The sequence below is a fragment of the Campylobacter concisus genome (assembly GCF_002913945.1).
In the GTDB taxonomy this organism is placed as follows: domain Bacteria; phylum Campylobacterota; class Campylobacteria; order Campylobacterales; family Campylobacteraceae; genus Campylobacter_A; species Campylobacter_A concisus_P.
In genome coordinates this window covers 57,672-115,342 of sequence record NZ_POZK01000019.1, presented here as the reverse complement: position 1 = coordinate 115,342, position 57,671 = coordinate 57,672, and the positions used below count along the sequence as shown (strand labels likewise).

Genomic DNA, 57,671 nt, shown 5'->3' with positions numbered 1-57,671 from the left:
CCCATGTAAAATTTAATGAAATCAAAGAAGCGTGAGTCAAATTTGACACAGCCAAACCGCGTCAAATTTGATGAGATTACTCGCCCTCGCAATCTCGGCGAGAGCGAGCTAAATTTTAAGATTTTATTTTAAGCCTATCGCCAGCATAGTAGGCGAGCTTCCAGGTCAGAGTTTGTTTTAGGTCTTTAAAGCCGTAGCCGCGAGCCTTGACTCTATCGCCGTAGATTTTTTCTATCATTGCAGATTCGCCTACTAGCAGCGCCTTTGTCGAGCACATCGCCGCACAAACCGGCACTTTGCCTTCGGAAATTCTATCCTGGCCGTACTCTTCGCGCTCGGCTTCGCTATTCGTCGGTAGCGGACCGCCTGCGCACATCGTGCACTTATCCATCGAACCTTTGGCGCCAAAAACTCCCTCGCGCGGGAACTGAGGCGCACCGAACGGACACGCGTATAGACAGTATCCGCAGCCGATGCAGATATCTTTGTCGTGTAGTACGATACCATCGCTCCTGATATAAAAGCAATCAACCGGGCAAACCAGCGAGCACGGCGCGTCCTCGCAGTGCATGCAGGCTATCGAGGTTGAAATTTCCTTACCTGGTACGCCTTCGTTTAGCGTGATGACGCGGCGGCGGCGGATGCCAAGAGGCAGCTCGTGAGCCTCGTCGCAAGCTACCGCACAGCCGTTACAGTCGATACATCTATCGTCGTCGCAGTAAAATTTAAGTCTATTGTTATCGTTAAATTCGCTCATTTTACGCCTTTTCTATGCGGCATAGACCGCTTTTGGTTTCGGGGATTTGAGTGACTATATCGTAGCCGTAGTTAGCGACGGTATTTGCGCTCTCGCCTACCGCATAAGGCTTGGTGCCTTCTGGGAAATTACCCGTCATATCGACGCCTTGCATGTATCCAGCCCAGTGAAACGGCAAGAATATAGTATCTGGTTTAACCGACGGTACGACTCTAGCTCGTACCTTGATTTTCGTGCCTTCAGGCGAATGAATCCATACGAAATCCCAGTTTTTAATGCCGTGTTTAGCCGCAAGCTCAGGGTGGATATCCGCAAACATCTCAGGCGTTATACGCGATAGATACATACTAGCGCGCGTTTCCATGCCAGCACCGCTAAAGTTTACAAGGCGTCCCGTAGTCAAATTTATCGGGAACTCTTTCGAGAAGTCCTTACTTAGCTGCAAGCTCTTGTATTTCGTAAATACGCGGTAGTGATTCGGCTTATCCTCAAAGCTCGGATACTTCTGCGCAAGGTCTTGGCGAGGAGTATGTAGCGGCTCTCTGTGCTGCGGTATCTGATCGACGAAGGTCCAAACTACCGCTCTAGCTCTTGCGTTGCCGTACGGTGCAATACCCTTTTCCATACATTTTTCTGCGATTATACCGCTACCGTCCGTGGCCCAAGTAGCGCCCATTTTTTCGCGCTCTTCATCCGTTAGCTTGATGCCTAGTATCTTTTCTATGTTATCTTTTTTGATCTCCGGATATCCGCCGCTTTGCGCTCCGCCTACAGGCGCGCTACCGTCGCCAGCTAGCTGATTTACGCCGTTATGCTCTAGGCCGAAGCGGTTTCTAAAGCCCATACCGCCTTGCATTACCGGTCTACTTATATCGTATAAATTTGGACTGCCAGGGTGTTTTTCCGTCCAGCAAGGCCACGGCAAGCCGTAGTATTCGCCCGCTACCTCGGTGCCCTCTTTGCCCATTAGCGTTTTTTCGTCAAATTTATCCCAGTTAGCCTGATGGCGTTTTAGACGCTCCGGAGTCCAGCCGGTTAGACCGATGCTTTTTACGATACTAGCGATCTCGCGAGTGGCTGCTTCAGGCCACTCGATCTTGCCCTCGGAGTCTCTGATCGTGCGAGTTAGCTCGTCATAGTAGCCTAGCCTTTTGGCAAGCTCAAATAAAATTTCGTGATCTGGCATACTCTCAAACAGAGGCTCTACGACCTGGCTTCTCCACTGACCGCTACGGTTTGTCGCTACGACCGTGCCGCTGGTTTCAAACTGCGTCGCTGCAGGCAGTAGATAGACGCCGTCTTTTTTGTCTGTTATAACGCCGGCGTCGTTTACAAAAGGATCAAGCAACACCAAAAGCTCAAGGCCGTCAAGGCCCTCTTGTACTTTTGCTTGTTGTGCGGTAGAGGTGATGCCGTTGCCTATGACGATTAGGGCTTTTAGGCTATCGCCTGCGTTTTCAACCGGGTCATTGCCGTTTTTGCCGTCAAGTACGCCTGCCCACCAGCGAGCTAGGGTAAATCCCGGCTTAAACATCCATTCAGGTTTTATAAAGTTACCTTGCAACCACTCGTAGTCTACTTTCCACATTTTAGCGAAGTATTTCCACGTGGCTTCGTTTTTAGCGTAGTATCCAGGCAGGCTATCTGGCGCGTTTGCCATATCGCTGGCGCCTTGGACGTTGTCGTGACCGCGCAGGATGTTGCAGCCGCCGCCTGATACGCCCATATTTCCCAGTACTAGTTGCAGGATCGGAGCGATACGAGTGTTTGAGCTGCCTATGGTATGCTGAGTTAGACCCATCGCCCAAACGACCGATCCAGGGCGGTTTTTAGCGTAAACTTCCGTTATCTCTTTTAGCGTCGCAGCCGGTACTCCGGTTACGTCTTCGACCACTTCTGGCGTCCACTTTGCAGCCTCTTTGCGGATCTCGTCGATGCCGTACGTGCGGTCATCTATAAATTTCTTATCTTCCCAACCGTTTTCAAAGATGAGATTCATCATGCCATACATGAAAGGTATGTCCGTACCCGGGCGAATTTGAGCAAAATAATCAGCCTTTGCAGCAGTTCTCGTGTATCTTGGATCGACAACGATCAGCTTTGCGCCGTTATTTTCCTTCGCTTTTAGAAAATGCCTAAATCCCACCGGGTGGTTTACAGCCGGATTTGCGCCGATTATAAAGATAGACTTCGCGTTTTGGATATCTCCAAGGTGATTAGTCATAGCTCCATAACCCCACGTATTCGCCACACCGGCGACTGTTGCGCTATGTCAAATTCTAGCTTGGTGATCTAGGTTGTTCGTCCCAAACATCGCGGAAAATTTGCTGATGTAGTAGCTTTGTTCGTTGCAATCTTTTGCAGAGCCTAGAAACATCACTTGTTCAGGGTTTTTCTCGCGATACGCTTTTAATTTGGCGCCGATCTCGTCAAGCGCGTCTTTGTAGCTGATGCGTTTCCATTTGCCGCCTACTTTTTTCATCGGGTATTTCACGCGGCAGTGAGAGCGCACCATATCGATGACGTCGCTGCCCTTACAGCAGTGGCCGCCCGCGCTTACCGGGTGATCTTGGGCTACTTCTTGGCGTACCCAAACGCCGTTTTCTACCTCGGCGCGCACTCCGCATCCAACGGAGCAAACCGTACAAACGGTTTTTACGATTTTAGAGTTTGGAAACGGATTTGCCATTTCTTCTTTTGTGGCGCTTCTAGTTACGCCGCTAGCAGCCAGCCCGCTCATGCCGCCCGCTACGCCTGCTAGCGCGGCCATTTTTAAAAACGATCTTCGCCCGACTGCGTTTGAGTGGGGCATAAGACGTAAATTTGCCTCAGACATATTTATCCTTTCTTAAATTTTATTTATTTCGCTTGTTCGTAGTATAGATCCCAGTTTTTGCTTCTTTTATAAAGCACTTCGGTCTTTTTGCTTTTACCGTATTTTAGGTTTGACGCCGCTGCCGTCGCTACTCCGGCCGTAGCCGCTGCCGCGCCGACTAGCCCCGCCTTTTTTAAAAATTCTCGCCTATTTTTTTGCATTTTCTTCCTCCATAGCTTTTATCTTTCTCACTCGGTTTTTTTGTCTTCTTATGGCCTCAGATCTTGAAACTCCGTCCAAAGTTTTTTTGTTTTCGCCTTGATTTATAGGACGCGGCGCGCTTAAAACTACGCGCTCAAACTCTATAAATCCTTGCAAAAGCACTGCGACGTCTTTGTAAATTTTGCTGCTTTCGTGGTTAAAAAGATCATTTATAAACTCGTCGATGTTTGGGTTTATGATCTCTTTAAAAAGCTGCTCCTCAAGCTCGCCGTATAGCTCCAGCTCGCTCTCTCGCGCGATAAATTCGCTCATTAGCGCAAACACGAAACCCACGTTGTCTTCGTTTTCTTTAAATTTAGCCTCGTCGCGCCTAATGTCTGTGCGGGCTAAAATTTTACGCACTTTTGCGCAGGCGTGTCCGACCTCGTAGCCCTCGTCGTAGTAGGACAGCGAGTTTCTAAGCGGACTTGGCAGAGCGTGGAAAATTTCATCGAATTCATCCGCTAAATTTTGCGAATTTTTCTCGTCGAATTTTGCCTGTATGCGCATTATCGCGGCGGCCGATTCTTCGTTTAGAGCGTGCGCCGAGGCAAGGCCTAGCATCGCATTTACGCCGCTAAATCTATCAGCGCCTTGGCTAAAAACGAAAAAACGCGAAAATAGCGAGTAGTAAAGCCCACGTCCCGCCGCAAATTCGCCCTTGCTAGTCATCGCCTTCCTTTATCATTTTTGTCTATTTTTTGAGATTTTTCTCGATTGTGAAACTATACTACTTTTTGGCTTATTTCTTATACTTAAAAAAAAATAAATCAAAAAAATTAATATATGCTTAAATATGCCTTAGTTGCATATTGCTTACGGCGAATTTTAGGAGATAAAATAAATATGAAATTTCAGCATATATATTGCATTTACGCTTCATTTTGATATTTACTTTTAACTAGGCTCTTTTAACGGGCGTTAAACGAGTCTAAATTTAAAATTTGAAGCGAAATTTGCAAAATTTCAGGGCTCACTCAAGCCCCAAAAACGCTTCATCGTCAAATTTAAAATAAATCCTCTCGCCGACGTTAAAATTTTGCGAATTCGCCGCCAGCGTTTTAATCAAAAAGTCGCCGACTTTGATTTTCACCAAAAGCTCTTTGCCAAGATAGAGCGAAACCGAGTGCAAGATGCCGCCCAAATACCCATCTATCGGCGTTTTGCTTAGCGTTATTTTGCTTGGATTTACGGCGATCTTTACGGCGTTACGTAAATTTTGCGGCAAATTTACGCTCGCGTTTTCGTCAAATTTTAAAACTCCGCCATGCGCGTCGAAAATATTTTTGTATTCAAATTCGCACACGCGACCCTTGTGCAAAAAGACGTTTTCTTCGGCGACCGCGCTTAGCCATTTATCATCGTGGCTAGCGATCACAAAGCCGCAGCCGTATCTTTGCCGCATATAAAGCACCGCCTTGCCAAACAGCTTTGAGGTGCCCGCGTCCACGCTATTTGTCGGCTCGTCGAGTAGATAAAGCCGCGATCTAAGCGCCAAATTTAACGCAAAACTAACGCGCTGCGTCTGCCCCGAGCTTAGCTCAAAGTGGCGCTTGCTTAAAAAGCTCTCGTCAAGCCCGACCAAATTTAACGCCTCGCTCGCTCGCTCGTCAAATTCCCCCAACACTCCGCGGCTTTTTAAAACGGCTCTAAAATTTTCCCTCACGGAGCGTTTTAAAAGCGCGGGCTCTGGCAACAAAACGCTAACGTCGCGCAGTAAATTTAGACTCGGCGCGCTACTTCCCCACAGCCGCACCTCGCCGCTAGTGGGCTTTTGTAAAAACGACATTACTCGCATTAGTGTGCTTTTGCCGCTACCGTTGCTGCCAGTTAGCGCGGTGATTTTGGTGACGTCGATATCAAGGCGCGGGATGTTTAAAATCTCGCTCGCGCCGTAGTTTAGGCGTAAATTTCTAACGTTTATCACTTTGCGCCTTTCTCGTTAAATTTACGAAAAGACTCAAGTTTGACGCGCCTAGCGCGCTTTTTGCGAGCGTAAATTTTTCAAATTTGTCAAATTTCATCGGTCAAGCCTTTTTAGCGCGTGTATCGCCAAATTTACGGCAAACGCGATAAAGATGAGCACCAAAGCCAGCGCGATACCCATGGCAAACTCGCCCTTGTTCGTCTCCAGCGACACCGCAGTCGTGATCGTGCGGGTAAAATACTTGATGTTGCCACCTATCATCATCGCAATGCCCACTTCAGCCACGATTCTGCCGTAGGCTGTGGCGATAACTACCATGAGAGCGTAGCGCAACTCATAAAGCACGCAAAAAACTAGCTTTGCTGGCGCAAGGCGTAAATTTAGGATAGTTAGATAGTGCTTTGTCTCCATATTTTCAACCACGCTTGCAGTAAGCGAGATGATGATAGGAAGGGCTAGCACAAACTGGCCTAGCATGACCGCTTTTAGTGTAAAGAGTAAATTTAAGCTGCCAAGCGGGCCATTTCTCGTGATAAACGCATATAAAATAAGGCCGATCGCAACCGTTGGCATGGCAAGAGCTGTGTCACTTAGAAGGCGTAAAATTTTGCGGCCCTTAAAGTCATAAAATCCAAGCGAAAAACCAAGTGGAAAGCCTATAAGAACGGCAAAAAGTATCGACACGCTTGATGTGTAAAGGGTAGCCTTGATGGCTGAATATGTTTCAAGATTGCCGTTTAAAAGTAGATTAAAGGCTTCTGCAAAGCCGTGAAGTAAAAAATCCAATTATTCTTTCCTAGCATATTTCTTAAGATTATTTTAAATGTGCTATAATATCACAATTTTTTTTAAAGGAGAAAAATGAAAAAGATTATTTTAGGCTCACTAGCAGCCGCAGTTTTGGCGTTTGGCGCTGATAATGAACTAATCATGGCGACTACAACAAGTACAGATAACACTGGCTTGCTTGACGCGATCTATCCGGTTTATAAGGCAAAAACAGGCGTTGATATAAAATGGACAGCTGTTGGCACAGGCGCTGCACTAAAGCTTGGCGAAGACTGCAACGCTGACATACTTTTCGTTCACTCACCAAAAGTTGAGAAAGAATTTGTAGAAAAAGGTTTTGGCTTAAAAAGAAATGCCGTAATGTATAATGACTTTGTCGTTATCGCTGACAAGTCTATCGCTGATAAATTTAAAGGTAAAGATATAAAAGAGAGCTTTGAACTTATCAAAAAAGATGGTATCAAATTCTTCTCACGTGGCGATAAATCAGGCACAGACAATAAAGAAAAAGGCATCTGGAAAAAGATCGCTGGTGAAGTCCCTGAAAAAGATAGCTGGTATATGCAAACAGGTCAAGGCATGCTAGCTACGATAAATGCTGCTGCTGAGCAAAAAGGCGTTACATTTACTGACCGCGGTACTTACATTAAATATGAAGCAAACCAAAAAGGTCATCCTGAGATGGTCATCATCAACGAGGGCGACAACGATCTTAAAAACTTCTACTCTCTAATCGCAGTAAATCCAAAACACTGCCCTAAAACTGACATCGAAAATGCAGAGAAATTTATAAAATGGGCTACAAGCGAAGAGGGTCAGAAATTTATCGGCGACTTTAAGCTGCTAGATAAGCCGCTTTTCACGCCTGACGCGAATACTCGCAAGAACTAATTTTATTTACGCACGCTTGGGGTAAATTTGACTCTACTCGCGCAAACTCGGGCGCGCTTTGCGCCCTTTTTATAAATCAAAATTTATTTTGCCTCTTCTTCAAATTTAAACTCTCCGACGTTATTTTTAAACGTCTCAAAACATTTATTACTAACAACTTCGTCTTTAGTGTATGCTTGATATAATTTTAGTAATTCTAAAGTCGTTATTATTAATATACCTTCACTTTTTGCATAGCTTATTTGATTGGCATGTATCGGCTCCCTTTTGCCAGGCTCTATGTCACGTTGAGGGTTAACTATTAGCAAGCCTTTTACATTGCCAGGAGACTTGGTATCGTCTTCGGCTATTAAATCAGTTACATGTTTCTTGCACTGTGCTATATTGCTATTTTTGACGTTTGTTTTTATTCCCTTTATCTCTACCATAAAGTTAACATCTTCAAATTCGAATCTAAAATCTTCTTTTTTCACATCTGTAAAATGACTGTCTGTTAGTTTGAAAATATCTACTAAAATTTCCTTCACTACACCAACTAGCTCATCTCCTGTTGAATATAGGATTGATTTGAATTTATTATTTTCATCAATTTGCCTATCTATATCTTCAATTTGCCGATATATATCCAATAATTTGTTGCGTTTGTTTTTCAGCATTACATCATCGAAATACTCAAAACCATTAAACCAATCAGGAACATCGGATTTTTGGAATCTAGAAACAATAAATGATATTAAAATTTCTAAATCATTAGTTGCGTTTTTGATAAGAAGAGTAGTCGAATATAGCCTCTCATTATGTTTGACTATTGTGCTCTTACCTCCATTTGACCATTTGATAGTTTTGCCATCCACATTGTCAAATATAAAATCGGAATAAAAATTTTGCTCGTCTATGGTTGTTGTGCTTATTTCATATCTTAACTTTATATTAGACAAAACCAGTGTAGATAATTCCTGGTTAACTTGCTTGAGAATATCTTTAATTGCAACGGTTTGATTTGTATAACATTCAGAATAATGCACTGATACCTTTATATTTGCAGGCATTATTATGATAAATATACCTCTTTTTGAGTTTCTCATAATTTCTTTTAATGTTTTAAGGTGATATACGGCCTCAGTGCACTTTTGGTGTTCTGAGTTAAAACTCCATAAGTTAGGACTATTTAAATCTATAACATTTATATCAAATTCATCAAAACTCTTAGGACGTTCAAAAGTGCTAATAGTACAAGATATGTGCGGATCATTTATTTTAAATATTGTGGAGTAAGATATTATTTGAATTTTCATTTATTATATTTCCTTAAACTTATTTACTTCCGTTTAACCACTATTGTAAAGCTAAATTTTCCCGCCGAACATCTCATACATCGCCTTTTCCTCGCCCCAAAGGTCACGGTGCTTTTTGATGCAGGATTTTATCGCGCCCGTGAGATATAGCACGTCCTGCTCGGTGTGCGTGTAGTGCAGGCTCACGCGCACGAAGCCAGGCTTGCTCTCTGGCATACGCCCCTCCTTGATACCCAGCAGATCGTGAGCGTACGGCCCCGCGCACATCACGCCCGCGCGCGTCTGGATACCGAAGTCATTGCTAAGGCTCGCGGCGAAATCATACGCCGAGACGCCGCGCACGTTAAACGAAATTATCGGCAGTCGCGGCGCGCCCTTCGGAGAGTAGTTTATAACCTCGTCAATGCCTGCTAGCTCGCGCTCAAAAAGCCGTGCGAGCTCGTCCTCGGCGTTTTTTATTTGCTCGAAGCCCACCTCGTTTCGCAGCGCGTAAGCCAAATTTGCCCGCATAAGCCCGATAATAGGCGGCGTACCGCCTTCTTCTAGCTGCTCGGGATTTTTCAAAAACACGTGCCCTTCGCGGCTAGCGTAGGCGACCGTCCCGCCCGCGGCAAACGTCGGTACATCGCTGTTAAGCAGATCCTTTTTGATCGCCAAAAGCCCACAGCTTGCAGGCCCTCCCAGTAACTTATGCGGTGAGAGGAAAATCGCGTCGAAATGGTCGCAATCTAAATTTGCGTGCGAGCTTAGCGCCGCGCAGTCAAAGGCCACGATACCGCCCGCGGCCCTGATTAGCTCGCTGATCTTTTTGTAATCGCTGATGACACCCGTGACGTTTGAGGCGGCGTTAAACGAGCCGATGATGCGGCGTCCCGCGTTAATCTTCAAGATACGCTCAAGTGCTAGCAGATCGATCTCGCCGGACTCGCTAAGCGGCACGCGCATGTAGTCGCAAAGCCCCTCGCGGAAGCTAAGCTCGTTTGAGTGGTGTTCATACGGCGAAACGAGCACGAGCGGAAGCCGCGCGGCGCGTAAATTTGCCTCGCCGATCGCGCCTCTGGTCGCAGGCGGCAGGTAGATGCCGAGTATCTCTTGAAATTTCTTGATCGCAGCCGTCGCGCCCTGTCCGCAAGCGATGAGACAAAACCGCTCGTCAAGCCCCAGTAGCTTTTTTAGACTCTCTCTCGCGCCCTCGTAGCGCCGCTGCGTGATGATCGCGCTTGAGCTACTGTCGGAGTGGGTGTTGGCGTAGGTTTTTAAAATTTCGCCTATCTCGCGCTCAACGGGTCCATAAGCAAGCCCCGAAGCGGTGTAGTCAAAATAGCGCACGCCCGGTTTTAGTATGATTTTTTTTCGTATTTCGTCTAAATTTGCCATTTTTACTCTTTAAATTTGATGCGGTAATTATATTAAATTTTCGCAAATTTAGGGCTTTTGCGGTGGAAACGATTTAGTAAATTTGGAGATTAAATTTGAGCAAGCTAAATTTAACCGCAAAGCGGCAAATTTAACTTGATAAAGCACAGAAGCGCGAGCCGCAGAAGCTCACGACCATTTTATTATTTATTTATAAAATTTTTCTCTAGCCACTCGATGGCTTTTGCCTCGGTTTCGAAGCGTCCGCTTTTAGCGACCTGATTTTGCCCCTCATAGAAGCGAATCCTGATACCGTCTTGGACGCTATCTACCTTTATTCTAGTTATCTTGTCTTTGTTTAGATAGACCCTATCGTTTAGTTTTACGTACATTTTTTCTCCCTTAAATTTGATGTGGTTTTATTTCTTTTTATCGTTTGCGTCGTCTTTGGCCGAGTCCTTTTTCTCGCCGTCTTTTTTCAAAAACAGCTCCTTAAAGCGCTTATCCGCAAAGTCCTCGATGTCGTTTTGTAGCTGCCTATAGGCGTTTATGAGCTCATGCGCGCGCTCGTTTAGCGTCGTACCGGCATTTTCGCCGCCGCCTTGCCTAGTCGTAAAAAGCTCCTCTTTTAGATTTTTTTGCAAAATTTGCAGATGAGTCCAGCATTTTTTATAGTTCATTCCTAGGATTTCGGCGGCCTTTGAGATCGAGCCGACCTCGGCGATGACGTCTAGGACTTCGGTTTTGCCCTTACCGAATATCAGCTCGCCCTCGTCGTTTTCTATCCAAGTTTTGGTTTTTACTCTCATCTTTTTTCCTTTCTTCTCCTTAAAACACCTCAGCTGGCAGTATTTTACGTCGATTTTATAGTCTTTTAGCGTAGAGCGGATCGTCTTTAGCCCCACGCCCGCAGCTGCGTCTCTAGCGTCTTTGCACAGTATTCTGCCCTTTTCGTCGGTCATTTGTTTTAGCTGCGTCATCACGGTGTATTTGCCGCGTCCGTTTTCTAGCCCGCCAAACTGTCCCAGCTCGCAGTTGTCGATCTTTACGCCCATTTTTTCAGCCTCGTCGCTAACCTCGCCGATCTCTACGCCTAGCTTTGCGGCGATCTTAAACGCCGCGCCGCAGTCTAACCTGCCCTTTGGATTTAACAGTTTTGTTATCAGTTCGCGGATTTGCTCACTCATAGATTCTCTCTGCGCCGCTATACACGTTTATGTTTTCGCCGCGAGCAAAGCCGCACAGCGTTAGGTTAAATTTACGCGCTATCACGACGCCAAGACTAGTCGGAGCCGTACGCGAGACGAGCACTGGGATGCCGTGCATGACGGCTTTTGCGACCATTTCGGAGCTGAGCCTGCCGCTCACCATCAAAAACGAATTTTGCAGCTGCGCGCCGGCTAGTATAGCTTTGCCGACGGCTTTGTCTATGGTGTTATGCTGAGCGATATCCTCGCCGATGTAAAACTGCTCTCCGTTCACGAAAAGCTTAGCCGTATGCACGCAGCCCGTCATCTCATAAAGCTCGCACTGCGTGTAAAACTGCCCCATCTGGTGCAAAATTTCGTCTTTGTTAAATTTGACGTCGGCCTTTATGGAGCGCGCCGCCATAGCCCCCGGGTCGATATTTGCCGTCGAGCTGCGTCCGCAGCCGCTGATTATCACCTTTTCCTCGTCAAACTGCTCGAGGCGCTTTTCGTTGATTTTAGCCTTTACCCGCACGTTTAAAGCGTCGCTTGAAAGCTCTATGCTCTCGATATCCTCAGGGCTTGCGATCAAATTTTCGCTGATTAGGTAGCCAGCAGCTAGAGCCTCCTGATCGGTCGGAGTCGCCATGAGCGCGCCGAAACGCTTGCCGTTTATGTAGATCTCAAGCTTGATCTCGCGCACCAAAATATCATCAACGACGCTTTTTTGCGCGCCTTTAAATTTGGTGATTTGGGTCGTAAAAATAGGTTGCATGATTTTCCTTAATTTTTGCGAAATGATAGCTTGAAAATCTAAATTTATGATTTGATTGTAGTGAAATCTTGCTTAAATCAAGCAAAAACTTAAACGTATTTTAGCGCGTTTTTATCGGTATCTGATGATGATTTGTATATGCGAATTTAGCATATATCTTAAGATATTTTTGACCACGATTTTATCATTATCTATTATTTGCATAAGAAATGAAGGAATAATAAAAAATAGCATAAGGCTAGAACGAGATCGCACATAACTTGCCGCATATGTAGGTTAAATCTTGAAAAATCATAAATATAATTTGCGGCCTGACGTAAGACCGAGAAGGAAATTTATATTATAGAGTCGAGTCAAAAAACTAATTTTGTCAAGCCGTATTTTACTGTTATATAGCCCGTGCATGACTCAAACACGCCGACCGTATATAAAAAGCCCTTAATTATATTCATTAAGGGCTTTTTATATGAAAACCTAGACATTTTGCCGATGAAAAATCATTTTCGAGCGATAAAGTTTCGTCTAAGTTTTTATATTTTTCTTTTGCTCTGCCAAAGAAAAATATTGGCCGTCTGCTAAGACCTTACAGCAAACTCAATTTGAGTTTGCTAAGTAAGTATATTAACATATTGTCTTATGTGGGGGTTGTTTATTCTTGATGTTTTGATAAATGATATCAAGTTCTAAGACTGCATTATGGAATTTGAAGCGATTGTCTTTTATTAAGTTAAAGTAAATTTTGGTTTATACGGAAATTTATTTTTGTTTTTTATTTGGTATTTTAGTACAAATTTTAAAAAATGAGATTTTGTTGGTTTTTATATAGCATAAATAAAGATTAAAGTAGATATTGTTTTTTGAGTAAGAAATAAAAATCAAAAAGAAGAGTATTTTTGTGCGGGATTAAGATTGTTTAATAAAACAAGCATCGCTATAATATAGTCGTATTTATTTTTGTAGTCGTATTAAAAATCTCGATTTTATCGTGTTAAAAATATATTTATACCCTAACGATCTTATTTCTTTCCAAATTACTAACAGTCGTATTTGCAAAAAGCCCCGATTTGATAATCAACAAAGCTTAATATTTTCTTCTGTATTGACTTGAGTATTTGCTAGATAATTAATCTCACTCAAACTATCGCCACTCTTTTGTCGCAAGCTTTTATGTAGTTAAAGAATGTTTTGTATTTGATATTATACGCTCCGCTTTCTATTATGGCTACAGCTGATTGGGTTATGCCCATCCTTTTAGCTACTTCGCTTTGAGTTAGTCCGGCTTCATTTCTAGCGTCTATTAAAGCTTCTATGGCTTTATATTCGTCCTCTAACGCATCGTATTGCGCTTTAAATTCCGGATTTTTTAGCTATTCTTTTAAAACTTCTCTAAAATTAAGGGTTCCCATCTTTAAACTCCTTTAATCTTTGTTCTGCCAAATTTAGTATGCTTTTTGGCGTCTTTTGCGTTTTTTAACAAAATTTAGCAGGATTATTATTCTTTTGCCGATTTCATAACAATATATGCTTCTAGCTATACCTTCATCAGGCTTTATGCGTATCTCAAACAATCTGCCTTTTAGGCTTTTGGTATACGGTGCTCCTAAAGTATTGTCATGGTTTCTAAGAGCTCGAACATTTTATGGCTTCGTTGTCTAAGTTCTACGGGTAATCCTAGGAACTCGTCTTTTATGGCTTCGTTTGCAAATTTTACGCTCCGTATTGCAATCCTTCTCTATAACTAAGCCGTATACCATATATGATATAAATTGCGGTTTGTTTTATATACTTATTGCTGAATAAACAACTTGATATAAAATTATTCATACAACCTCTCCACCATCTCTCGCCCACTGTCCGGCATTAGTTTAGCGTATCTTAGGGTATGATTGATGTCCGAGTGGTTCATTAGCTTTTTTATCGTTAGTATCGGAGTGCCCTTTATGGCAAGATGCGAAGCGAACGTATGCCTAAGGGTGTGAATGACTACTCTATTGGTTGCGTCGCTTATATCTAAATTCTGATTAAAAAGCTTATTTAGTAACGGCTGTAAGACGTTTTGGATAGTGGCTTTTGGCTTATTTACTAAAAAATCGTTCGGGGATAGGGCGGTATAAATTTGATTTATCATTTCTAACGCCCTTTTGCTTAAAAACCCTGTATACGTGCTCTTTGTCTTAAAGTCGCTTATAGCGACCGACTTGGTCGATAGCGCTAAATCCTTTTTATTGATATTTAAAATTCCTTCTAACCTAGATCCCGTACATAAAGCAAGCTCAACAAACAGCCCTAGGGCGAAGTCTTTCTTGCCCGCTACTTCTTTGCGTAAAAGTTCTATCTCGATAAGCTCCAAAAACCTTTCTCGCTTGTTATTTGGTTTTTTTAGCTCTATTTTGTACGGGCTAATATGATCGATAAGGTCATTTTTTATAGCGTGATTAAAAATCGTCCTAACTATACCCATTATGGCATTTATGCGAGATTGCGATAATTTACGTTTGGTTTTAGGAGAGATGATTTGAGAGATATCCTTATGGTGCTCGCTTATCGTCTCTGGCGTTATCTGTGTCGTGACTAGACCGCCTAACTTATCCTTATGGTAAATTTCATAATCTCGCCTTTGCTCTTTTATATTGATGGCGTTATCAGGTTCTTTTTCTAGTTTAAAATTAAAAAAGGCGTCTGCGATCTCATCAAATTTAAGCGAGTTTTTGTTATTCTTGGCAGCTATTTTCTTGGATATGCTATCGGGAAGCTCTCCGTTTCTTTGTTTGGCGTCGAATTCTTTCTTTTTGTTATACGCGTAGGTTATATTTACGCCTTCGGATTTTGATCCAATTTTAATGTTGGCCTTTTTACCCTCAAGCGTAACTCTCATATAAAAAACCACGTCGCCGCTAGCTAGATTATTAAAGAAAATTCCCGGATATTTATTGACTCCGAATGATGAGTTGTAATTTTTAAGTTTTCCTGCCATAATACCCCCTAAATTTGTTCCCTATTTGTTCCCAAAATTTGTAAAAATGCATGATATTTTAGGGATTTATAGAGTATTTTGGAGTGTTTAAGAATTATATATTTTTGAACCCAGCATCCGGAGCCATTTATATTTAAAGATCCTTTTAAACTCCCGATTTTTACGATATTTCAAGAACTTTAAGTTTTCTTATTTTTTGTAATTTTTCTCTTTATTTCAACTCAGGTTTATTTGCTGTTTCAAAGTATATCGTTCTGATTTGCGGTCAAAATACTATTAGATATTAATCTTTGGCGAAGTTAAAATAAATTTTCCTCCATTCATTCTAGCTTCATTTAAGACTTTTATAATGCGCTCATCCAAACAAAGAGTTGGAAATAAAAAATAAAAAGGACAAACAATGAACAAAGTATTAAGCGCAGCTGTTTTAGCAGCGATTTTAGGTGCCACAGGCTTACAAGCGGCTATCACATATAATGATGCCTTAAACATAGCGGAGAAAAACTTCCCAGGCTCAAGCGTCAAGGATATCTCAGTAGATGTTAAAAAAGGAACAACCTTTTATGAGATAGAGTCTTTCAAAGATAATGTAAAAAAAGAGATCAAAATCGACGCAAATAGCGGTCAGATCGTAAAACAAAAGGATAAAAATAAAAAATTGATCCTACCAAATGAGGCGATAGACTTTTCAAAGCTCACCCTCAATATCGACGAGGCCGTAAATAAAGCGCTCGCCATTGAGGCTGGCTGGAGTCTTGATGAGGCGGACCTTGATAATAAAAACGGCACTTGGATCTACAAGGTCGAGCTTAAAAAAGGCATGAGCGAGAAAAAAGTGATAATAAACGCTCAAACAGGTGAGATCATCGGCAACTATACGAAGTGATCTTGTGCGCCCAGAGAAATTTGGGCGCTAAATTTAACTAAGGAAAAAAGATGAGCAAAAATACGGATCAAAATTTATACGAGAAAACTAGCGGGCGAAATTCGGAGGAAAATTTGAGCGCGAATTTTAACGAAAACGCGGATGAAAATTTAAACGCAAATTTAGACGGCGGCGCGAGTGCGGCGAGCGAAAGCGCTCTAAATTTAGATGAAAACGGCGAGGAAAGCACGGCCGAAAATCCAAACCGAATTTTAGATGAAAGCGTCGAGCAAAATTCCGTCGAAAGCGGGGCGGAGCAGGGCTGCGAAAATTTAGATCATAACGCGAGCAAGGCAAGCGAAAGCGCGGAAAAATATGCGGGGGCGCCCCGAAATGCAAAGCGCAAAATTTATTTAAAAAAGCGCTCGAAATTTCGCTGCAAAGCGCAGCCGGCGTGCTAGCTTGTGCCGGTAAGGCTGGAGAGTGGCTGGGAAATTTGGCGAACGAGCTAAAAGATGAGGCCAAAAAGGCAGAGCTTTCAAAGGTAAATGAAGAGCAGGCTAAATTTGACGGCGCGCAGATCATCTCAAGTGATCTAGTCAAAGATATCGTCGCTAAACACCTAAAAACAGAGGCTGGCAATGTTGAATTTGGTCAAATTTATCTAGGCAAGATGGAGGCGTTTAACAAAGCTAGCAGGGAGTATTTTTACGAGGCGAAGGCTAAATTTAACGACTTTTTATATTGTTTTAAAATAGCAGCCGGCAACGGAGAGATACTTAGCCTAAAAATAAAGAGTTAAATTTGATAAAATAGCGAGCAAAACCAAAAAGAGGCAGGGATGAAAATTTTAGTCGTCGAGGACGAAATGGACCTAAATAGCGTCATTACAAGGCACCTAAAGAAAAACGGATATAGCGTTGATAGCGCGTTTAACGGCGAGGAGGCGATGGACTTTACCGCCGTGGCGCACTACGATCTCATCGTGCTTGATCTTATGATGCCAGTGATGGACGGACTTACATTTTTGCAAAGATCGCGCGCCGCAAAGCTAGCGACCCCTGTGCTGATACTAACGGCAAAAGACGATGTGGACGACGTTGTAAAGGGGCTTGACGCGGGCGCGGATGACTACTTGGTCAAGCCATTTGACTTTAAGGAGCTGCTAGCTAGAGTGCGCACGCTCATTCGCCGAAACAGCGGCAATGTGGCTAGTGAAATTTGCGCAGGTGAGCTAAAGATCGACCTTTCTAAAAAGTCAGTCGAATTTAGCGGCGAGCAGATCGAGCTAACTGGCAAAGAGTATGAAATTTTAGAGCTTTTGATGCTAAACAAAGGCAGAATTTTAACCCGCGACCAGATCAAAGAGCACGTCTGGGACTTTGACTACACGGGCGGCTCAAACATCATCGATGTGCTTATAAAAAACATAAGAAAAAAGCTTGGCGAGTGCGAGGCGATCCAGACTAAAAGAGGGCTTGGCTATGTTGTTAAGGATTAAGCAAGCGCTTGCAAATATCCCAATAACCGCGCGCGTAACGCTTTGGTACTCGTTTTTTATCATCGTTATCGTGGCGGCTCTAGTTGCTATCTCGGCGGTCGTGGCGGATGAGGTTTTTGAGGACGTGAGCCAAAAAAAGCTAGCCAAATCAGTTACCAAAATAGCCAACGATATGGATGAATTTGAGCCATACGATGATGGGATATTTTTTATAAAATATAACGCAAAAGGCGATGTGATCGGTGGTTTAGCGCCAAAGCGCTTTCAAATTTCACTTAAAATGAACAGCGGTGCGGTGCAGCTTTATGAAGAAGGCGAAAACCGCTTTTACTACTACGATATCGCAGCTAAAGGCAAAGATGTCTGGGTCAGAGGAGTGATAAATGCAGAGAAATTTTTCAAAAAAGAGGGGCTATTCTTGCTGACCCTTGGCGTCTTTGTGCCGGTTTTATTTGCCTTTGTACTTTATGGTGGCTACAAAACGATAAAAAATGCCCTAAAACCAGTCGCCACGATGTCTAAAACCGCCCTTGAGATAGGCAGCAGCCGGGACTTTTCAAAGCGTATTGACCTACCTGCTGGCAAAGACGAACTGCACGCGCTTGCGAGCGTTTTTAATTCAATGCTTGACTCGCTAGAAAAGGTCTATCAAAGCGAAAAACAGCTCACCTCAGACATCTCGCACGAGCTGCGAACACCACTATCTGTCATCATGGCTGAGAGCGACTATGCAACTAGTTACGCGCAAAATTTAGACGAAGCAAAAGAGTCGCTAGAGATAATCGCAAGACAGTCAAGAAAGATTAGCTCGCTGATAGATCAAATTTTAGAGCTTTCAAGACTGGAAGCTGGCAGAAATTTGGAGCTAAAACGCATAAATTTAAGCTCTATCTTGCAAAATTTAGCCACAGACTATGAGAAGCTAGCAGGCGCAAAGGGGCTAAAATTTAGCTGCGTGGTAGCGCCAGATGCTCAAATCCTTGGCAATGAGCTGATGATATCAAGGCTCGTGGATAACTTTTTAAACAACGCACTAAAATTTGCCACAAGTAAAATCTCGCTAAATTTAAGCGTCTCAAAAATGCACGCACTTTTATCTATAAAAGACGATGGTATGGGTATCTCGCAAAAAGATAGCGAGCTAATCTGGAATAAATTTTATCAAGCTGATAGCTCAAGAAACAAAAGCCTAAACACAGGTAGTGGTCTTGGTCTTGCTATTGCTGTAAACATCGCTAAAATTCACGGCGCAAAGCTTGGCGTAAAAAGTGAAGCTGGAGCTGGAAGCGAATTTTGGGCAGAATTTGAGCTTGTAAATTTAAAGCAAGTGAAAATTTAGGCAGTTTGCTAAGACAAAATTTATGAAATAGCAAATAAATACGAGTATAAATTTAAACGCCGCATAAAACGGCGTCTATATTTTTAAAACAAAGTTAAAATCATAAACTTTTATAGAAATTTCATGATTAGGTTGCTTCAAAAAGAGCTCTTAGGGCATGCTCATATCATAAGCTTCAATTCAACAAAGACTATCAAAACTACGAGATAGATGAAGATAGCAACGCTTATTCTATAAGTTGGTAAAGTATTAAGATGTGTGATTTAAAGCTCACTTAAAAAGCTTTTAAAAGAGTTTGTAAAAAGATGTTTTGCAAAGCAATGTAAAGAAATTTTCGCCATTTTGATTTTGAACAAAGCTTGCTCTAACTACGAGTTAATCACTCTTTCCTATGCTTTTTATAACTTTGATATCTAACAAAATTTACAAAATTTAGCCCAGAGCCACAAACCAAAAACCAAAAATGCAAAAGGCACTAAATTTAGTGCCTTTTATCTCTATCTTTCGCCAAGTTTGCCGCATGCATCAGCGCGACACCTACTGCAATGTGACATTTGATTTATGTCACTACCTATTGATCTACGGATGCGGTGGATCTCATCAGTTGAAGGGGATTTTAAATTTTCAAAAGGCGTATCATGCACCGGTATCATCGCCATGCAGTTCATTATGTCAGCTCCCCACTGCTTTGCCTTTGCCGAGATGCTTTGGACGTGATCCATATTGACCCCAGGGATGACTACGGTGTTTATCTTTACTAGCATACCAGCCTCTTTTAGCTTGCGGATGCCCTCGTCCTGGCGTGCTAGCAGTATCCTAGCAGCCTCTTCGCCGTAGTAGTTTTTATCTTCATATCTCACCCACGAATATACCTTCGAGCCAACATCTGGCGTCACGGCATTAACAGTCACTGTCACGTGGCTCACGCCAAGGCGCACGATCTCATCAACGTGCTCAGGCAGTGCTAAGCCATTAGTTGATAGGCATAGCAGGACATTTGGGAAGTGGGATTTGCACTTTTCAAAGGTCGCTAGCGTCTTGTCAGCGTCGCACATCGGATCGCCAGGTCCAGCGATGCCGATGACTGAGATGTCTTGTCTAAATTTAAAGAGCTTTTCTAAAAATTTCACTGATTCATCTGGAGTTTGCACCTTTGCTGTTACGCCAGGGCGATTTTCATTAGCGCAGTCATATATGCGGTTGCAGAAGTTGCACTGGATGTTGCAGTGTGGGGCAACTGGTAGATGCACGCGTCCGTAGTTGGCGGATGCTTTTTTGTTAAAGCATGGGTGATTGTCTAGTTCAGCCTTAGTGCGAAAGATCATTAGCTCTTTTTCCTTCCAAATTTAATAGCATTTGCATGGCAGACATTTAGACAGTCTCCACAGTTTGTGCAGTTTATCTCATTAGGTCTTGTCCCCATCTCGCACTTGCGCAAGCACGCGTCACAGTCGTCACAAGCACTAGTTTTATAGACACGAAATATCGAAAATCTACGCAAAATTTCAAGTACGCCGCCTGATGGACAGACGAAACGACACCAAAGGTTAGCTACAATTAGCGAGGCTAGCATAACTGAGATGATGACTGCTGTGCGAGTGACCCACTCCCATTCGCCAAAGCGAAGTGATAAAGTGACGGCAGTTAGGTACTCATCGCTCGTTCTTATAGGTATCATCATGCGTGGATTGCCCCAGACGAAATAGACCCAAAGGCTGATTGCTATGGTAGCTAGCATGCCTATTTGAGCGATTATTAGCTTTTTGCTGCGAATTTTTAGCTTGAAAAATGCAAATTTACCAAGCATTTGATTGACAAAGCCAGCTGGACAGACCCAGCCACAAAATGCCCTACCAAAGAGGATGACAAGCGCTGGGATAAATAGCCAAAATCCAAAAAATAGCGACGTGATCCGCCCCCAACAGGTGATGATAGGGCAGTTTTGGCAATTTACAAAAGGCACTACAAAAGGGCATCTAAAAATGCCATAATACGCCCATTGTCCGATGCCTGCTATAAAGATGAGCTGCACTAGGCGTCTTATCTTTGTTGTGGGAGAGTTTTTACTTTTCTTTTTTAAATTTACGTTACCGCATGCACTGTTATTAGAGCATGCGCTATTACAGATACTACACATCTTTTACACCAAACCTTTCTATAAGCTCTAGCCCACGCGCTGAATAAATGGAGGTAAAGCCATGCTTTTCAAAAATTTCTTGCCCCTCGGTGCCGCAAACAAAGTCTGCAAAGTCATTTGCGAGCCTTTCATCTTTTACATATTTCATTATATTTAGTGTAAAAGTGAGCGGTCCAGGCGGGATGAGCTTTTCATCGATGGGCATATATTCGATCTTGTCTTTAAACCTATCGTGCGTTGTTAGGCGTTTTTCGATGATCGAAGCGTCGCCCTTGCCATCAACTAGCTCGCACATCATATTTATGACGCATGATCCGTTTGCGACCATGTTTTTCATCACCGCATCAGTTAGGTTTGAGTTTTTTAAGATCCCTTTGACTGGGCCACTACCAGGGGGCGATGATCTAAGAGGCAGCATCACTCTAACTCCTGGCTCAGCAAGGTCCTTTAAGTCGCGAATGCCAGCAGGGTTGCCTTTTGGCACGACTAGGACGTAGTCGGTAAAGCATAGCGGTCTAAAGTGGAGGCTAAGACCAGCTTTGCGAAGTTTTTTAGAAAGCTCTAAAACCCTTGCTCCAAAGAGCTCGGTCGTGCTTTGAAGTGCTAAAAGCGACTTGCCAAGAGCACCAGCAAATGCGCCAGTGTATTGGATATTGTGCCCTGTTCTTGCCTCGTAAATGGCATTTAGCTCATTAAATGCTTCAGATAGGCCACCGCACGACCAAACTTGAAGCGAGTCAGACTTAAAGGGCGTAAAGCCAGCTAGCATCGTTTGCGGAGTGGCAACAGCAGCTGTGGCTAAAGCACCTTTTAAAAAGCCACGGCGTGATATACCGGTTTGTTTTAATTCCATGAAATCTCCTTTTGGGATTTAAGAAATGTAAATTTGATATTTTCGGCACGCGAAACTTATGAAATTTGACTTTTGAAATTTGCAAAAATGGTAGTTGAAGGTAAATTTATGCAAATGTAAATCGCAACTGCGACCAAATTTGGTGTAATTATAACCAAAAGTAAGTTTAAAAAGCGAGATAATTTTAATAAGATAAAAAATTATATTGTAAATTTAATGTCTAAAAAATAATTAAGGTTTTAGTCATTAAACAATAAAAAATATTGTAAAATGCTTCCCTTATTTTAAATGGAATTATATTCACAAAATGGAGGTTTATCTTGAAAAATAACAAATTCGGTATTTCTATCGCTTTAGCGAGCGTCTTATGCGCTTGCGCGAATGCGCAGGTTATGGATATAGGGACGAATTATTATAGGGATTATCTTGATTTTGCGCAAAATAAGGGCGTTTTTACCCCGCAAGATACTCCGCTAGAATTTGCGCAAAGAAACGGCGACAAATTTACGTTTGATAAAATCCCAAATAGCAGTGCTAGGAATAATAAAGGAAATTTTACTTCACTCGGACGAAATTTCGTCGTAACGGCGAACCATACGTTAGATGCTGCCGCGGCTAGTAATTTTAACGAAAATAGGGGATGGTTTGGCAATACGAAATACGAATATCTAACCTCTCGTATGGCGACTCCGACGGAGGGATTATATAATTCCGATACCGCTTATATGCGAACGACTAAATACATCGTAGAGGGACAAATAGATCCGATAGACGTACCGAATTTAGATATTTCAGGCGATAGCAGGGCGACCGATGAGGCTAATATAGATAAAATACAAAACTATTTAAATGATATAAAAAATAGCGGCGGCGCTAGAGGCGATAACGTTCTTGCCTATCAAGCGGGCACTGGAGCGCTCGGGCTAGAAAAACCGAAAATTGATACCGACGGATATAGCGACGTCGTAAGCGCAAGAGAATTTGAAGATCAAAATATCGTTAATCAGACTTTGGGCGGAAGCGTAAACGAAATAAGCACGCATTATTCGGCTAATTATAAGACGCATATCTCGAGTATAAATAGGCCCGGCGTTTATATGTTTATGACCTCTGATAGGGGTTTTAGGAACAGGCTTTTGCCCGGCGATAGCGGTTCTGGATTTTTCGTGTACGATACGGTAGCGCAAAAATGGGTTCTAGTAGGGGTTTTATCGGTGGTCGCCGATAATAGCAATCACGCCTCAATCGTAACGATGAGAGATTTTAGCGACTATAGGAGAAATTACGAAAATTTAGTCAGCGGTTTAAACGTCTCAAATGCCCAACTCGCAAGAAATAAAGATAATATATTTAACGCCGCAAACGGTTCAAGCATTACGCTAAATTCTAACCTTGACTTAGGCCACGGCGGAATCGTCGTAAATAGCGGAAATTTTACCCTTCTAAACGGTATCGGAAGCAATAAAATAACTAGACTTGCGGGCTTTGACGTAGCTGGCGGCGCAAGTTTGAGCTTAAACGTAGCGGCCGATACTAGCGTACATAAAGTCGGCAAAGGAAGTTTAATCGTAAATTCTAGCGGTAATAAAACCTTAAGGTTGGGCGACGGTATCGTGGATCTAAGAGCCGTAAACGCTTTTGAAAAAATTTATTTAACTAGCGGTAGAGGTTTATTAAGGCTTAGCGTAGACGATAGTTTAAACGATAAAATTTTCTTTGGAAACGGCGGAGGAAAGCTTGATTTAAACGGATTCGATCAAATTTTTAGTAACGTTTCGGCTAATTCAAACGCCGCTAAAATCACGAATTTATCCGCTCAAAAGGCAACGCTTAAAATAAGCGGCGAAAGCGGTAAGGATACGATATTTCATGCGAGCGTAGATAAAAATATAGACGTAAAACACGATGGGCAAGGGCGAGAGCTCGTATTTGACGGCGGTTTTGATATAGACGGAAGTTTGAGTCTAAATAACGCCAAGGTTACGCTTCAAGGACATCCGACTGCTCATGCTACGGCAGATAATAGCGTTTTAACGCAGGCGGTAAAGGATAAAATAGCCGCTGCCGGTTTAAGCGAACCTTCATATATGGATTTAACTCGCCCCTCTACGCTATCGCAGCCTGATTGGGAGAAGAGAAAATTTAATGCGAAAGAGGGTATAAAAATAAACTCTTCAGAACTTACGATAGGTAAGGACGCGGACGTAAATAGCAATATAGAGGCGAAAAATTCCGTTATAAATTTAAGTGGCGAATTAACTCACTATATCGATAAATTTGACGGCTCAAATACTTACGACGACGGCTTAAAATACCGCCAAAACGTAGAAAAAGGAAATTTGCTAGTTAAAGACGTTAGCTTTAAAAATAAAATCATCATGGATAGCGACAGCATGCTAAGAGTCGGCGGCACGAAGACTAAGCTAAAAGAGCTCGTAATAAACGGCAAAAATACGGCTCCTACTCGCAGCATAGCGGCTGGAAGCGGTAAATTAGAAATAGAAAATCTAGACGTTAGCGGAGCAAACAAACTAACCTTTGACCCCGATACGACCGTAGCGAAAAATTTAAATATTAAAAATTTTAGTAATGCAAACGAGCCTATTTTGGATTTTAAAAAGGTTTTGACGCTTGGCGCGGGGATGAAATTTAATATCGATTTTGCGGCGGCTTTGAAAGGCGAGATGACTGCTGAAAAAACCTATACGCTCGTAAGCGCAGAAAGTATCGTAAACAAAGGCGCGATATTTAATACCGAGCAAAAAATCAACGGTCTTTTTACGACCTATGCCATAAAAGACGGCAAAATTACGATGAGATTAAGCGATAAAAAAGCCGAGAATCCGTCTGCGACGCCGGGATCTGAGCAGGAGCTAAGGTTGACCGGATTTAGCGAACGTCAAAATAAAATTTTAAATATGTTTAAAAATAGACCGGAGTATGAAAGCGCCATCCAAAGCGGCGATACCGAGACTTTAAGACAAATGGCGTTAAAGGCGGAATCCGATATGAAAGAAATTTCGGCTTCGTCTTTAAAAGTTAGCGTCAAAGCCTTACAAAACGGCAATGAGTTAATAAATTCGAGATTATCTCAAATTACTCAGTTAAGAGCAAAGGCCGATATTTCGCAGTTTAGGCTAGCGGGACTTGAGAGCGATTTTAAACCGACCGCTGCAATAGCCTACGAAGCGGCTGAGGCTAGTAAGCAAAGAAATAATTTTTGGGCGAACGTAAACGGAGCATACTTTAAAGATAAAGATAGCGGCGGAGATTTGAAATTTTACGGCACGTATATAGGCTACGACAGGAGCTATGACGAGTTTATTTTAGGCGTGAATGCGGGCGCGAGCAAGGCTAAATTTAACTCAGGCTACATGAGCGACGATGCAAAAATTTATAGCTTTGGAGCGTATGGACTTTTTGAGCGAGACGCTCATGAGATACAGAGCAATCTAAATTTAGCCTTCGTAAATTCTAAGCACAGCTTAAATGATTCGCAAAAGGCTAGCGTAAGAAGCACGGGTATCCTTTCGAGCAACTACTATAAATATAAAATTTCGCTCGGATCAAACGGCGAATACGCTCAGGCTATCAAGCCCGTACTTGCGCTAGAATTTGGCGCAAACGGCGCAAACGGCTTTAAAAACGATAGATACGATCAAAAAGACATAAACGACTTTAACGTAGCTTTGGGAGTCGGCGTCGAGTATGTGTTAAATAGCGATAAAAATGCATTTGCGGTACAATTTTTGTTAAAACAAAATGTCTATAACTCTGACGATAAATCTTACATTTCGCTAAATAACTCAAACGAATACGTCGACTACAAGCTCGACAATAACAAACTGGTCTATAAGCTAAATTTGACCGCGGATACGAAAATTAGCGAAAATTTTGCGCTTTCTTATCAACTTAGCGGAATGCTAGATAACGACAAAAGCTACGGCGTAAGCGGCGGCATGAAGCTGGAATATAAATTTTAAGATATTAGATCAAGGTGAATAAAATTTCACTTTGATTCTTAAATCAAAAGCAAAATAGTCTTAAAGTTAGGAACTTTTAGAAGATTAAAGATTATAAATAAAATAGAAAATGGTGGGTTCACCAGGACTCGAACCTGGGACCATCCGGTTATGAGCCGGATGCTCTAACCAACTGAGCTATGAACCCACAGTTGAAAGAAAATTGTATTATACAAGAAAAAGCTTATCTAAATATAAAAAATAGCCTTTTTATGTGGAGTATAAAACAGGCAAATTTAAAAAGAAAAGCCCTAAAATAGGGCTTATAAATTATTTATAATTGTTTATTGCAGCGTCTAAAATCTCTTTTGCAGCATTTGCATCTTTAAATTCTTTCACCTTAACCCATTTGTTTGGCTCAAGAATTTTATAAGTTTCAAAGAAATTTTTGATCTTATTTAGTGTTGCAACTGGCAGATCTTCATAGCTTTTTATCGCGTCATATCTTGGATCGATCTTTGCAACCGGCACAGCTAAAAGTTTCTCGTCCATGCCAGCCTCATCTTCCATTACCAAAACGCCTATCAAGCGGCAAGGGATGACACTACCAGCTTGGAGCGGATACTCATTTAGTACCAAAATATCAGCTGGATCGCCATCGGCTGCAAGTGTATTTGGCACAAAGCCGTAGTTTGCTGGGTAGAACATCGCTGAGTAAAGCACGCGATCAACTACGATCGCGCCACTATCTTTGTCGATCTCATATTTGATATTTGAGCCATAAGGTATTTCGATTACGGCATTGATTTTATCTGGATTTGAGCCAGCTTTGATTTTTGAAACGTCCATAATATTCGTCCTTTTTATTAGAAATTTTCGTGATTTTAGTATTTTTTGCATTAAATCCGTGTAAATTTTAACTACCTTATGATTTCTACGCTATCTACGTCGATCTCTGTTTTCATAAGGTCTTTATCTATCTCACCTCTTATTCGTAAAGGTGTATCTTCATTGACTGTTATGTTGCCCCATTTGTTATTGTCGATTTCAACAACAATGACATCACCATTTTTATCGATAAATTCATATTTGTCTGATTTTATATTTGATTTTATCTTACCTTCTAGCACAACTTTGGTGTCGTCGTTTAGTTTTAAGGCATCTTTTACGCTTATCGTTTCGCTTGAGTGTTTTGATGTGAAGCCTCCAGCCATTGCGATGCTAGCAGCTAGTGAAGCGACTATAATTTTTTTCATTTTTATCCTTTTAGAATTTGTTGTAAAAATTTAAAAGGATATTACATTTTTGATGTTAATGAAAAGTAAGTTTTAAAACCTTGCACCTTTTGATGCAAGGTCTGTAAATTTATAAAAGTTTAGCTAGTAAATTTTTGATATCAGCTACGATCTCGTCTATACCGCGTTCACCGTTTACTGCATGAAGTAGCTTTTTTTTGCTGTAAAATTCGCGGATAGCCACGATCGGATCAAGATATACTTTCATGCGGTTGTTAAATACTTCGTTGTTGTCATCAGCACCTCTTGCGCGACCGAGTACTCTTGCTCTCGCTACATCTTCACTAACGTCTACTTCGATGACGCCTTTAAGAGAAATTTCTTTTTGCTCGCTTAATACATTGTCAAGCTCAGTCATTTGCTCAACGCTTCTTGGGTATCCGTCTATTATAATGTTTGATTTTTTTGAGCCTTTAATGGCTGATACGATCGCATTTACGACAACGTCAAGCGGAACCAAATTTCCTTTTGAGATAAAGCCATCTATTAGCTTACCAAGCTCGCTACCGCTAGCAACCTCAGCTCTTAAAAGATCGCCAGTTGAGAAGTGCGCAAATTTTTCATCTTGTTGTGCGATGATCGATGCATCTGTTGTTTTTCCGCTACCTGGAGCGCCTATGATTAAAAATAAATTCTTCATTCTTTCCCTTTTTTATATTTTTTGAGTGTCTTTGAATGAGTTTGCAAATTTCTATGCAACATCCAAATTCACCTCAAAAATTTAAATCTTTAAATTAACTCAAATTTAGACATCCAAAAAGTCTAAATTTATTGCAAAAATTTTTAAGCCTTTTGCTCTTTTTCTCTTATCCTAAGTCCCAGCTCTCTAAGCTGCTCGTTGCTAGCGTGACTTGGTGCTTTTGTTAGTGGGCACTGAGCACGTTGTGTTTTAGGGAAGGCTATAACATCGCGGATTGAGCTTGCTTTATTTACGAGCATATTTAGCCTGTCAAATCCGATCGCGATACCACCATGTGGAGGTGCACCAAATGTCAAGGCATCAAGTAAGAAGCCAAATTTCTCACGCTGCTCGGCTTCATCTATGCCAAGAAGTTTAAAGACCTTTTGTTGTATATCGTTTTTGTGAATTCTTATACTTCCGCCACCAAGCTCAAAGCCGTTTAGCACGACGTCGTGAGCGATAGAAAGGATGTCCTCAAGATCAGGCTCGTCTATATTTTTTGGCATTGTGAATGGATGGTGCATCGCAGAGTAGCTTCCATCGTCATTTTGCTCAAACATTGGGAAGTCAAGCACCCATAAAAACTCAAGTTTGTCTTGATCAATGATGCCCATTTGCTCAGCTAGGAAAATTCTAAATCTTCCCATATAATCAAGTACGATCTTTTTCTTGCCAGCACCAAAGAATACAACGTCACCAACTTTTAGTTCACATCTTGAGATGATCTCATCAAGATCGCTTTGCTCGAAAAATTTACAAAGTGGGCCTTTTAAACCATCTTCTTTCATCTGGAAGTAGCCAAGACCTTGCGCGCCAAATTTACGTACAAATTCTTCAAATCTATTCATCTCGCGCTTACTAAAGATGTTGTCGCCATTTGGCACTTTTAGCGCTTTGATGCGGTTTTTCTTCTTATCTTTTGCGATAGAGCTAAAAATTTCATTGCTTGAGCGCTCGAAAATATCGATCACATCGATCATTTTTAGATCGTATCTAAGATCAGGCTTATCTGAGCCATAAGTCTCGGTCGCCTCTTTGTAGCTCATGCGTCTAAATGGCGTTTTAATATCGTATCCGCAGGCTTTAAAAATATCTTTTAGCATCGTCTCAGCCATATTTATGATATCTTCTTGCTCGACAAAGCTCATTTCGATATCTATTTGGGTAAATTCTGGTTGACGATCAGCCCTTAGATCTTCGTCGCGGAAACATTTTGCGATTTGGAAATATTTATCAAAGCCAGAACACATCAAAAGCTGTTTAAATAGCTGTGGACTTTGTGGGAGCGCATAAAATTGACCCGGATATACACGGCTTGGCACTAGATAGTCTCTCGCACCTTCTGGAGTTGCGCGTGTTAAAACTGGAGTTTCAAACTCGATAAAGCCCATTTTATCTAGGCTATTTCTAGCTGCGATCGCTGCGCGAGAACGCATTTTAAATATATTTTGTAAGCGCTCGCTTCTAAGGTCTAAAAAGCGATATTTTAGTCTGATGTCCTCATTTACGCTCTCATCACCTATCATAAATGGTAGCGGCTCGCTTGGATTTTCGATGATTAGCTCGCTTACTATTACTTCTATCTCACCAGTTTTTAGCTTTGGATTGGTTAGTCCTTCGCCTCTAGCTCTTACTTTTCCTTTTGCTTTTAAGACATATTCATCTCTTACTTTTGCAGCCACGTCATGTGCTTCTTTGCTATCAGCCGGATCGCAAACTAATTGTATAAGCCCGCTAACGTCTCTTAAGTCGATGAAAACAACGCCACCGTGGTCTCTATATGTATTTGCCCAGCCACAAAGTATTACTTCTTTACCGATATCAGCTTTGCTAAGATCGGTGCAATAATGACTTCGCATAAAATGCTCCTTTGCAATGTTTTTTAGGCAATTATAATCGCTTTTTTCTTTTGAAAAGCTTTGTTAAAATAAAATATGTTACAATCATTTACATGAAAAATGAACAAAAATTTAATACTTTTTGCACAAAAAAAGTAGGACTTATTGCTAAAGATTATCCATTATTTAGGCAAGATTTAGAAAAATTAGAAAAAATTTTAAAAAAGTATAACGCAGAAATTTTGCTTGAAAGAAATTGTGCTAAGCGTATAGAAAAAAATGGTTTTGAGCTGATAAAACTAGCCAAAGAGTGCGAATTTCTTATCACGCTTGGCGGTGATGGTACGATCATTTCAACTTGTAGAAAACTAGCTCACATCTCGCCACTTGTCCTTGGCATACACGCTGGTAGGCTCGGATTTTTAACAGACATCACGATTGGCGAGAGTGAGAAATTTTTTAAAGACTTTTTTGATGATAAATTTGAGGTAGAAACGCCTTTTATGCTTGATGTGACTCTCCACAAAAATGATGGCAAAACAGAGCAAAAGATAGCATTTAACGACGCAGTCATCGTTAGTAAAAATGGTGGTTCGATGACGCATATCGAAGCACTTTTAAATGAAAAATATTTTAATTCATATTTTGGTGACGGCGTTATAGTGGCGACACCTGCTGGAACAACGGCATATAACATGAGCGCAAATGGTCCTATTATCTATCCATTAAGCGAAGTTTTTACAGTAACTCCTATATGCTCGCACTCACTTACACAGCGTCCAGTCGTGCTTACGAAAAATCACACGGTTAAATTTAGAACAAATAGCGATGCGATTTTGGTACTTGACGGACAAGATAGATTTGATATGAGTAAAATTTCAGCCGTTAGCATGAGTTTGAGCAACAAAAAAGCTAGGCTGATACGTCATATTGGCAGGGATTATTTTCAAATTTTAAAAGAGAAACTTCACTGGGGTTATAATGATTGATCGAATTTTGATTAAAGATTATCTAAATTTTAAAAATGTCGAGCTAAATTTCAAAGAGGGGCTTAGCGTATTTACGGGCGTTAGCGGCGCTGGCAAGTCTGTGCTAATGAGCGCTATAATGGCTGTTTTTGGGCTAAAAGACAGCGAGGCAAGGCTGATAGAAGCTGACGTGGAGCATAAATTTGAGCTTGATGAGTTTGGCATAGAAAATGAAGAGGTCAATATTTTCAAGCTTTTAAAAGATAAGAGCACTAGATATTTTATAAATCAGCAAGCCATCTCAAAGAAAAATTTAGCTCAAGTGGCGCGTGAGCATATAAAATATCTCTCGGCAAAAGAGGCAAACGAGTTTGAAAATGAGAAATTTCTAAATTTGCTTGACAGGCTAGAAATTTCGAAAAATGAGAAATTTAAAGAAACAAAGCAGGAATTTGAAGAGACCTTTTTGGAATTTTCTAAAATTTCAAAAGAGCTAGCCACTATAAAAGAGGAAGAGAAAAAGGTCGAGGAGCTAAAGGAGCTTGCTAGCTTTGAGATCGAGAAGATAAGAAGTGTTGGGCCTAAAAAAGGCGAGTTTGAAGAGCTTATGGAAACTAAAAAAAGGCTTAGTAAAAAAGATAAGATAAATGAGGCGTGGGCTAGGGCTGAGCGGATATTTGAGCTAGAGCACAGCGTAAATGAGGCGCTAAGCATCAGCGACCTTGACAACGGCTTTTTTGAAGATGCGATGAACGAGCTAAGGGTCGCAAGAGATAGCCTAAATATGGAGGAGCTTGACGATATCGACGTCGAGAGCGTGCTTGATAGGATAGAAGCTCTTAATGCCATCATCAGGCGCTACGGCAGCGAAGAGGAGGCGTTAGAAGCGCTTGATAAAAAGGAGAAAGAGCTTGCAAGGTATGAAAATTTAAGCTTTGAAAAGAGCGAGCTTGAGAAGAAATTTGAAATTTCAAGCAAAAAGGCAAATGATCTAGCCAGCGCTTTAAGCAAGGCAAGGGGTGCAAATTTAAAAGAGCTTGAGGCGATGATAAATTTATACCTAAAAGAGCTTTATATGCCAGATATCACGCTAAAGATAGAAGAAAAAAGACTTGATGTTTTAGGACTTGATGAGGTTTGTCTAAATTTAAATGAGACTTCGCTTAAAAATTTAAGTTCAGGCGAGCTAAACCGCCTAAGACTGGCTTTTATAGCCGCATCTAGTGAGATCGCAAAAACGGGCGGTGATGTCATCATACTTGACGAAATAGATGCAAATTTAAGTGGAAAAGAGGCGATGAGTATCGCAAATGTCTTGCTTAAGCTTGCAAATTTCTATCAAATTTTTGCCATTTCTCACCAGCCGCAGCTTAGCTCAAAGGCAAATTCTCACTTTTTGGTAGAGCGTCATGGAGAAAACTCGGTCGTAAGAGAGCTTGACAAAGATGAACGAGTGAGCGAATTAGCACGTATGATAAGCGGTGAGCACATAAGTGAAGAGGCAATAAATTTTGCGAAAGGGCTTTTAAAGTAGCTTAATTTAAATTATTAATTTAAGCTTTATAAATAAATTTATTTGATAAAATCGCCACTAATTTGATAAAAATTTTTGTAGGAATAATATGGAAAGAATCCTTGTAGTTGATGATAATAAGGCGTTAGCAAAGCTGATTGTTATGCAAATGGAAAAGACTATTGATGATATGACAATTGATGTCGCATACAGTTTTGCCGAGGCTAAGACGTTAATTAGCGAGTATGACAAAGATTATTTTATGACTATTTTGGATTTAAATTTGCCAGATGCTCCAAATGGAGAGATTGTTGATTATGCGCTTTCCAAAGGGCTTTCGGCTATCGTTTTAACAGGTAGCATTGATGATGAAACAAGGCAAAATTTTATAAATAAAGATATTGTGGATTATGTTTATAAAGGAAATATGGACGATATCAACTATATCTTCCAAATGATAAATAGACTGAGCAAAAATAGACAATACAAGGTTTTGGTTGTCGAAGACTCGCTTCCTTTTAGAAATATGATAAAAAAGATATTAACTAGCCTTCAGTTTAAAGTTTTGGCCGCAGCTCACGGCGAAGAGGCAATGAATTATTTTGCGGATAATCCTGATATAAATCTTATAATAACTGATTATAGAATGCCAGTGAAAGACGGTCTTGAAGTTCTAAAAGAGGTTAGAAAAGAAAAAGATAAAAAAAGTCTTGGTGTAATCGTTATGACATCGCCTAGTGAAAAGACCGACGCGTCAATATTTTTAAAAAATGGTGCGAGCGATTTTATAGCAAAACCATTTTCAAAAGAAGAGCTAATATGCCGTGTTAATAATACGATCGAAGCGATGGAAAATATAAACAAGATAGCAAATTTTGCAAATCGCGACTTCTTAACAGGAGTTTATAATAGAAGATTTTTTTATTCTGACGTAGAAGAGTATGTTCATGTAGCTGAAGAGACTAATGAGCCTTACGCTTTTGCAATGATTGATGTTGATTATTTTAAGAAAATAAATGATAAATATGGCCACGATGGTGGAGATAAGATACTAAAATCAATTGCAAAAATTTTAAATGATAATACAAAAGGAAGTGATATCGTTGCTAGATTTGGTGGCGAAGAATTTTGCGTTGTCCTTAAAAAGATAAATAAAGAAGAAGCTGTTAAATTTTTTGTAAATTTACGAGCCAAAGTGGCTGAAAATGAAGTAACTATAAAAAAGGAAAAAGTAAAAGTTACTATATCAATAGGTGTATCTTTTGGCAATGGGCATTGCGAGATAGACGATATGCTTGAGGCTTGCGATTCAGCACTTTACACCGCAAAAGAAAATGGTAGAAACAGAGTAGAAATAGCTTTATGATTATAGATACGCATTGTCATTTGGATAGTAAAGTTTATGATCCTGACCTTGATAAAATTTTAGATGAAGCTAGAAATTTAGGGCTAAAGGGCTTTATTATCCCGGGAGCTGATATCAATGATTTACCAAAAGCGGCTAAAATAGCACATGAAAATTCTGACATTTTCTTTGCCGCCGGAGTTCATCCATATGATAAAGAGAGTTTTGATATTGAAATTTTAAGAAATTTTGCTAAAGATGAAAAGTGTGTGGCAATAGGTGAATGCGGCCTGGACTACTTTCGCTTGCCAAAAGATGAAAATGAAAAGATAAAAGAAAAAGAGGATCAAAAACGTATTTTTTTAGCTCAACTTGATTTGGCTGTTGAGCTAAAAAAACCCGTTATTCTTCACATTAGGGAGGCTAATGAGGACTCTTTTAATATCTTAAAAGGGTATGCACCAAAGCTTGAAGCTGGGGCGATTTTGCATTGTTATAATGCTTCGCCACTTCTTTTAGAGCTTTGTAAATTTGGGAATTTTTACTTTGGCATAGGCGGTGTTTTAACATTTAAAAATGCTAAAAATTTAGTCGAAATTTTGCCAAAAATCCCATTTGACAGGATAGTTATTGAAACTGACGCTCCTTATCTCACGCCAGAACCAAATCGCGGCAAGAGAAATGAGCCGGCGTTTACGACATTTGTTGCTAAAAAGATAGCTGAAATTTTAAACCTTGAGTTTGAAGTTATTTGTGAAAAAACTTCAAATAATGCCAAAAGGTTGTTTAAGTGCTTTGCTTAAATTTTGAGCGTTGCACTTGTTTAAGATGCTAGCATCTTAAGTTTTGACACGAAAAAAGGATAGAAATGAAAGCAATGCTTAAAATATTTTTAATGTTTGCATGTAGTACCTTGCTACTAGCAAATACACCTGAAAAGAGCTCATACGACACTCAGGTAAAAATTTTAAAAGAGCTGGACATTGATGCTAGCTTTATGAAGACTTCTCACTATGCAAAGATGAGGCAAGGTATCAAACAATCACAACTTGAAACATTTACAGAAGCTCTAAAAAATGGTTATATGTATATACCGATGGTAAAAGAGCAGATCAAAAAATCAGGCGTACCTGAGTCATTCTTTTATCTGGCAATGATAGAATCAGGCTTTTCAAATCACACAGTCTCAAACGCAAAAGCTACTGGTATGTGGCAGTTTATGGAGCAAACGGCTAGACTTCATGGTTTAAAAGTGGGTCAATATGTAGATGAGAGAAAAGATCCAGTAGAGTCTACTATCGCAGCTACGAATTATCTAAAGTCGCTTAAAAATCAATTTGGCAAATGGTATCTAGCAGCTATGGCTTATAACTGCGGCGATGGTGCGTTAAAAAGAGCTATACAAAAAGCTGGCACAGATGATCTTGTAACACTTCTTGATGCTGAGAAAAAATACCTTCCAGCTGAAACTAGAAATTTTGTTATCAAAATTTTAAGAGCAGCATATACCGCAAAAGACGCAGACTTCTTGATGTCTAAAGATTCATCTTTGTTAAACATAAACGGAGGACTAAAGCTTGTAAAAGTAAAAGTACCTGGTGGTACAAATTTAGCTCAAATAGGCGATAGTATCGGTCTTAGTACAAAAAAAATGAAAAACAACAATCCGCACTTAAAATTTGTATTTACTCCACCAACTCTAAAAGATTATTATGTTTATATCCCTGAAAATAAAAAGCAGCTTTTTGCAGAAAATTTCAAGCCATTTAATGGTAAAAATAATTTTTATGCCTACGTTGTAAAAAAAGGCGAAACATTACTTTCTATCTCTAAAAAAACAGGTGTTAGCCATAGAGCAATCAAGGACTACAACGAACTTAGCACAAATGCCGTAAGCTATAATCAAAAACTAATTATTCCATTTTCCGCACAAAATAAATCTCAAAACTATATAGTCCAAACTGGTGATACGATAGCTTCTTTATCTAAAAAATTTAATGTGAGCGAAAAAGATTTAAAAGATGCAAATTCTTTTGCTAGTTCAAATTTAAATGTTGGAGCAAATATTGTCATACCATAAGAGCCTAAAATTTTATATAGGACTAAGTTTTACTCTTCTAGTTACTGGTTGCTCTTGGAGCGGGGCACCATTTACACCAAGTGGCCCAACTAATGTAAAGGGCAACAATTCAGCTTCTATCCAAAAAGCAACAATGAGGCCTTACACGATAAATGGCAAAACATACTACCCAACCGTTGTAAGCGTTGGTGATAAGGCAAGTGGCACAGCAAGCTGGTATGGTCCAAATTTTCATGGTAAAACAACCTCAAACGGCGAAATTTATAATATGTACAACATGACTGCAGCACACAAAACTTTGCCGATGAATACGATCCTTAAGGTAACAAATTTAAGAAATCAAAAAAGCGTCATTGTTCGCGTAAATGATCGTGGACCTTTTGTGGCTGATAGAGTTTTAGACCTTTCAAAGGCGGCTGCAACTAAACTTGATATTATCGGTACAGGCACAGCTCCAGTCAGTATGGAAGTCATAGGCTTTAATGAAGATATAAATGCTGTTGCAAGCATTAACACTCAAGCAAAACCGACAAGCACTGGCATAAAAGTGCCAAATCCAGTCTCTCCGACAGCTCCAACTGGAGGCATTATTATTTCGTCAGAGCAACGAGTCGTAGGTGGAGATTTTATGGTGCAAATTGGCTCATTTAAAAACCTTGAGGGCGCAAACAGATATCAAAGAGAGCATCAAAGCATAGATGGTTACAAGTCGGTAGTTAGGACATTTACTATAGATGGCTCGACCATTTATAGGGTATTTTTAAATGGCTTTAGAAGTGAGGACGAGGCTAGGGATTATGCAAGAAGCGGTAAATTCCAAGGTGCATTTATAGTAAGAGGTTAGGGCGTGAGAGAAGAAATTTTAGAGCTAACTAGAAATACAAAAGAGACACAAATCTCAATGAAGCTTAAAATTTATGGCTCTGGTATTGCAAAGATAGATACTGGCATTGGCTTTTTTGACCATATGCTTGAAGCTTTTACAAAGCATTCTTTGCTTGATCTTGAAATTTCATGCAAGGGCGACACGCATGTGGATTTTCACCACAGCGTTGAGGATGTAGGCATAGTTTTGGGTCAGCTTTTAAAAGAGGCCTTGTATCCTTTAAGTGGTGTTGAGAGATTTGGCGAGGCAAGCGTTGTTATGGATGAGGCGGCTGTTTTTTGCACACTAGATCTTAGCAACAGAGCTTACCTTGTATATGAAAATTTTAATGAAAATGCCAAGGTTGGCGAGTTTGACACGGAGCTTGTGGAAGAGTTTTTTAGAGCAGTTGCGATAAATTCAGCCATCACTCTTCATCTAAATCAAATTCGTGGCAAAAATACTCATCACATCATCGAAGCAACATTTAAATCATTTGCCGTCGCACTTCGTAGAGCGCTTGCTAAAAATGCAAGGATAGGCACACCAAGTACAAAGGGTGTTTTATGATAGAGATTATATTTTTAGATGTTGATGGGTGCCTGACTGATGGCAAGATCATCTACAATGCAAATGGCGAAGAGCTTAAATTTTTTGATGTAAAAGATGGCTACGCGATAGAAAGCTGGCTAAAGCTTGGTAAAAAAGTAGCTATCATTACAGGCAGAAAGTCAGCCATCGTTGAGCGAAGAGCAGAGGATCTAAAGATAAATCACGTCTATCAAGGTGTTGGTGATAAATTTGAAGTGGCGAGTGAGATATTAAAATTTGAAGGGCTTAGCTTTAAAAATGCAGCAGCTATCGGCGATGATTACAATGACTATAAAATTTTGAATGCAGTTGCTTGGAGCTTTAAGCCAAAAGATGCGATAAAAGAGCTTGACGTAAAGACAAAGCTAAAGCATAAAGGTGGCAATGGCGCGGTTAGAGAGATGATCGAGCTTATTATAAAATCAGAAAATTTATATGACGAGTGGTCTAAGCGTTGGTTGTAAAAATTTTCTACTTCGTCGTGGCAATTTTTAGTGTCGTGATGATATTTTTGGCGGCCCAAGATCCATATCTTGCAAATGTTTTAAAGATTGATACAAAGATATCAAATATGCAGATAAATGACGTGATAGATTATGAGATAAATTCCACGAAAATAAGCGGAGTCTACGAGGCTGATGAGCTAAATAGATACAATGATAAAGATGAATTTTTGAGTTTTAAAGCAAAAATTTTAAGAGGAAATTTAAAACATTTTCTAAGCTCAGACAAAGCAATCTCACAAAATGACGAAATTATCTTTCAAAAGAATGCAAACTATGAAAACAACGATAGTTTGAGATTTATAAGTGACGAAGTGATATATGGAACAAAAACAAAAATAGTAAGATCTGAAGCAAATTTCACGCTCATAAGAAATAATGATAAGGCACTGGGTGAGAGTGGAAGCTATGATCTTGCTAAAAAACAAACGCAGGTAAAAGGGTTAAGGGCATGGGTAGAAGAAAATCAGCGATTTTAGCGGTGATATTGGGTTTTACATTTTTAAATGCAGAGCAAGTTGAAATCACATCAAATGATTTTTTTGCAGATGAGAATAAGCAAACTAGTGAATTCATAGGTAATGTAAATATCAAAAAGGGCTCATTTGATGAGCTTAAGGCAGACAAAGTGGTCGTCTATTTTGACAAAAAACGTCAACCTATAAAATATGTGGCTACTGGCAATGCTAGAGCTAAAATTTTTATAAAAGATAAGCACTATGATGGCAAAGGCAATACTCTTACATACGAGCCAGCAAAACAGATCTATACTGTTAGTGGAAATGGCTATTTGCATGAAGTAGAAACTGATAAGAATGTTTATGGTGAAAAGATAGTTGTTAACCAAAAAGATGGTACGTATAGTGTAAATAGTGATGAAAAAAAGCCTGTTAAGTTTATCTTTCAGGTAGAGGAAAAAGATAAGTGATAAGGCCACTAGGTGCTAAATTTATCACATCAAGTCCAAGTATAAAAGAGGCTCCAAGTTTCGTAACAAGCGAAGTCGTCTTTTTAGGTAGATCAAATGTTGGTAAAAGCAGCCTCATAAATACACTTGTAAACCAAAAAAATCTAGCCAAAAGCTCATCGACTCCTGGTAAAACTCAGCTTATAAATTTCTTTGAGGCCGAGTTTTGTGAGCAAAAAGATGAGCAGGAAGACAAAGATAAATTTAAGCTCATTTTGGTTGATTTGCCAGGCTTTGGCTATGCAAAAGTGGCAAAGTCAAAGCATGATGAATGGCGTAAAAATTTAGATGAGTTTTTGAAATTTAGAAGCGACATTAGACTTTTTATACATCTAATTGATGCTAGACATTTTGACCTAGACATCGACGTGAACGTGGATTCTTACCTAAAAAGCTTTTTAAGAGCTGACCAGAAAATTTTAAATTTATATACAAAAAGCGATAAGCTAAATCAAAGCCAAAAGAGTGCGGTAATGAAATTTGATCCAAGCGGCATCTTAGTCTCAACTCTTAATAAAAGCGGTATCGAAAAGGCTAGAGAAGCCATCATAAATAACGCTCTTGGTAGATAAAATGCAAACCATAAGCAGCTTAGATGTTAAAATTTTTAAAGAATTTTGGTGGGCTGTTTTTTTATTCTCATATGAGATAGCAACTACGCAATTTGGCTTTTTGCCACCACTCATTGGCATTTTTTTTACTTATATGATTTTGGAATACTCAAGAAAACAAAAGCAATACGACGAGTTTAAGCATAATTGGTACTTTGTGATAATTTTTATAATATTTGCTGAGCAAATCCATGGATTTCATCTTTTTTCAACGATTATTGCATTTTTGCTTTTTTATAATTTTATTTTAGACTGGCTCTATACCACGATGAAGTGGCGAAATTGTCTACTTATCATCTTTGTAGCAGCTGGATACGCTTTAACCTTTCTTGTAAATAATCTATTTACTTACGTTTTAAATGAGCAAAATTTAGTCTTTTCGACTGAATATCTATTTTTTATATCATTTGAAAGTATCCTTGCTATCGTTCTTTTTAGGGATAAAGTACTATGAGGATGCGCATCGTCTTTAGTGTGATCGCTCTTTTTTGGATTATACTTTTAGGACGAATTTATCACCTAAGCATAAACTCAAATACTTACTACAACGAGATCGCGGAGCAAAACGCGATAAAGACTATTTATATTCCGCCAGTTAGGGGCATTATTTTTGACGCACATGATAAGCCAATGGCTGTTAATCGTCTTGGTTTTTCAGTATCCATTAGACCTCATTTAAGTGCTAATAAAAAGGTAAAAATTTTAGATGATGAGCTAGCTTACATTAGCTCACTATTTAGCGATCTAAATGTTACAAAGCTTAAAAATGAATACATAAAAAATGACTCAGCTTATAACCAAGATTTTATAAATGTGGTTGAATTTATTGATTATGATAAATTTTTACCATTTTTTGCATCACTTTCTTTGCGTGAAAATTTAGAGATAAGGCCTGCTTCAAAACGCCACTATCCGTATAACGATCTAGCTTCTCACATTATCGGCTATGTCGGTAGGGCAAATCAAAAAGATATGGATAATGATCCTTTGACAAAGCTTACAAACTACATTGGAAGAAGTGGCGTGGAGCGGTTTTATAATCCGATCTTACAAGGAATTCAGGGATTTAAAAAGATAAAGGTAAATGCCTTAAATGAAGAGATCGAGCAGATAAACTATCAAGCGCCACAAAGTCAAAACATCAAACTTGCAGTCGATCTTGAGCTTCAGCAGTTTGTGGCCGATGTCTTTGGCAAGGATGCAGGAAGCGTTATCGTTATGAGTCTAAAAGACGGTGCTATCATCGCAGCAGGAAACTTTCCTGAGTATGATCTAAATCCATTTGTACTTGGAATTTCTCAGCCTGAATGGGAAGAGCTTGTAAAAAACGTCGATCATCCTTTTACAAACAAGCTAATAAACGGCCTTTATCCTCCAGGATCTGTCGTAAAAATGGGTATGGCACTTGCATTTTTAGATAATGGCATGAGTAAATACGATAGCTTTTTTTGTAGTGGCTCGTATGAGCTTGGAGGACGTAAATTCCGCTGCTGGAACTCTCACGGACATGGAAATGTTAATATGAATACGGCAATTAGAGAGAGCTGTGATGACTATTTTTATAAAGGTAGTCAAAAGATCGGCATAGACGCTATTGTTCCGATACTTGAGCGTATGGGATTTGGTAGAAAAACCGAGGTTGATTTGCCAAATGAGTTTGTAGGGACTTTACCAAGCAGAGAGTGGAAGATGAGGAAGTATGGCAAAGCGTGGTTTCAAGGCGAGACCCTTATCACTTCTATCGGTCAGGGAAATTTCTTGGTCACGCCTATGCAAGTGGCAAAATATACCGCTGGGCTTGCAACTGGGTTAAACGTGACCCCACATTTTCTAAAGAGCATTGATGGCAAGGATGTTGATTTTACACCAACAGATGATGCTTTTACGCCGTTTGAAAAATCACAGCTACCAGCTATTAGGCATGCAATGTATGAAGTGGCAAATCACCCAAGAGGAACGGCAAATAGGCATTTTATTGGAAGCCTAGTTAAAGTTGCCGCAAAGACCGGTACTGCCCAGGTTGTTGGCATCTCACAAACTGAAAAGAAACGTATGAAAGAGGAGGATATGGCGTATTTGCAAAGATCTCATGCATGGATGACTACATATGCGCCCTATGAAGATCCGCAATACGTTATCACAATGGTTATCGAGCATGGTGGCCATGGCGGAAGTGCGGCTGGGCCAAAAATCGCTCAAATTTATAATAAACTTGTTGAAATGGGATATATAAATTTAGAAAAAATCCAAAGCGATCAAAATAAAAAACAAGACAATAAGAAAAATAAAGATCACTAAAAAGCCGTGGTAGTGACCACTGACTTAGAAATTTTTACTGTACCCTTGACTAGATTTATCAACTACTTTTTAATCCTCTTTATTAAATTTTTGGCAAGGTTGACTGAGAATTTATATTTTTGGTAGGTAGCAAGAGTCTAAGCGTTGATATATCTTTAAATTTGTTAAATGGCCTTGCTTAATAATTTGCCACTTTTAGAGGCTCATAAGGAAAATTTTTGATTTTTATATGTGATTTTATCAGTGGCGTTTGCCTTTTTAAAGCCATTTAGCCTTAGCCTACAGCTATCACAAAGTCCGCATGCCTCGTCCTCGCTCTCGTAGCAGCTCCAGGTTAGCTCTATCGGTGAGTCAAGCTCTAGCGATTTTAATACAATGTCAGCCTTGCTTAAATTCACAAGAGGCGTAATGATCTGGCAAGAAAAGCTATCTGATGTACCTAAATTTATCGACTCATTTATGCTTTTTATGAAGCTTTCTTTGCAGTCAGGATAGCCTGAACTATCTTCTTCTACGACACCGATATAGATAGCTTCTGCTCCCTCTTTTTCAGCAAGTGCGGCAGCTACCGAGATAAATATGCCATTTCTAAAAGGCACATAAGTATTTGGTATGTCTTTTTCCACGCCATCTTTTCTTATTTGCATACTTGCATCTGTTAACGAATTCCCACCTATTTGTGCGATAAAGCTAACATCGAGGCTGAGCTTTTTAGCAACCCCTAGTCGCTCACATATCTCGTCAAACGCACGTTTCTCACGCCTCATCGTCCTTTGACCGTAGTCAAAATGAAGTGCCACTATCTCATAACCAGCCTTTTTTGCCATAACCGCACAAAGTGTGCTATCCATGCCACCACTCATTATACAAACCGCTTTTTTCATATTTTGCCTTTTAAATTTGCTAAAATTATACAAAATTTTACTAAGGACAAGCCAAAAATGATACTTTGCGAAGAGAGTTATCCAGAAATTTTAGATGAAATTTGCTCATATTTGACACCAGGGGAAGTTGAACTGGTGTTTATAGATGAAGATGAAATGAGAGAGCTAAATAGATCCAAGCGAGGCATTGATAAAACTACAGATGTTTTAAGTTTTCCACTTGAGCTTGTCATTCATACACCACTTGGTTCAATCGTTATAAATAAAGATATGGTAAAACAAAAGGCAAATGAGCTAAATCACAGCGAAGATGCTGAGACTGCACTACTTTTTACGCATGGCTTGTTGCACGTCTTGGGCTACGATCATGAAAAAGATGATGGAGAAATGAGGCAAAAAGAGTGCGAGGTTATCAAGAAATTTGAGCTGCCTAAAAGCCTAATCGTAAGAAGCGAGGATGTTAGGCTTATTGATCTAATAAACGAAAAAAGCTAAATTAAAATAGCGAATTTTCTTCGGTGGTTTTGTGAAGCTCTTCTAGGAGTTCTTCTTTTTGGCATAAGATCAATATATAAACAAAGTTTTTTAGTTTTTTTATCTCGCTTAAATTTTTAAAATAAATAGCATTTTGCACTTTTAATAAAGAGCCTTCAGGCAAACAAATTTTTATCTCATCAGGGCTAAATTTTTTATTTAAAAATATACTTTGACTTACAAATAGATCTTCATCACTTTCAGTAATTATAGCTCTAAAGCTATTTCCAAAGCTCGTTGGAGAAAAATTTTTGTCTATAAAAATAGGATCGAAATGTCCATTAATCCTACCTTCATAAGGCTTAAATGAAATTTTATTTTTATCAAGAAATTTTAAAAGCCCATAAAACATGCCGGCAAAAACTCGTGGTATATTTAAGTTTTGATAGTATGTTTGTTTGAAAACTATATTTGTAAAAAAGATCGAGCTTGGATTTATCTCGTGCATCGTCGTGTCTGTGTAAATAGTCTCAAAAAGAGGTGATATGCGTTGGAGTGTCCTTATGTCATCGCCAAAAAACACATCAAAGACCTTTGCATGAAAAATTTGATTAAAAAGCTCAGTTATGTTTTTTGACATGACATGTGCATTAGAGCCAAGTTTTGATTTTTCCAAAAAGTCATTTATATAAGGATTTACAGCGCAAAATTTCAAATCTTTGTGAGTTGACTCAAATCTCATAAGCTTTATCATGGCAGTTTGCAAACTGCTGACTTTCAAAAAAGCGATTTCTTGATCAATAATTGGAACATTATCTTCGCTAATTATGGCGTATGCGCCTTGTTTGATTGCCGTTTCTATATCACTATCATTTGCATTTAAGCAAATATATGCAAAGCCACGTCTTACATGCTTTAGCTCGAAAACAAACTCGCTTACGCTAGTTATCGTCGGCGCGTTTAGAGCCTCGGCATTTATTAGACGAGTTAAATTTTCTATTGTCATTTAGCCAACGATCGCACCATTTTTAACTTTGCCCTGCGTGCCAAGAAGCGTTAGCGAGCCATCAGATGCGCTTAGGATCATGCCTTGAGAGACATATTTTTTCATCATCGTTCGCTCTTTTAAATTTGCTAAAACGCAAACTTGCTTGCCGATAAGCGAGCTAGGCTCGTAGTATTTTGAGATACCAGAAAGAATTTGACGTGGCTGCTGCTCGCCAAGATCTATCTTAAATTTAAGCAGCTTCTCACTGCCCTCGACCCTCTCGCATTCGAGCACTTCGCCTACTTTTATCACTATCTTGGCAAAGTCATCGATGCTAATGATACCTTCTTCTTTTTTCTCCTCTTTTGGCTCAGTTTCTGCCTCAACCTTTGGCTCATTTGCCTCGCCCATTAGCTCTTTTTCTATCCTTGGGAAAAGTGGATCTGTAGCTTTTGCTACAAAATTTGAAATTTCATTTTTCAAAACAAGGCTTTCATAAGATACTGTGTCTATGCTAAAGCCAAGCGTGTCAGCTATCTTAGCACAAGTTTTTGGCATAGCTGGACTAAGCAGTATCGCCACTTTTGCAAGTAAATTGGCGCAAAGTGCCACAAGTGCGTTTGCCTCGTCAGTTTTGCCAGCTTTTACAAGTGACCATGGCTCATACTTCGCAACGGCTGCATTTGCTAGCGTTACGATCTTCCAAAGATCCTCTAAATAGCGGTTCGTCGCTAAATTTTCTAAATTTTTAATAGCCTCATCAAGGTAGCCCTTGGCCTCATCAAGCTCGGCTTTGTGAAATTTGAGTACATCTTTTGAGCCGATTTTATAGTCGCTATACTTTGCGCTCATGCCAACAATGCGGCTTAACAGGTTGCCAAGTCCATTGCCAAGTTCTGAATTTATACGCTCGATCAAAGCCTTTTGGCTGTAATCGCCATCTTGTCCAAACGGCACTTCTCTAAGCAAAAAGTATCTGAAATTTTCAAGTCCGTAAGCGTTTGCGACCTCTCTTGGGTTTATGACATTACCCTTGCTTTTGCTCATCTTTTCGCCATTTATGGTCCACCAGCCGTGCGCTGCTACGTGTTTTGGTAATGGCAAGCCAAGGCTCATCAAAAATGCCGGCCAGTAAACTGCGTGAAAGCGTAAAATATCTTTGCCAACGATGTGAGTAGTGTATGGCCAAAGATCCATTCTAGCGTCATCTCTTGAATATCCTAGTGTTGTTAGGTAGTTTATAAGCGCGTCAAGCCAGACGTACATAACGTGCTTTTCATCGTTTGCGCTCTTTGGTAGCTTTATGCCCCAGTCAAAGCTCGTTCTTGTTACTGAAAGATCTTTTAGTCCACCTTTTACAAAGCTTACGACCTCGTTTTTCTTACCTTTTGGGATGACGCAAAGCTCGTCATTTTCGTACCATTTTAAAAGTGCGTCTTCATATTTTGAAAGCTTAAAAAAGTAGCTCTCTTCTTTAACTAAAGACGTCACGCGGCCGCAGTCTGGACAGTGATTGTCTTCTAACAGGTCTCTTTGATTGAAAAAAGTTTCGCAGCTAACGCAGTAAAAGCCTTCGTATTCGCCTTTGTAAATATCGCCATTTGCTTGCATCTTTTCAAAGATATTTTGTACGGTTTGCTTGTGCTCTTCGTCGGTCGTTCTTATAAAATGATCGTAGCTTATCTCAAACTCATCCCAAAGTGACCTAAATTTAGCGCTAATCTCGTCGGCGTACTCTTTTGGAGTCTTGCCTCTAGCACGAGCTGCTTGCTCGATCTTTTGTCCGTGCTCGTCTGTGCCTGTCATAAAGTAGGTCTCTTTGCCTTGCAGGCGGTTAAATCTAGCAAGTGTATCAGCGATGATAGTCGTGTAGGCATGGCCGATGTGTGGCACGTCGTTTACATAGTATATTGGGGTCGTTATATAAGCTTTTTCTTTCATATTTTTCCTTTAATTTTAAAAATCAAATCCGCCATCGCTGCCAGTATTGCCTTTTGACATCGAGTTGTAGCAGCTATTTACGTATTCTTTTCTTGTCTCGCAGTCAAAAAATACTTCGCAGTTAAAGCAGCTTTTTTGCCCTTTTTGGCTTTGGCACTCTTGCAAAATTTTTGCTTTTTGCTTTAAGGCTAGCTCAAATGCGTCAAGTGACTCGTTTACTTGTGCTTCTTGCATTATTTTTGCTCGTAAAATTTATGCAAAAGAGAAATTTCATCACGTGAGCCAAAGAAGCATGGCGTTGTTTGGTGAATTTTTTCTATTTTTATATCAAAAAGTGTTTGGTTTTTGCCATTTGTCGTTGCGCCCTTTGCATTTTCATATATAAAGGCAAATGGCAACACTTCAAAGACTACTCTTAGCTTGCCATTTGGATGATCGCTCGTTGCTGGGTAGCTAAAAAGACCGCCACCTTTTAGTAAAATTTGATGCAAATCGCTCACCATTGCACCTGAGTATCTTAGTCTGTAGCCTTGGTTGAATAGCTCATTTATAAAATTTCTATGCGTTTGGCTCCAGCCCTTTTGCGTGGCTCCCGTGGCATTTAGCTTGCCTTTTTCTTTTAGCTCAAGCTCTTTTACAAATTTAAACTCGCCATCTTTGCCAAGTCTATAAAATTTAGGCAAAGCGCCCTTTTTCTCAGCAATTACTAGCTCAAGTCTTGGACCATAGATACTGTAAGCTGCGGCTACTAAATTTTCTGGTTTTACTTCGTTTTCATAGATACCAAAGATCGAGCCAACGGCGAAATTTACATCAACTAGGCTTGAGCCATCAAGTGGATCGTAAGCGATGATAAATTTAGCATTTTTGTTTATCTCAAGTTCGTCCTCTTTTTCTTCGCTAATTAGCGCTTTTACGCAGGCAAGCTCCTTAAATTTAGCTGTGATGATCTCGTCGCTTTTGACATCAAGCTTTAGCTGTGTGTCGCCGGTTGCGTTTTCGTGAGTTGTGTAGCCAAGATCGGCGTATTTTATCACTTCGCTTATCTCTTTTGCGATCTCTTTTATGGTTTTAAAAATTTGGTTTAGTTCTTGCATTATACAGCCTTTGCATTTTCTAATATCCACGCACAAATGGCGTCTGTATCGTCTAAATTTAGATTTGTGATCTCGTATGGGACTTGCTCTTTATAAGTAGCGATCGCATCTGAAAAACTAAGATAAGCTTCGTCGATCTCACCCTTAAAAACGCTTAGCCTTGGTAGCGGAAGCGTCTTTAAACCCTCAACTAAGAGCATATCAAACTCGCCGAGCATTTTAATAACATCGCTAATTTCTTGTGAGTTTTGTGAAAAATAAGTTGTTCTAGTCGGACTCATCACCACCACATCTGCTCCAGTTTGAGAAAATTTAAAGCTATCCTTGCCTTCAACGTCAAATTTGGCCTTGTCGCCTGGATCGTGTTTTACTATCGCGACTTTCAAACCATCATCTATAAATTTTTTTGCTACCTTTAAAATAAGAGTCGTTTTCCCGCTATTTGAAGGGCCAGAAAAAGCGATAGCAAGTCTTTTCATAAGAACCTTTTTTGTTAAAATTTCTCGCGATTATAACTTATGTTGGCTTTAAAATTTATGAGTGAAATTTAAAAATTAAAATGCTAAAATGGCAGAAATTTTAGAAATTTAAGAGTTTTTATGAGCAAATTTATATCGTTTTTTATATTTATTTTGATGATATTTGGCTGTGCTGGTGAAAAAGTAATCGTACATGAGCCCTTAAAAAACGAGCTTCTAGCTTACACGAGCAAAAGTGAGATTATTGATGGTGCTGACAGGACGCTCATCATTGCTACCTATTTAAATCCGATCTATAATTCAAATTTAGACCAGAACAAAGAGCACTTTTTGGTGGCTATAAACCCAAAAGAGCACGCTAGCGAGCTAAATAATATCAAGGTAAATAATGACTCAAATGCCACAAACGCAAGGCTGCTTGATGAAAATGATAAGATGCTAAAATTTGCTGGATTTTCGATGCCTTGGGCGCTCTATTATGAAGTGACCGCACCAAGCAAGCAAAGTGATGATCTAGCACTTAGTTTCGAAATTTATCAGTCAAAACCGGTTTTGTTAAATTTTCGAAAAGTTGCGAAATCTTTATATTGGAACCAGTAAGCGCCATATAGATTACGTAGTTGGCAAGCACCTTCTTTCCGTAGTTTCTAGTTTCTGCGACTGGGACAAGCTCGATCGATAAAAATGGCTCGAATTTTCCCTCTTTAAACATATCATCTCTTGTGATAAGCTTTTTGGTAAAGCCAATACCGCCGTTGTACGCGTATGCGGTAAAGAGCGGATGATAGAGAAATTTATCAAGATAGTTTAGGTGGTGATTTGCAAATTTAAATGCGACATCTGTTTTAAAAAGATCGTCTTGGTCAAAATTTGGGATTTTTAGCTCTTTTTTGCCGATCGCATTTGCAAGAAATGGCATAAACTGCATCATTCCAAGGGCGTATGAAGTAGAAACTACGCTTGGGATAAAGAGACTCTCTTGTTTAGCCAGAGCGTAGATCATTGACTTTCTCTCGTTGCTGATGCCCTCAAGCTCAGGAGAGCTTGGCATTAAGAAGTATTGCTTCTCCCAGCCATGCGCCTTTTGCATGAAGTATGCATAGGCACCGATACTTTCGTTTGTATAAAATTTCTTCGCAAATTCGCTTGCTTGCGTGGCATTCATATCCTTTGCAAGGGCTGCAGTTTTGTTCCATAAAAACGGATCGCTTACGTCAAAATTTTCGATATTTTGCTTATTAGGCCTTGGCACGATGACTTCAAGTGGTTCGCCACCGATCAAATCTCTTGCGTAAAGCGAGTAGATATTTGCATCCTTGCTGGCACCTAGCTCTTTTAAAAAGCTTTCGTTTTTGCTTATCTGGTACTGCCAAAAGGTCGCATTATCCCTTTGCCAAGCTCTTTCAAACGTGCTCTTGGCTCTTGCAAAAAGGCTAAAGGCGATATCGTCTTGTCCTAGTAAAATCGCATTTATTCCAAGTGTAAAAGCGTCATTTTTTTCAGTGACAGCTGGATCGATGCTTAGTAAATTTCTTCTAAAGCCTTCATATTTTTTATTAAAAACAATATCGTTTAATAAATTTGTAAAGCCCTTTTGTGAGTAGAGCTTGGTCATGAAATTTGCATCAAAGCTTTCACTAAAAAGTGTACTTTTATTTTGCGGGCTAGAGGCGTTAAATAGCTCTAAAAAGCTCTTTGTATCGTTTAAATTTGCAAAAGCTTTAGCCGGATTTGTTTCATTTAATGCGAGTAAAATTTTTGATTTTTCTGGATTTGTCTTTGCAAGATTAGCTGCTAAAATTTCACGAGTGTGATTATCAAGTTTTAAGCTAAAAGCAATAGATGTTAGAAAATTTTGGCAGGTTAGATTTGCCTGGGTGATATTTTTTGCATTTACACCAGGGCATTTGCTAGGAGCCGCTTTTGGAGGTAAAATTTTATCGATTGATTTTTGAACAAGGCCCGCTTTTCTAAATACATCACGCGAAAGATCTACGATCTGCTCTTTTGTATAGCTTCCCTCGTTAATAAGACGGTTGATGTAGTAGTCTTTTGCTAGGCTTTTTGGCTCGTTTTTTAACTCCTCATAGGTGTAAATTTTGCCCAAAAGAGTAACACAGGCAAGAGAGAGAATACTAAAGTGACGCAGCAAAACCAAATAAAAGCCTTATTAAAAATTGATCTAAAAACTGAAGTGCTAAAAGTACGATAAGCGGAGTAAAGTCAATACCGCTAAAATTTGTTTTTATGTAGCGCCTAATAAAGCTATAAACTGGCTCAGTTAGCCTATAAAGTAGCTGCACGACCGGCGAGCCAGGATCAGGTCTGACCCAGCTAATCAGAGCTGCTGCGATGATGACCCAAGTATAGACCGTGATAATAAGGTGCAAAATGTTTGCAATCGCTGAAAATAGGGTGGAAAGTATCATTTTTGCTCCTAGATTAAAATTTTAGCCAGATCATCTTTGATAAGAGGATAGAGCTCGCTTAGCTCAGGGCCGTGAAGGTCGTTTGTAAGCAGCGCACGTAGTGGCATGAAAAAGTTTTTACCTTTTAAATTTGTAGCGCTCATAAGCTCTTTTCTAAACTCATCAAATATTTCGCAAGCTTTTAAATTACGAGCTGCTTTTTTTATGATCTCAAATTCGTTTTTGTACTCATCTGGAGCTATTTTTGGTGAGTATATAGCCTCTACTTTTGCCTTTATCTCAGGCACTAGGGAGCTCTCTTGAGTGTAAAATTTAACTAGCTCAACCTTGTTATCATCCACGCCAAAGATCTCTTTTATACGCTCTTTTGAAGCAAGCTTGATATGTTCTCTATTTATCTGCTCAAGTTTTTTCACGTCAAATCTAGCTGGAGAGCGTGAAATTTTGGTTATATCAAACCACTTCACCGCCTCTTCGATGGTAAAAATTTCAGTCGGAGTTTTGTTACCAAGAAGTATCAAATAGTTTGCGATCGCCTCAGGTAAAAATCCCTGCTCAAAGAGCCATTTTACGCTTGATTCGTTCTCGCGCTTGCTCATTTTTTTACCTTCAATATTTAAAAGTATAGGTAAATGAGCGTAATTCATCTTGCCGGTGTAGCCAAGGCCTTCTCGTATGAGATCTTGCTTTGGTGTGTTGCTCACGTGATCCTCGCCACGTATGACAAAGGTCACGCCCTCAAGCATATCATCGACTGCGCAGGCGAAATTGTAAGTTGGAGTTTTGTCCGCTCTCATGATGACAAAGCTATCAACAGCGTCTGGCTCAAAGCTTAGCTCGCCTTTGATCGCATCTGTAAAACTCATCGTGCGTGTTGGTTTTTTCATGCGGATGACAAAGGGCTTTTCGCAGTTTAAAACTTCAGCATCGCTTAGCCTCTCGCAGGTGCCGTCATATCTATATGCCACGCCTTGCTCTTTTGCTTTTTGTTTTTTTACCTCGAGTTCTTCTTCGGTGCAAAAGCAAGCAAAGGCCTTTTTGTTAATGAGGAGCTTTGAAGCTAGCTGCCTGTGGAATTTTAAATTTTCACTTTGAATATAAATTTGCTCTGGTTTTATGCCAAATTTGCTTAAAATTTCTAAGATATCTTTCTCTTTTCCCTTAATATTTCGCTCTTTGTCGGTATCTTCTATGCGTAAAATAAAGCCACTTTTATCTTGCAAAGAACAAATATAATTAAAAATAGCGGCACGTAAATTTCCTATGTGCATATCTCCTGTTGGAGAGGGTGCAAAACGATACATAAGCTCATTCCTTACGTTAAATTTTGAGTTTGGATTATAACACCAGCTTGATAAATTTAAAGTTATGTAATTTGATTTTTTTAGCCGAAGCAAAGCATTTCTTGAATAAAATCCGAACAAAAATTTAACATTTTTAGGAGAAACAATGAGTTTTATAAGCGAATTTAAAGAATTTGCGATGCGCGGAAATGTCATAGATATGGCTGTTGGTGTTGTTATAGGTGGCGCGTTTGGAAAGATCGTTTCATCACTAGTTGGTGATGTTATCATGCCAGTTGTTGGTGTTTTAACTGGTGGTGTAAATTTTACTGATCTTAAGCTTACACTAAAAGAAGCGGTAGAGGGAGTGCCTGCTGTTACGATAAACTATGGCTCATTTATACAAACAATGGTTGATTTTTTAATAATCGCATTTTGTATTTTCTGCGTCATTAAAGCTTTAAATACACTTAAAAATAAATTACCAAAAGAGGAGCCAGCTCCAGTAGAGCCTGAAACTCCAGCTGACATTGTACTTTTAACTGAGATTAGAGATCTACTTAAAAAATAATTTCATAAATTCAAAGGGAAAATTCCCTTTGAAAATCTATTAAAATTTATCTTATTTTTATATGCTAAAATGTTTTTTATTTTAAAAAGGCGAGTGAAAATATGATAGAGAAAATCCCATTTTTTCAAGGCTTAAACGAAGAAGATTTAGCCAAACTTGAAGCCATAAGTGTCGTAAAAAAGTATAAAAAGGGTGAATTTTTATTTATAGAAGGTGAGGAGCCAAAATGGTTAATATTTTTAATAAGTGGCTCTGTTAAGCTTTATAAAACCACGGCAAACGGAAAAGAAATTTTTATTCATCAGTTAGCACCTATGAATTTTGTAGCTGAAGTCGTAAATTTTGAAAATATTGTCTACCCAGCTAGTGCCATTTTTACCATATCTGGCGAGGTGTTAAAGATAAATTATGAAAAATTCGCGGCTGAATTTTTAATAAAACCAGAAATTTGTATGAAATTTTTAAAATCAATGTCCGAAAAGATAAGAATTACAACAAATCTACTTCATCAAGAGTTAATTTTAAGCTCAGAAGAAAAAGTGGCTAAGTTTATTTTAGATCATGAAGATTTATTTAACGAGCTAAAACACACAAAAATTTCATCAATACTTAATATGACTCCAGAAACTTTTTCGAGAATTTTAAATAAATTTAAAACAAATGGTTTAGTTAAACTTGATGAAAAGAACCAAATTTTGGAAAAAGATGTGGGTGGACTGCAAGAAATTTATTCTTATTGAAAGTTAATATCAAATAAATATTTTTATTTACTTAAAGAAAAAATTTATATTTTTTTAGATAACATTCACTTAAAATTTTCGTAAAAATTTACGATATATTGATAAATTCAGGAGGAAGTTTTGGCTGAAGTTAAGAAGAAATTTTTTGTTTGGTCATCTGTTATTATCGGCATTGTGATCGGACTTATTGCGTCTATGGGTATTGCTGATGCACTTCATGCAACTGGTAGTGGCTACATCTGTACCATTTGTCACACGATGGATCCTATGAATGCTGCATATCATGAAGATGTACACGGCGGCAATAACAAGCTTGGCATAAAAGCTGAATGTTCAGCCTGTCACCTAAATCATACAAGTGCCTATACCTATGTACTTACAAAACTTAAAGTATCGATAAACGATGGTTATAAGACATTTTTTACAGATACTGACAAGATCGACTGGCGAAAAAAACGTGAGCATGCATCTCATTTCGTCTATGATAGTGGATGTTTGACTTGTCACTCAAATTTAAAAAATGTTATTCAAGCTGGTAAATCATTCTTGCCACATAGAGATTATTTCGTTCTTGGAAATCCTAATAAAAAATCATGTGTTGACTGCCACGAACACGTTGGTCACAAGAATTTAGGACTACAAATCGATAAATTTGAAGCAATTAAAAAACAAGAAAACAATAAAACCAAGTAAGGAGGAGAGATGTTTAAAAAGTCGCTAATGTTATTAGCCTGTCTAATGTCTTTTGGCTTTGCCGCAAACATGGATGCAAATAAATCTGACGCTTTAAACCTTAATGTTGTAAAAAACATTAAAGTTGCTCACAAGATGTCAGACTTATCAAAAAGCTGTGTTGAGTGCCACGCTAAAGAGACACCCGGCATAGTTGCCGATTGGAAAAATAGTCGCCACGCTCACGTTGGCGTAAGTTGTATGGATTGCCACTCTGTAAATGCAGATAATCCTATGGCTTCAGTTAAGGTGCATCCAAAAGATTCTAACAACCATGTTTCAATGCTAGTTAGCCCAAAAACTTGTGCTAAGTGCCACGAAAACGAAGTTGATGAACTAGTAAAGAGCGGTCACGCAAGAGCTGCTATGCAAATGTATGCTAACCCTGCGATGGTAAAACTAATGTATCACTATGAAGGTATGGATCATCCAGAATACAAAATGGCTCCAGACGCTACTGGTTGTACACAGTGCCACGGAACCGTCATCAAACTAGACGCTGATCACAAACCTACAAAAGAGACTTGGCCAAACTATGGTATAGGCAATGTTTATCCAGATGGTGGCGTAGGTAACTGTAAATCATGTCACAGCGCGCACACATTTAGCGTAGCTGAAGCTAGAAAACCAGCTGCTTGTGCATCTTGCCACCTTGGACCTGATCACCCAGATATTGAGATCTTTAACAACTCAATGCACGGACATATCTATAATAGCGAAGCTCACAAATGGAATTTTGATGCTGCTCCTGATACATGGGATGTACCAGACTTTAGAGCTCCAACTTGTGCAGCTTGCCACATGAGTGGTGTTGGTGAAACAACAACAACTCACAATGTTTCAAGAAGACTAAAATGGAACCTATGGGGCGTCAGCAGTAAGCTAAGAACAGCTGGTGATGAACAAGCTGCTGTTGTTTACGAAAAAACTGGCAAACTAACCATAGGAACGCCACTTGCAGGTCATCCAAATGGACCAGAAGCAGCAAGAGCTGAGATGAAGCTAGTTTGTAAAGCTTGCCATACATCAACTCATACAGATAACTTCTTCATTATGGGTGATAAGCAAGTAGAGCTTTATAATGTTTACAATGCTGAAGCAACTAAGATGCTTGAAGAGTTGAAAGCTAAAAACTTACTACTTGCAGATGCTTGGGAAGATGAATTCCAAGATATCTACTATCATATGTGGCACCACGAAGGTCGTCGTATGAGACAAGGCGCTCTAATGGGTGGTCCTGACTACTCACACTGGCATGGTGTATTCGAAGTTAAGAACGACATTAGAAAACTTCGCAAAATCTATAAAGAAAGAATTGAATCTGGCAAAGTCCAGTAATCTTTTTTAAGGTGGGAGTTTTCCCACCTTTTTATTTTTAAATTCCAAATTTTATCTTTTAGTTATTATCCTAAAGCAAATACCTTTTAATAATTATTTTTATAAATTTAAATTATAAAATCATACGGTTTAGCACTACAAATTGTTCTAAATAATTAATAAAATTTATAATGTAAATTTAAAAATATAAAATATAATCTTTGTTTTCAAGGAGATATTTTGGGACTTTTTCGGATCATTATTGGGGCATTTATCTTTAGTGTTTTTACAAATTTATACTCATATAAACGTTTTATAAAAAAGGTATCTTTTTTTACTCCACATCTTAAAAAAATTCGCATATTCTTCTACATTATTAGTGTGCTTGAGTTTGTATTTGTTCTTCAACTAAGATTTTCTTTTTTAAATATAGAGCTATATTTGATAGCAGGAACTCTCATTGGTTTTTCTTTATTTTTATTTGGTGTTAGTTTGTTTTATGATATTGTTAGATCCGTTTGCTCAAAAGCGCGTTTTAATCCCACAAGACGAAAATTTATTAAATTTTGCTTTGATGTGACATTTGTCATTTTTTTAGTTGCTTGCTTTTTGAAAGGAATTTTTAATGCACTTACTCCGCCAAAGATCAGACAGATTAGTATAAAAATAAAAAATTTACAAAGTGATCTAAAAATAGCTATGATAACCGATGTGCACATTGGCGAGTTTTTGCAGAAGGATTTTGTGGCTGAGCTTGTAAAAGAGATAAATTTAGCTAGACCAGATCTGGTGGTGATAGTTGGCGACTTGGTTGATATGAGAGCTGAACTTATAGGTGATTTTTTAGATCCATTAAAAAATCTTAAAAGCACCTACGGCACCTTTTATGTCCCTGGCAATCACGAATACTACCACGGAGTTGATGGGATACTAGAAAAAATTCGCGCTCTTGACATTAGGATACTTGGCAATAAAAATGAAAAAATAGCTGGCATAAATTTAGCTGGGGTCTATGATCTAGCTGGCATAAGATTTAAAAATTTAGAGCCAAATTTAGACGAAGCGCTAGCAGGATGTGACCCAAATTTGCCGACCATCCTACTCTCTCATCAGCCAAAATTTATAAAAACTATGCAAAAAGATGTCGATCTAGTCCTTTGCGGCCACACGCATGCTGGACAAATTTTCCCTTTTAGTATCCTAGTTTTGCTGGATCAGGGTTTTTTACATGGGCTTTATAAGATTAATGATAAAATGCAAGCTTATGTTAGTAGCGGCGCTGGATTTTGGGGGCCTCCTGTTAGAATTTTTGCTCCAAGTGAGATTGCAATATTAAACTTAAGTAAGGAATAAAATGAATAAAGACAATCTGTTTTCTCAAATTTTTGGAAAGGTTGCAAGGATTAACTTTTACAAACCACTTCAAGAGGCCGTAAATTCTTTTTACATAAAGCTGTTTAAGATAGATATGAGCGAGTTTAAGCCAGCGAATGAATATAAAAATTTAAATGAGCTTTTTACTAGAAGGCTCATAAAGCCAAGAGATTTTGATACAGCAGATGAGATGTTTATAAGCCCAGTTGATGGTACTTGTCTTAGTTTTGGTAGCACAAAGGAACTAAAGGCCTTTAGCATAAAAGGCATGGAGTATAGTGTAAGTGAACTATTGGGACAGAGTGAGCTTGAGGGCGAATATGACTTTGCAAATATCTATCTTAGTCCAAAAGATTATCATCATTATCATGCGCCTTGCGATATTGCCATTAAAAAAGCCATATATATTCCGGGTAAACTTTACAGTGTGGCTGCGAAATGGCTTGCAAAAGTAGACAGCCTTTATACAAAGAACGAACGCGTAGCGCTATCTTGTGAGATAAAAAATGGTAAGAAACTTTGGCTTGTTTTTGTAGGTGCGCTAAATGTCGGAAAGATGAAATTTTGTTTTGATGAGCGTATACAGACAAATGCGATGGCAAATTTTACACAAATTTACGAGTATGAAAATTTACATATCAAAAAGGGCGAACGTCTTGGGAATTTCGAGCTTGGCTCAACTATCGTGATACTTAGCGAAAAAGATGCGATTGAATACAATCTCTTTGAAAATAAAGAGCTTAAATTTGCTGAGACTATCGGGCTTATAAAATAAATATGCTAGGTATATAAGTAAAATTTTTATACCTTACTTGGCTGGTGTCTTATTTGCTTAGACTTTGGTTGTAAGTTTTATATAGTCTTTAAAAAATATTATAGATTTAAAAGTTTGTAAAAGATGATGAATACATTATTTTATCTATCGAAATCTTTCTTGCTTTAATTGTGTTCTTCATTAAGCCATCAACCTCTGTAATCAAGTTATTATCTTTACTTATAAAACCCATATCGATATTACAGAGCTGATAGCATTTACATCATTGCTTGTATAGAGAAGTTTATGTATCAATAAAGATATTAATAAGACGATATAGCTTAGTATATTTTTCAAAAGAATTTTTATCAACTATAATAAGGAAGTTTAAAATCGTCTTACATCCCAAGACTTAAATATTTTTATGTATAAATTTTGACTATTTAGCCCAAAAGAGGGCTAAAATTAAACATTAAACCTAAAGTGCATCACGTCGCCATCTTGTACGACGTAGTCTTTGCCCTCAAGCCTCATCTTACCAGCCTCTTTGGCTCCGTTTTCGCCGCCATGTGCGATATAGTCGTCGTAGCTTATCACTTCAGCTCTGATAAAGCCACGCTCAAAGTCGTTATGGATGACACTTGCTGCTTTTGGTGCTTTCCAGCCCTTTGTGATCGTCCAAGCTCTTACTTCAACGACGCCAGCGGTGAAATAGCTTATCAAATTTAGCTTTGCAAAAGACGTTTTGATGATCTTTTCAAGGCCGCTTTCACTCGTGCCAAGAGAGGCTAAAAACTCGTGAGCCTCCTCATCGCTTAGTCCGATTAGCTCCTCTTCTACTTTAGCGCAAAGCTTGATCACCTCGTGATCTGAGGCTTTTGCGTACTCTTTTAGCGCTTTTACAAATTTATTATCTTCACTAAGCCCTTCTTCATCGACGTTTGCGCCATAAACTACCTCTTTTGCGCTTAGAAGTCTTAGCTCTTTGTTTAGTGCTAAAAATGCCTCGCTATCTCTTTGCTCAAAGCTGCTTGCACTTTTACCTTCATTTAGGTGAGCAAGGAGTAAATTTGCTATCTCAAGCGCCTCTTTAGCACCTTTTGCGTTTGCTTTTGCCTCTCTTGTAAGCTTTTCTATCTTTTTATTTAACTGCTCGATGTCAGCTAGTATCAGCTCAGTTTGGATGATCTCGATGTCTCTTACTGGATCGACGCTGCCCTCGACGTGGGTGATGTTTTCATCCTCAAAGCAGCGAACTATGTGTAAAATAAGCTCGGTTTCTCTGATGTTTGATAAAAATTTATTGCCAAGCCCCTCGCCAGAGCTCGCCCCTTTTACAAGACCTGCAATATCGACAAATTCGATAGT

The 57,671-nt window shown here is 39.4% G+C and carries 58 protein-coding genes, 1 tRNA gene and 1 pseudogene (1 of these 60 only partly in view); 28 read left to right on the top strand and 32 right to left on the bottom strand.

The window, feature by feature from the left end; translation table 11 throughout:
* Window positions 1-115 precede the first annotated feature (115 nt).
* The 6 genes from fdh3B to tupB all read right to left on the bottom strand — a co-directional run bounded on the left by fdh3B (window position 116) and on the right by tupB (window position 6,546).
* Window positions 116-757 carry a formate dehydrogenase FDH3 subunit beta gene (gene fdh3B / locus CYP64_RS04770; protein WP_084040953.1) on the bottom strand — a complete coding sequence of 214 codons (642 nt, stop codon included), beginning with the start codon at window positions 755-757 and terminating at the stop codon, window positions 116-118.
* A 1-nt stretch (window position 758) separates the two neighbouring features.
* On the bottom strand, window positions 759-3,569 hold the full coding sequence (locus CYP64_RS04765; protein WP_258032951.1) for a molybdopterin-dependent oxidoreductase: 2,811 nt from the start codon (window positions 3,567-3,569) through the stop codon (window positions 759-761).
* 47 nt (window positions 3,570-3,616) lie between these two features.
* Complete coding sequence (locus CYP64_RS04755; protein ID WP_084040950.1) at window positions 3,617-3,793, bottom strand: twin-arginine translocation signal domain-containing protein; 177 nt, start codon at window positions 3,791-3,793, stop codon at window positions 3,617-3,619.
* A complete protein-coding gene (locus CYP64_RS04750; protein WP_103648873.1) occupies window positions 3,780-4,505 on the bottom strand; it encodes a TorD/DmsD family molecular chaperone in 726 nt (241 codons plus the stop codon). Before CYP64_RS04750 ends, CYP64_RS04755 begins: the two co-directional genes overlap by 14 nt.
* Window positions 4,506-4,806: 301 nt before the next feature.
* Window positions 4,807-5,760 carry a tungstate ABC transporter ATP-binding protein TupC gene (tupC, locus tag CYP64_RS04745; RefSeq protein WP_103648872.1) on the bottom strand — a complete coding sequence of 318 codons (954 nt, stop codon included), beginning with the start codon at window positions 5,758-5,760 and terminating at the stop codon, window positions 4,807-4,809.
* Window positions 5,761-5,853: 93 nt separating this feature from the next.
* Window positions 5,854-6,546, bottom strand: a complete 693-nt coding sequence (gene tupB, locus CYP64_RS04740; protein ID WP_087584699.1) for a tungstate ABC transporter permease TupB — start codon at window positions 6,544-6,546, stop codon at window positions 5,854-5,856.
* A gap of 75 nt (window positions 6,547-6,621) precedes the next feature.
* On the opposite strand from tupB, the gene tupA reads away from it, so the two are divergent.
* Window positions 6,622-7,440 (top strand): tungstate ABC transporter substrate-binding protein TupA, encoded by an 819-nt coding sequence (gene tupA / locus CYP64_RS04735; protein WP_103648871.1) that lies wholly within the window; start codon window positions 6,622-6,624, stop codon window positions 7,438-7,440.
* An 83-nt stretch (window positions 7,441-7,523) separates the two neighbouring features.
* Here the strand turns inward: tupA and CYP64_RS04730 are convergent, their stop codons facing one another.
* The 8 genes and pseudogenes from CYP64_RS04730 to CYP64_RS04690 all read right to left on the bottom strand — a co-directional run bounded on the left by CYP64_RS04730 (window position 7,524) and on the right by CYP64_RS04690 (window position 15,027).
* Window positions 7,524-8,735: a hypothetical protein gene (locus CYP64_RS04730; protein ID WP_103648870.1), complete on the bottom strand. Its 1,212-nt coding sequence runs from the start codon at window positions 8,733-8,735 to the stop codon at window positions 7,524-7,526.
* A 51-nt stretch (window positions 8,736-8,786) separates the two neighbouring features.
* Entirely contained in the window at window positions 8,787-10,112 is a 1,326-nt protein-coding gene (locus CYP64_RS04725; RefSeq protein WP_103648869.1) for an aminotransferase class V-fold PLP-dependent enzyme, read from the bottom strand.
* 182 nt (window positions 10,113-10,294) lie between these two features.
* The gene (locus CYP64_RS04720; RefSeq protein WP_002951016.1) at window positions 10,295-10,483 is read right to left on the bottom strand and encodes a hypothetical protein; all 189 of its coding nucleotides are present in this window, start codon (window positions 10,481-10,483) and stop codon (window positions 10,295-10,297) included.
* Between the two features lie 27 nt (window positions 10,484-10,510).
* On the bottom strand, window positions 10,511-11,278 hold the full coding sequence (locus CYP64_RS04715) for a winged helix-turn-helix domain-containing protein (RefSeq protein WP_103648868.1): 768 nt from the start codon (window positions 11,276-11,278) through the stop codon (window positions 10,511-10,513).
* Window positions 11,271-12,053 carry a formate dehydrogenase accessory sulfurtransferase FdhD gene (fdhD, locus tag CYP64_RS04710; protein WP_103648867.1) on the bottom strand — a complete coding sequence of 261 codons (783 nt, stop codon included), beginning with the start codon at window positions 12,051-12,053 and terminating at the stop codon, window positions 11,271-11,273. The genes CYP64_RS04715 and fdhD overlap by 8 nt, the downstream gene beginning before the upstream one ends.
* Window positions 12,054-13,186: 1,133 nt before the next feature.
* The gene (locus CYP64_RS10450; protein ID WP_369008329.1) at window positions 13,187-13,351 is read right to left on the bottom strand and encodes a helix-turn-helix domain-containing protein; all 165 of its coding nucleotides are present in this window, start codon (window positions 13,349-13,351) and stop codon (window positions 13,187-13,189) included.
* A 141-nt stretch (window positions 13,352-13,492) separates the two neighbouring features.
* Window positions 13,493-13,624, bottom strand: a pseudogene (locus tag CYP64_RS10290) (type II toxin-antitoxin system RelE/ParE family toxin); the annotation flags it as partial.
* 245 nt (window positions 13,625-13,869) lie between these two features.
* Complete coding sequence (locus CYP64_RS04690) at window positions 13,870-15,027, bottom strand: tyrosine-type recombinase/integrase (RefSeq protein WP_103648866.1); 1,158 nt, start codon at window positions 15,025-15,027, stop codon at window positions 13,870-13,872.
* A 400-nt stretch (window positions 15,028-15,427) separates the two neighbouring features.
* Between CYP64_RS04690 and CYP64_RS04685 the strand changes: the two genes are divergently transcribed.
* The 5 genes from CYP64_RS04685 to CYP64_RS04665 are packed head-to-tail and all read left to right on the top strand — an operon-like array spanning window position 15,428 to window position 18,732.
* Window positions 15,428-15,913: a PepSY domain-containing protein gene (locus tag CYP64_RS04685; RefSeq protein ID WP_103648865.1), complete on the top strand. Its 486-nt coding sequence runs from the start codon at window positions 15,428-15,430 to the stop codon at window positions 15,911-15,913.
* A 50-nt stretch (window positions 15,914-15,963) separates the two neighbouring features.
* The gene (locus tag CYP64_RS04680) at window positions 15,964-16,353 is read left to right on the top strand and encodes a hypothetical protein (protein ID WP_103648864.1); all 390 of its coding nucleotides are present in this window, start codon (window positions 15,964-15,966) and stop codon (window positions 16,351-16,353) included.
* Complete coding sequence (locus CYP64_RS04675) at window positions 16,347-16,694, top strand: hypothetical protein (protein ID WP_103648863.1); 348 nt, start codon at window positions 16,347-16,349, stop codon at window positions 16,692-16,694. Before CYP64_RS04680 ends, CYP64_RS04675 begins: the two co-directional genes overlap by 7 nt.
* A gap of 39 nt (window positions 16,695-16,733) precedes the next feature.
* Entirely contained in the window at window positions 16,734-17,393 is a 660-nt protein-coding gene (locus CYP64_RS04670; RefSeq protein ID WP_103648862.1) for a response regulator transcription factor, read from the top strand.
* Entirely contained in the window at window positions 17,377-18,732 is a 1,356-nt protein-coding gene (locus CYP64_RS04665) for a sensor histidine kinase (RefSeq protein ID WP_103648861.1), read from the top strand. Before CYP64_RS04670 ends, CYP64_RS04665 begins: the two co-directional genes overlap by 17 nt.
* A gap of 497 nt (window positions 18,733-19,229) precedes the next feature.
* Here the strand turns inward: CYP64_RS04665 and nifB are convergent, their stop codons facing one another.
* Genes nifB through CYP64_RS04650 form a run of 3 tightly spaced genes read right to left on the bottom strand, consistent with a single transcriptional unit; the run spans window position 19,230 to window position 21,722 of the window.
* Window positions 19,230-20,057, bottom strand: a complete 828-nt coding sequence (gene nifB, locus CYP64_RS04660) for a nitrogenase cofactor biosynthesis protein NifB (RefSeq protein ID WP_103648860.1) — start codon at window positions 20,055-20,057, stop codon at window positions 19,230-19,232.
* Entirely contained in the window at window positions 20,057-20,869 is an 813-nt protein-coding gene (locus tag CYP64_RS04655; RefSeq protein WP_103648859.1) for a 4Fe-4S binding protein, read from the bottom strand. Before CYP64_RS04655 ends, nifB begins: the two co-directional genes overlap by 1 nt.
* Entirely contained in the window at window positions 20,862-21,722 is an 861-nt protein-coding gene (locus CYP64_RS04650) for a substrate-binding domain-containing protein (protein WP_021090879.1), read from the bottom strand. The genes CYP64_RS04655 and CYP64_RS04650 overlap by 8 nt, the downstream gene beginning before the upstream one ends.
* A gap of 320 nt (window positions 21,723-22,042) precedes the next feature.
* Here CYP64_RS04650 and CYP64_RS04645 point away from each other — a divergent pair, with 320 nt between their 5' ends.
* Window positions 22,043-25,705, top strand: coding sequence for a S6 family peptidase (locus CYP64_RS04645; RefSeq protein WP_103648858.1), 3,663 nt, complete (start codon window positions 22,043-22,045; stop codon window positions 25,703-25,705).
* Between the two features lie 110 nt (window positions 25,706-25,815).
* On the opposite strand, the gene CYP64_RS04640 is transcribed toward CYP64_RS04645, so the two are convergent.
* The 5 genes from CYP64_RS04640 to aspS all read right to left on the bottom strand — a co-directional run bounded on the left by CYP64_RS04640 (window position 25,816) and on the right by aspS (window position 29,520).
* Window positions 25,816-25,892 (bottom strand) — tRNA-Ile (locus tag CYP64_RS04640).
* 122 nt (window positions 25,893-26,014) lie between these two features.
* Window positions 26,015-26,533 (bottom strand): inorganic diphosphatase, encoded by a 519-nt coding sequence (ppa, locus tag CYP64_RS04635; RefSeq protein WP_103648857.1) that lies wholly within the window; start codon window positions 26,531-26,533, stop codon window positions 26,015-26,017.
* A 71-nt stretch (window positions 26,534-26,604) separates the two neighbouring features.
* Window positions 26,605-26,940 (bottom strand): NirD/YgiW/YdeI family stress tolerance protein, encoded by a 336-nt coding sequence (locus CYP64_RS04630; RefSeq protein ID WP_103648856.1) that lies wholly within the window; start codon window positions 26,938-26,940, stop codon window positions 26,605-26,607.
* A gap of 109 nt (window positions 26,941-27,049) precedes the next feature.
* Window positions 27,050-27,619 (bottom strand): adenylate kinase, encoded by a 570-nt coding sequence (locus CYP64_RS04625; protein WP_103648855.1) that lies wholly within the window; start codon window positions 27,617-27,619, stop codon window positions 27,050-27,052.
* 143 nt (window positions 27,620-27,762) lie between these two features.
* Entirely contained in the window at window positions 27,763-29,520 is a 1,758-nt protein-coding gene (gene aspS, locus CYP64_RS04620; RefSeq protein WP_103648854.1) for an aspartate--tRNA ligase, read from the bottom strand.
* A 92-nt stretch (window positions 29,521-29,612) separates the two neighbouring features.
* Between aspS and CYP64_RS04615 the strand changes: the two genes are divergently transcribed.
* From CYP64_RS04615 to mrdA, 13 genes are all read left to right on the top strand, one after another.
* Window positions 29,613-30,488, top strand: coding sequence for an NAD(+) kinase (locus CYP64_RS04615; RefSeq protein WP_103648902.1), 876 nt, complete (start codon window positions 29,613-29,615; stop codon window positions 30,486-30,488).
* Window positions 30,481-32,001 carry an AAA family ATPase gene (locus CYP64_RS04610; protein ID WP_181001686.1) on the top strand — a complete coding sequence of 507 codons (1,521 nt, stop codon included), beginning with the start codon at window positions 30,481-30,483 and terminating at the stop codon, window positions 31,999-32,001. The genes CYP64_RS04615 and CYP64_RS04610 overlap by 8 nt, the downstream gene beginning before the upstream one ends.
* A gap of 88 nt (window positions 32,002-32,089) precedes the next feature.
* A complete protein-coding gene (locus tag CYP64_RS04605) occupies window positions 32,090-33,346 on the top strand; it encodes a GGDEF domain-containing response regulator (RefSeq protein ID WP_103648853.1) in 1,257 nt (418 codons plus the stop codon).
* Window positions 33,343-34,128 (top strand): TatD family hydrolase, encoded by a 786-nt coding sequence (locus CYP64_RS04600; protein ID WP_103648852.1) that lies wholly within the window; start codon window positions 33,343-33,345, stop codon window positions 34,126-34,128. Before CYP64_RS04605 ends, CYP64_RS04600 begins: the two co-directional genes overlap by 4 nt.
* Window positions 34,129-34,193: 65 nt before the next feature.
* Window positions 34,194-35,405: a lytic transglycosylase domain-containing protein gene (locus CYP64_RS04595; RefSeq protein ID WP_084040887.1), complete on the top strand. Its 1,212-nt coding sequence runs from the start codon at window positions 34,194-34,196 to the stop codon at window positions 35,403-35,405.
* Complete coding sequence (locus CYP64_RS04590) at window positions 35,392-36,249, top strand: septal ring lytic transglycosylase RlpA family protein (RefSeq protein ID WP_103648851.1); 858 nt, start codon at window positions 35,392-35,394, stop codon at window positions 36,247-36,249. The genes CYP64_RS04595 and CYP64_RS04590 overlap by 14 nt, the downstream gene beginning before the upstream one ends.
* A 15-nt stretch (window positions 36,250-36,264) precedes the next feature.
* Window positions 36,265-36,840: an imidazoleglycerol-phosphate dehydratase HisB gene (gene hisB / locus CYP64_RS04585; RefSeq protein WP_181001548.1), complete on the top strand. Its 576-nt coding sequence runs from the start codon at window positions 36,265-36,267 to the stop codon at window positions 36,838-36,840.
* Entirely contained in the window at window positions 36,837-37,325 is a 489-nt protein-coding gene (locus CYP64_RS04580) for a KdsC family phosphatase (RefSeq protein WP_087584728.1), read from the top strand. Before hisB ends, CYP64_RS04580 begins: the two co-directional genes overlap by 4 nt.
* A complete protein-coding gene (locus tag CYP64_RS04575) occupies window positions 37,316-37,843 on the top strand; it encodes an LPS export ABC transporter periplasmic protein LptC (protein ID WP_021090489.1) in 528 nt (175 codons plus the stop codon). Before CYP64_RS04580 ends, CYP64_RS04575 begins: the two co-directional genes overlap by 10 nt.
* Window positions 37,816-38,292, top strand: a complete 477-nt coding sequence (lptA, locus tag CYP64_RS04570; protein ID WP_072594780.1) for a lipopolysaccharide transport periplasmic protein LptA — start codon at window positions 37,816-37,818, stop codon at window positions 38,290-38,292. Before CYP64_RS04575 ends, lptA begins: the two co-directional genes overlap by 28 nt.
* Window positions 38,289-38,903 carry a ribosome biogenesis GTP-binding protein YihA/YsxC gene (gene yihA, locus CYP64_RS04565; protein WP_103648850.1) on the top strand — a complete coding sequence of 205 codons (615 nt, stop codon included), beginning with the start codon at window positions 38,289-38,291 and terminating at the stop codon, window positions 38,901-38,903. The genes lptA and yihA overlap by 4 nt, the downstream gene beginning before the upstream one ends.
* A 1-nt stretch (window position 38,904) precedes the next feature.
* Window positions 38,905-39,396: a hypothetical protein gene (locus CYP64_RS04560; RefSeq protein ID WP_103648901.1), complete on the top strand. Its 492-nt coding sequence runs from the start codon at window positions 38,905-38,907 to the stop codon at window positions 39,394-39,396.
* Entirely contained in the window at window positions 39,393-41,240 is a 1,848-nt protein-coding gene (mrdA, locus tag CYP64_RS04555) for a penicillin-binding protein 2 (RefSeq protein WP_103648849.1), read from the top strand. Before CYP64_RS04560 ends, mrdA begins: the two co-directional genes overlap by 4 nt.
* A gap of 203 nt (window positions 41,241-41,443) precedes the next feature.
* Here the strand turns inward: mrdA and queC are convergent, their stop codons facing one another.
* Window positions 41,444-42,157: a 7-cyano-7-deazaguanine synthase QueC gene (gene queC, locus CYP64_RS04550; RefSeq protein WP_141091148.1), complete on the bottom strand. Its 714-nt coding sequence runs from the start codon at window positions 42,155-42,157 to the stop codon at window positions 41,444-41,446.
* Between the two features lie 24 nt (window positions 42,158-42,181).
* Between queC and ybeY the strand changes: the two genes are divergently transcribed.
* A complete protein-coding gene (ybeY, locus tag CYP64_RS04545) occupies window positions 42,182-42,619 on the top strand; it encodes an rRNA maturation RNase YbeY (RefSeq protein ID WP_103648847.1) in 438 nt (145 codons plus the stop codon).
* Between the two features lies 1 nt (window position 42,620).
* Here ybeY and CYP64_RS04540 read toward each other — a convergent pair whose 3' ends face one another.
* From CYP64_RS04540 to mobB, 5 genes are read right to left on the bottom strand one after another with little or no spacing between them, the layout of a single operon-like run.
* The gene (locus CYP64_RS04540) at window positions 42,621-43,604 is read right to left on the bottom strand and encodes a ferrochelatase (RefSeq protein ID WP_103648846.1); all 984 of its coding nucleotides are present in this window, start codon (window positions 43,602-43,604) and stop codon (window positions 42,621-42,623) included.
* A complete protein-coding gene (metG, locus tag CYP64_RS04535; RefSeq protein WP_103648845.1) occupies window positions 43,605-45,527 on the bottom strand; it encodes a methionine--tRNA ligase in 1,923 nt (640 codons plus the stop codon).
* Between the two features lie 15 nt (window positions 45,528-45,542).
* Window positions 45,543-45,761 carry a hypothetical protein gene (locus tag CYP64_RS04530; protein ID WP_103648844.1) on the bottom strand — a complete coding sequence of 73 codons (219 nt, stop codon included), beginning with the start codon at window positions 45,759-45,761 and terminating at the stop codon, window positions 45,543-45,545.
* Window positions 45,761-46,624, bottom strand: a complete 864-nt coding sequence (locus tag CYP64_RS04525) for a class 1 fructose-bisphosphatase (RefSeq protein ID WP_103648843.1) — start codon at window positions 46,622-46,624, stop codon at window positions 45,761-45,763. The genes CYP64_RS04530 and CYP64_RS04525 overlap by 1 nt, the downstream gene beginning before the upstream one ends.
* Window positions 46,624-47,103, bottom strand: a complete 480-nt coding sequence (gene mobB, locus CYP64_RS04520) for a molybdopterin-guanine dinucleotide biosynthesis protein B (RefSeq protein ID WP_103648842.1) — start codon at window positions 47,101-47,103, stop codon at window positions 46,624-46,626. The genes CYP64_RS04525 and mobB overlap by 1 nt, the downstream gene beginning before the upstream one ends.
* A 120-nt stretch (window positions 47,104-47,223) precedes the next feature.
* On the opposite strand from mobB, the gene CYP64_RS04515 reads away from it, so the two are divergent.
* Complete coding sequence (locus CYP64_RS04515) at window positions 47,224-47,703, top strand: hypothetical protein (RefSeq protein WP_103648841.1); 480 nt, start codon at window positions 47,224-47,226, stop codon at window positions 47,701-47,703.
* On the opposite strand, the gene CYP64_RS04510 is transcribed toward CYP64_RS04515, so the two are convergent.
* The 3 genes from CYP64_RS04510 to gltX are packed head-to-tail and all read right to left on the bottom strand — an operon-like array spanning window position 47,624 to window position 50,836.
* Window positions 47,624-49,261 (bottom strand): lytic transglycosylase domain-containing protein, encoded by a 1,638-nt coding sequence (locus tag CYP64_RS04510; protein WP_103648840.1) that lies wholly within the window; start codon window positions 49,259-49,261, stop codon window positions 47,624-47,626. The two genes, CYP64_RS04515 and CYP64_RS04510, sit on opposite strands and share 80 nt — an antisense overlap.
* Complete coding sequence (locus CYP64_RS04505; protein ID WP_103648839.1) at window positions 49,239-49,532, bottom strand: YggT family protein; 294 nt, start codon at window positions 49,530-49,532, stop codon at window positions 49,239-49,241. Before CYP64_RS04505 ends, CYP64_RS04510 begins: the two co-directional genes overlap by 23 nt.
* Window positions 49,533-49,540: 8 nt before the next feature.
* Complete coding sequence (gene gltX, locus CYP64_RS04500; RefSeq protein WP_103648838.1) at window positions 49,541-50,836, bottom strand: glutamate--tRNA ligase; 1,296 nt, start codon at window positions 50,834-50,836, stop codon at window positions 49,541-49,543.
* Between the two features lie 145 nt (window positions 50,837-50,981).
* Here gltX and mscL point away from each other — a divergent pair, with 145 nt between their 5' ends.
* The 6 genes from mscL (at window position 50,982) to CYP64_RS04470 (ending at window position 56,324) form a co-directional block, all read left to right on the top strand.
* A complete protein-coding gene (gene mscL / locus CYP64_RS04495) occupies window positions 50,982-51,386 on the top strand; it encodes a large-conductance mechanosensitive channel protein MscL (RefSeq protein ID WP_103648837.1) in 405 nt (134 codons plus the stop codon).
* Window positions 51,387-51,487: 101 nt separating this feature from the next.
* Window positions 51,488-52,126 carry a Crp/Fnr family transcriptional regulator gene (locus CYP64_RS04490; RefSeq protein WP_087585620.1) on the top strand — a complete coding sequence of 213 codons (639 nt, stop codon included), beginning with the start codon at window positions 51,488-51,490 and terminating at the stop codon, window positions 52,124-52,126.
* Between the two features lie 120 nt (window positions 52,127-52,246).
* The gene (locus CYP64_RS04485; protein WP_009294580.1) at window positions 52,247-52,819 is read left to right on the top strand and encodes a cytochrome c3 family protein; all 573 of its coding nucleotides are present in this window, start codon (window positions 52,247-52,249) and stop codon (window positions 52,817-52,819) included.
* 9 nt (window positions 52,820-52,828) lie between these two features.
* Window positions 52,829-54,196: a multiheme c-type cytochrome gene (locus CYP64_RS04480; RefSeq protein WP_103597355.1), complete on the top strand. Its 1,368-nt coding sequence runs from the start codon at window positions 52,829-52,831 to the stop codon at window positions 54,194-54,196.
* Between the two features lie 219 nt (window positions 54,197-54,415).
* A complete protein-coding gene (locus CYP64_RS04475; protein WP_103597356.1) occupies window positions 54,416-55,528 on the top strand; it encodes a metallophosphoesterase in 1,113 nt (370 codons plus the stop codon).
* 1 nt (window position 55,529) lies between these two features.
* Window positions 55,530-56,324 (top strand): phosphatidylserine decarboxylase, encoded by a 795-nt coding sequence (locus CYP64_RS04470; RefSeq protein ID WP_103648836.1) that lies wholly within the window; start codon window positions 55,530-55,532, stop codon window positions 56,322-56,324.
* Between the two features lie 444 nt (window positions 56,325-56,768).
* On the opposite strand, the gene ychF is transcribed toward CYP64_RS04470, so the two are convergent.
* Window positions 56,769-57,671: the 3' portion of a redox-regulated ATPase YchF gene (gene ychF / locus CYP64_RS04465; protein ID WP_103648835.1), read on the bottom strand. It continues 201 nt past the right edge of the window; the window shows 903 of its 1,104 coding nt (coding positions 202-1,104); its start codon lies beyond the right edge, outside the window; its stop codon occupies window positions 56,769-56,771.

Excerpts from the sequence above, each read along its gene's own strand:
- fdh3B (WP_084040953.1), bottom strand. The coding sequence starts at position 757 with ATGAGCGAATTTAACGATAACAATAGACTTAAATTTTACTGCGACGAC.
- CYP64_RS04755 (WP_084040950.1), bottom strand. The coding sequence starts at position 3,793 with ATGCAAAAAAATAGGCGAGAATTTTTAAAAAAGGCGGGGCTAGTCGGC.
- CYP64_RS04750 (WP_103648873.1), bottom strand. The coding sequence starts at position 4,505 with ATGACTAGCAAGGGCGAATTTGCGGCGGGACGTGGGCTTTACTACTCG.
- tupA (WP_103648871.1), top strand. The coding sequence starts at position 6,622 with ATGAAAAAGATTATTTTAGGCTCACTAGCAGCCGCAGTTTTGGCGTTT.
- CYP64_RS04730 (WP_103648870.1), bottom strand. The coding sequence starts at position 8,735 with ATGAAAATTCAAATAATATCTTACTCCACAATATTTAAAATAAATGAT.
- CYP64_RS04725 (WP_103648869.1), bottom strand. The coding sequence starts at position 10,112 with ATGGCAAATTTAGACGAAATACGAAAAAAAATCATACTAAAACCGGGC.
- CYP64_RS04720 (WP_002951016.1), bottom strand. The coding sequence starts at position 10,483 with ATGTACGTAAAACTAAACGATAGGGTCTATCTAAACAAAGACAAGATA.
- CYP64_RS04715 (WP_103648868.1), bottom strand. The coding sequence starts at position 11,278 with ATGAGTGAGCAAATCCGCGAACTGATAACAAAACTGTTAAATCCAAAG.
- fdhD (WP_103648867.1), bottom strand. The coding sequence starts at position 12,053 with ATGCAACCTATTTTTACGACCCAAATCACCAAATTTAAAGGCGCGCAA.
- CYP64_RS04690 (WP_103648866.1), bottom strand. The coding sequence starts at position 15,027 with ATGGCAGGAAAACTTAAAAATTACAACTCATCATTCGGAGTCAATAAA.
- CYP64_RS04685 (WP_103648865.1), top strand. The coding sequence starts at position 15,428 with ATGAACAAAGTATTAAGCGCAGCTGTTTTAGCAGCGATTTTAGGTGCC.
- CYP64_RS04680 (WP_103648864.1), top strand. The coding sequence starts at position 15,964 with ATGAGCAAAAATACGGATCAAAATTTATACGAGAAAACTAGCGGGCGA.
- CYP64_RS04670 (WP_103648862.1), top strand. The coding sequence starts at position 16,734 with ATGAAAATTTTAGTCGTCGAGGACGAAATGGACCTAAATAGCGTCATT.
- CYP64_RS04665 (WP_103648861.1), top strand. The coding sequence starts at position 17,377 with ATGTTGTTAAGGATTAAGCAAGCGCTTGCAAATATCCCAATAACCGCG.
- nifB (WP_103648860.1), bottom strand. The coding sequence starts at position 20,057 with ATGATCTTTCGCACTAAGGCTGAACTAGACAATCACCCATGCTTTAAC.
- CYP64_RS04655 (WP_103648859.1), bottom strand. The coding sequence starts at position 20,869 with ATGTGTAGTATCTGTAATAGCGCATGCTCTAATAACAGTGCATGCGGT.
- CYP64_RS04650 (WP_021090879.1), bottom strand. The coding sequence starts at position 21,722 with ATGGAATTAAAACAAACCGGTATATCACGCCGTGGCTTTTTAAAAGGT.
- ppa (WP_103648857.1), bottom strand. The coding sequence starts at position 26,533 with ATGGACGTTTCAAAAATCAAAGCTGGCTCAAATCCAGATAAAATCAAT.
- CYP64_RS04630 (WP_103648856.1), bottom strand. The coding sequence starts at position 26,940 with ATGAAAAAAATTATAGTCGCTTCACTAGCTGCTAGCATCGCAATGGCT.
- CYP64_RS04625 (WP_103648855.1), bottom strand. The coding sequence starts at position 27,619 with ATGAAGAATTTATTTTTAATCATAGGCGCTCCAGGTAGCGGAAAAACA.
- aspS (WP_103648854.1), bottom strand. The coding sequence starts at position 29,520 with ATGCGAAGTCATTATTGCACCGATCTTAGCAAAGCTGATATCGGTAAA.
- CYP64_RS04615 (WP_103648902.1), top strand. The coding sequence starts at position 29,613 with ATGAAAAATGAACAAAAATTTAATACTTTTTGCACAAAAAAAGTAGGA.
- CYP64_RS04610 (WP_181001686.1), top strand. The coding sequence starts at position 30,481 with ATGATTGATCGAATTTTGATTAAAGATTATCTAAATTTTAAAAATGTC.
- CYP64_RS04605 (WP_103648853.1), top strand. The coding sequence starts at position 32,090 with ATGGAAAGAATCCTTGTAGTTGATGATAATAAGGCGTTAGCAAAGCTG.
- CYP64_RS04600 (WP_103648852.1), top strand. The coding sequence starts at position 33,343 with ATGATTATAGATACGCATTGTCATTTGGATAGTAAAGTTTATGATCCT.
- CYP64_RS04595 (WP_084040887.1), top strand. The coding sequence starts at position 34,194 with ATGAAAGCAATGCTTAAAATATTTTTAATGTTTGCATGTAGTACCTTG.
- CYP64_RS04580 (WP_087584728.1), top strand. The coding sequence starts at position 36,837 with ATGATAGAGATTATATTTTTAGATGTTGATGGGTGCCTGACTGATGGC.
- lptA (WP_072594780.1), top strand. The coding sequence starts at position 37,816 with ATGGGTAGAAGAAAATCAGCGATTTTAGCGGTGATATTGGGTTTTACA.
- CYP64_RS04560 (WP_103648901.1), top strand. The coding sequence starts at position 38,905 with ATGCAAACCATAAGCAGCTTAGATGTTAAAATTTTTAAAGAATTTTGG.
- mrdA (WP_103648849.1), top strand. The coding sequence starts at position 39,393 with ATGAGGATGCGCATCGTCTTTAGTGTGATCGCTCTTTTTTGGATTATA.
- ybeY (WP_103648847.1), top strand. The coding sequence starts at position 42,182 with ATGATACTTTGCGAAGAGAGTTATCCAGAAATTTTAGATGAAATTTGC.
- CYP64_RS04540 (WP_103648846.1), bottom strand. The coding sequence starts at position 43,604 with ATGACAATAGAAAATTTAACTCGTCTAATAAATGCCGAGGCTCTAAAC.
- metG (WP_103648845.1), bottom strand. The coding sequence starts at position 45,527 with ATGAAAGAAAAAGCTTATATAACGACCCCAATATACTATGTAAACGAC.
- CYP64_RS04530 (WP_103648844.1), bottom strand. The coding sequence starts at position 45,761 with ATGCAAGAAGCACAAGTAAACGAGTCACTTGACGCATTTGAGCTAGCC.
- CYP64_RS04525 (WP_103648843.1), bottom strand. The coding sequence starts at position 46,624 with ATGCAAGAACTAAACCAAATTTTTAAAACCATAAAAGAGATCGCAAAA.
- mobB (WP_103648842.1), bottom strand. The coding sequence starts at position 47,103 with ATGAAAAGACTTGCTATCGCTTTTTCTGGCCCTTCAAATAGCGGGAAA.
- CYP64_RS04515 (WP_103648841.1), top strand. The coding sequence starts at position 47,224 with ATGAGCAAATTTATATCGTTTTTTATATTTATTTTGATGATATTTGGC.
- CYP64_RS04505 (WP_103648839.1), bottom strand. The coding sequence starts at position 49,532 with ATGATACTTTCCACCCTATTTTCAGCGATTGCAAACATTTTGCACCTT.
- gltX (WP_103648838.1), bottom strand. The coding sequence starts at position 50,836 with ATGTATCGTTTTGCACCCTCTCCAACAGGAGATATGCACATAGGAAAT.
- mscL (WP_103648837.1), top strand. The coding sequence starts at position 50,982 with ATGAGTTTTATAAGCGAATTTAAAGAATTTGCGATGCGCGGAAATGTC.
- CYP64_RS04490 (WP_087585620.1), top strand. The coding sequence starts at position 51,488 with ATGATAGAGAAAATCCCATTTTTTCAAGGCTTAAACGAAGAAGATTTA.
- CYP64_RS04480 (WP_103597355.1), top strand. The coding sequence starts at position 52,829 with ATGTTTAAAAAGTCGCTAATGTTATTAGCCTGTCTAATGTCTTTTGGC.
- CYP64_RS04470 (WP_103648836.1), top strand. The coding sequence starts at position 55,530 with ATGAATAAAGACAATCTGTTTTCTCAAATTTTTGGAAAGGTTGCAAGG.